Source organism: Streptomyces mayonensis, assembly GCF_018982965.1.
Lineage (GTDB): Bacteria > Actinomycetota > Actinomycetes > Streptomycetales > Streptomycetaceae > Streptomyces > Streptomyces mayonensis.
Window position 1 is genome coordinate 1 of record NZ_JACBYP010000008.1, and the last position, 55,735, is coordinate 55,735.

Annotated in this window: 55 protein-coding genes and 1 pseudogene (1 of these 56 cut by a window edge); 20 read left to right on the plus strand and 36 right to left on the minus strand. The window is 72.1% G+C overall.

Features of this window, described 5'->3' with window-relative positions:
• Positions 1–217: 217 nt before the first annotated feature.
• Positions 218–1,237, minus strand: a complete 1,020-nt coding sequence (locus HZS56_RS04470; protein ID WP_216719355.1) for a LacI family DNA-binding transcriptional regulator — start codon at positions 1,235–1,237, stop codon at positions 218–220.
• A 391-nt stretch (positions 1,238–1,628) separates the two neighbouring features.
• On the opposite strand from HZS56_RS04470, the gene HZS56_RS04475 reads away from it, so the two are divergent.
• The 6 genes from HZS56_RS04475 (at position 1,629) to HZS56_RS04500 (ending at position 9,316) form a co-directional block, all read left to right on the plus strand.
• Positions 1,629–3,281 carry a carboxylesterase/lipase family protein gene (locus HZS56_RS04475; RefSeq protein WP_216719356.1) on the plus strand — a complete coding sequence of 551 codons (1,653 nt, stop codon included), beginning with the start codon at positions 1,629–1,631 and terminating at the stop codon, positions 3,279–3,281.
• 71 nt (positions 3,282–3,352) lie between these two features.
• Entirely contained in the window at positions 3,353–3,922 is a 570-nt protein-coding gene (locus HZS56_RS04480; protein WP_253913731.1) for a glycerol-3-phosphate responsive antiterminator, read from the plus strand.
• 242 nt (positions 3,923–4,164) lie between these two features.
• A complete protein-coding gene (locus HZS56_RS04485; protein WP_216719357.1) occupies positions 4,165–5,436 on the plus strand; it encodes an MFS transporter in 1,272 nt (423 codons plus the stop codon).
• Between the two features lie 15 nt (positions 5,437–5,451).
• On the plus strand, positions 5,452–6,228 hold the full coding sequence (locus HZS56_RS04490) for an SDR family oxidoreductase (RefSeq protein WP_216719358.1): 777 nt from the start codon (positions 5,452–5,454) through the stop codon (positions 6,226–6,228).
• A 74-nt stretch (positions 6,229–6,302) separates the two neighbouring features.
• Positions 6,303–7,766, plus strand: coding sequence for an FAD-binding oxidoreductase (locus HZS56_RS04495; RefSeq protein WP_216719359.1), 1,464 nt, complete (start codon positions 6,303–6,305; stop codon positions 7,764–7,766).
• A gap of 110 nt (positions 7,767–7,876) precedes the next feature.
• Positions 7,877–9,316 (plus strand): FGGY-family carbohydrate kinase, encoded by a 1,440-nt coding sequence (locus HZS56_RS04500; RefSeq protein WP_216719360.1) that lies wholly within the window; start codon positions 7,877–7,879, stop codon positions 9,314–9,316.
• Between the two features lie 52 nt (positions 9,317–9,368).
• Here HZS56_RS04500 and HZS56_RS04505 read toward each other — a convergent pair whose 3' ends face one another.
• The 3 genes from HZS56_RS04505 to HZS56_RS04515 form a co-directional block, all read right to left on the minus strand.
• The gene (locus tag HZS56_RS04505) at positions 9,369–9,614 is read right to left on the minus strand and encodes a hypothetical protein (RefSeq protein WP_216719474.1); all 246 of its coding nucleotides are present in this window, start codon (positions 9,612–9,614) and stop codon (positions 9,369–9,371) included.
• An 89-nt stretch (positions 9,615–9,703) separates the two neighbouring features.
• Positions 9,704–10,687, minus strand: a complete 984-nt coding sequence (locus HZS56_RS04510) for an SDR family NAD(P)-dependent oxidoreductase (RefSeq protein WP_216719361.1) — start codon at positions 10,685–10,687, stop codon at positions 9,704–9,706.
• 82 nt (positions 10,688–10,769) lie between these two features.
• Complete coding sequence (locus tag HZS56_RS04515; protein WP_216719362.1) at positions 10,770–11,747, minus strand: alpha/beta hydrolase family protein; 978 nt, start codon at positions 11,745–11,747, stop codon at positions 10,770–10,772.
• A 221-nt stretch (positions 11,748–11,968) separates the two neighbouring features.
• On the opposite strand from HZS56_RS04515, the gene HZS56_RS04520 reads away from it, so the two are divergent.
• Positions 11,969–12,514: a TetR/AcrR family transcriptional regulator gene (locus HZS56_RS04520; RefSeq protein ID WP_216719461.1), complete on the plus strand. Its 546-nt coding sequence runs from the start codon at positions 11,969–11,971 to the stop codon at positions 12,512–12,514.
• A gap of 62 nt (positions 12,515–12,576) precedes the next feature.
• On the opposite strand, the gene HZS56_RS04525 is transcribed toward HZS56_RS04520, so the two are convergent.
• The 3 genes from HZS56_RS04525 to HZS56_RS04535 all read right to left on the minus strand — a co-directional run bounded on the left by HZS56_RS04525 (position 12,577) and on the right by HZS56_RS04535 (position 15,026).
• Positions 12,577–13,608: an aldo/keto reductase gene (locus HZS56_RS04525; RefSeq protein ID WP_216719363.1), complete on the minus strand. Its 1,032-nt coding sequence runs from the start codon at positions 13,606–13,608 to the stop codon at positions 12,577–12,579.
• 88 nt (positions 13,609–13,696) lie between these two features.
• The gene (locus HZS56_RS04530; RefSeq protein WP_216719364.1) at positions 13,697–14,119 is read right to left on the minus strand and encodes a VOC family protein; all 423 of its coding nucleotides are present in this window, start codon (positions 14,117–14,119) and stop codon (positions 13,697–13,699) included.
• Between the two features lie 304 nt (positions 14,120–14,423).
• Positions 14,424–15,026, minus strand: coding sequence for a TetR/AcrR family transcriptional regulator (locus HZS56_RS04535; RefSeq protein ID WP_216719365.1), 603 nt, complete (start codon positions 15,024–15,026; stop codon positions 14,424–14,426).
• A 72-nt stretch (positions 15,027–15,098) separates the two neighbouring features.
• Between HZS56_RS04535 and HZS56_RS04540 the strand changes: the two genes are divergently transcribed.
• Positions 15,099–15,917, plus strand: a complete 819-nt coding sequence (locus HZS56_RS04540) for a class I SAM-dependent methyltransferase (RefSeq protein ID WP_216719366.1) — start codon at positions 15,099–15,101, stop codon at positions 15,915–15,917.
• Between the two features lie 25 nt (positions 15,918–15,942).
• On the opposite strand, the gene HZS56_RS04545 is transcribed toward HZS56_RS04540, so the two are convergent.
• Complete coding sequence (locus tag HZS56_RS04545; protein WP_216719367.1) at positions 15,943–16,242, minus strand: putative quinol monooxygenase; 300 nt, start codon at positions 16,240–16,242, stop codon at positions 15,943–15,945.
• A 314-nt stretch (positions 16,243–16,556) separates the two neighbouring features.
• Here HZS56_RS04545 and HZS56_RS04550 point away from each other — a divergent pair, with 314 nt between their 5' ends.
• The 3 genes from HZS56_RS04550 to HZS56_RS04560 all read left to right on the plus strand — a co-directional run bounded on the left by HZS56_RS04550 (position 16,557) and on the right by HZS56_RS04560 (position 20,018).
• Positions 16,557–17,999 (plus strand): family 2B encapsulin nanocompartment shell protein, encoded by a 1,443-nt coding sequence (locus tag HZS56_RS04550; RefSeq protein ID WP_308407993.1) that lies wholly within the window; start codon positions 16,557–16,559, stop codon positions 17,997–17,999.
• Positions 18,000–18,018: 19 nt separating this feature from the next.
• The gene (locus HZS56_RS04555; RefSeq protein ID WP_216719369.1) at positions 18,019–19,077 is read left to right on the plus strand and encodes a family 2 encapsulin nanocompartment cargo protein terpene cyclase; all 1,059 of its coding nucleotides are present in this window, start codon (positions 18,019–18,021) and stop codon (positions 19,075–19,077) included.
• A 65-nt stretch (positions 19,078–19,142) separates the two neighbouring features.
• Positions 19,143–20,018: a geranyl diphosphate 2-C-methyltransferase gene (locus HZS56_RS04560; protein WP_216719370.1), complete on the plus strand. Its 876-nt coding sequence runs from the start codon at positions 19,143–19,145 to the stop codon at positions 20,016–20,018.
• A gap of 91 nt (positions 20,019–20,109) precedes the next feature.
• Here the strand turns inward: HZS56_RS04560 and HZS56_RS04565 are convergent, their stop codons facing one another.
• Positions 20,110–20,490 (minus strand): VOC family protein, encoded by a 381-nt coding sequence (locus HZS56_RS04565; protein WP_216719371.1) that lies wholly within the window; start codon positions 20,488–20,490, stop codon positions 20,110–20,112.
• Positions 20,491–20,570: 80 nt separating this feature from the next.
• On the opposite strand from HZS56_RS04565, the gene HZS56_RS04570 reads away from it, so the two are divergent.
• The gene (locus tag HZS56_RS04570; protein ID WP_216719372.1) at positions 20,571–21,032 is read left to right on the plus strand and encodes a MarR family winged helix-turn-helix transcriptional regulator; all 462 of its coding nucleotides are present in this window, start codon (positions 20,571–20,573) and stop codon (positions 21,030–21,032) included.
• Positions 21,033–21,115: 83 nt separating this feature from the next.
• Positions 21,116–21,793, plus strand: coding sequence for a maleylpyruvate isomerase family mycothiol-dependent enzyme (locus tag HZS56_RS04575; protein ID WP_216719373.1), 678 nt, complete (start codon positions 21,116–21,118; stop codon positions 21,791–21,793).
• Positions 21,794–21,895: 102 nt separating this feature from the next.
• On the opposite strand, the gene HZS56_RS04580 is transcribed toward HZS56_RS04575, so the two are convergent.
• From HZS56_RS04580 to HZS56_RS04625, 10 genes are all read right to left on the minus strand, one after another.
• Positions 21,896–22,558, minus strand: a complete 663-nt coding sequence (locus HZS56_RS04580) for a histidine phosphatase family protein (RefSeq protein WP_216719374.1) — start codon at positions 22,556–22,558, stop codon at positions 21,896–21,898.
• 119 nt (positions 22,559–22,677) lie between these two features.
• On the minus strand, positions 22,678–23,340 hold the full coding sequence (locus tag HZS56_RS04585; protein WP_308407994.1) for a bifunctional 4-hydroxy-2-oxoglutarate aldolase/2-dehydro-3-deoxy-phosphogluconate aldolase: 663 nt from the start codon (positions 23,338–23,340) through the stop codon (positions 22,678–22,680).
• A gap of 76 nt (positions 23,341–23,416) precedes the next feature.
• On the minus strand, positions 23,417–24,400 hold the full coding sequence (locus HZS56_RS04590) for a sugar kinase (protein ID WP_308407995.1): 984 nt from the start codon (positions 24,398–24,400) through the stop codon (positions 23,417–23,419).
• Entirely contained in the window at positions 24,397–25,389 is a 993-nt protein-coding gene (locus tag HZS56_RS04595) for an NAD-dependent epimerase/dehydratase family protein (protein ID WP_216719375.1), read from the minus strand. The genes HZS56_RS04590 and HZS56_RS04595 overlap by 4 nt, the downstream gene beginning before the upstream one ends.
• 2 nt (positions 25,390–25,391) lie before the next feature.
• The gene (locus tag HZS56_RS04600) at positions 25,392–26,270 is read right to left on the minus strand and encodes an energy-coupling factor ABC transporter ATP-binding protein (RefSeq protein WP_216719376.1); all 879 of its coding nucleotides are present in this window, start codon (positions 26,268–26,270) and stop codon (positions 25,392–25,394) included.
• Positions 26,267–27,133 (minus strand): energy-coupling factor ABC transporter ATP-binding protein, encoded by an 867-nt coding sequence (locus HZS56_RS04605; RefSeq protein WP_216719377.1) that lies wholly within the window; start codon positions 27,131–27,133, stop codon positions 26,267–26,269. Before HZS56_RS04605 ends, HZS56_RS04600 begins: the two co-directional genes overlap by 4 nt.
• A gap of 2 nt (positions 27,134–27,135) precedes the next feature.
• The gene (locus HZS56_RS04610) at positions 27,136–27,933 is read right to left on the minus strand and encodes an energy-coupling factor transporter transmembrane component T family protein (RefSeq protein ID WP_216719378.1); all 798 of its coding nucleotides are present in this window, start codon (positions 27,931–27,933) and stop codon (positions 27,136–27,138) included.
• 96 nt (positions 27,934–28,029) lie between these two features.
• Positions 28,030–28,662, minus strand: a complete 633-nt coding sequence (locus HZS56_RS04615) for a hypothetical protein (protein WP_216719379.1) — start codon at positions 28,660–28,662, stop codon at positions 28,030–28,032.
• A gap of 84 nt (positions 28,663–28,746) precedes the next feature.
• Positions 28,747–29,937 carry a sialidase family protein gene (locus HZS56_RS04620; RefSeq protein WP_216719380.1) on the minus strand — a complete coding sequence of 397 codons (1,191 nt, stop codon included), beginning with the start codon at positions 29,935–29,937 and terminating at the stop codon, positions 28,747–28,749.
• Positions 29,938–30,044: 107 nt separating this feature from the next.
• Complete coding sequence (locus tag HZS56_RS04625; protein WP_216719381.1) at positions 30,045–30,806, minus strand: FCD domain-containing protein; 762 nt, start codon at positions 30,804–30,806, stop codon at positions 30,045–30,047.
• A gap of 212 nt (positions 30,807–31,018) precedes the next feature.
• On the opposite strand from HZS56_RS04625, the gene puuE reads away from it, so the two are divergent.
• The gene (gene puuE, locus HZS56_RS04630; RefSeq protein ID WP_216719382.1) at positions 31,019–31,999 is read left to right on the plus strand and encodes an allantoinase PuuE; all 981 of its coding nucleotides are present in this window, start codon (positions 31,019–31,021) and stop codon (positions 31,997–31,999) included.
• 205 nt (positions 32,000–32,204) lie between these two features.
• Positions 32,205–32,519: a hypothetical protein gene (locus HZS56_RS04635; protein ID WP_216719383.1), complete on the plus strand. Its 315-nt coding sequence runs from the start codon at positions 32,205–32,207 to the stop codon at positions 32,517–32,519.
• A 241-nt stretch (positions 32,520–32,760) separates the two neighbouring features.
• On the opposite strand, the gene HZS56_RS04640 is transcribed toward HZS56_RS04635, so the two are convergent.
• From HZS56_RS04640 to HZS56_RS04675, 8 genes and pseudogenes are all read right to left on the minus strand, one after another.
• Positions 32,761–33,462 (minus strand): DUF4328 domain-containing protein, encoded by a 702-nt coding sequence (locus tag HZS56_RS04640; protein WP_308407996.1) that lies wholly within the window; start codon positions 33,460–33,462, stop codon positions 32,761–32,763.
• Positions 33,463–33,712: 250 nt separating this feature from the next.
• Positions 33,713–34,645 carry an urease accessory protein UreD gene (locus tag HZS56_RS04645; RefSeq protein ID WP_216719384.1) on the minus strand — a complete coding sequence of 311 codons (933 nt, stop codon included), beginning with the start codon at positions 34,643–34,645 and terminating at the stop codon, positions 33,713–33,715.
• 10 nt (positions 34,646–34,655) lie between these two features.
• Positions 34,656–35,351 carry an urease accessory protein UreG gene (ureG, locus tag HZS56_RS04650; protein WP_216719385.1) on the minus strand — a complete coding sequence of 232 codons (696 nt, stop codon included), beginning with the start codon at positions 35,349–35,351 and terminating at the stop codon, positions 34,656–34,658.
• On the minus strand, positions 35,341–36,066 hold the full coding sequence (locus HZS56_RS04655; RefSeq protein ID WP_253913732.1) for an urease accessory protein UreF: 726 nt from the start codon (positions 36,064–36,066) through the stop codon (positions 35,341–35,343). The genes ureG and HZS56_RS04655 overlap by 11 nt, the downstream gene beginning before the upstream one ends.
• Before the next feature lie 2 nt (positions 36,067–36,068).
• The gene (locus HZS56_RS04660; protein WP_216719386.1) at positions 36,069–37,778 is read right to left on the minus strand and encodes an urease subunit alpha; all 1,710 of its coding nucleotides are present in this window, start codon (positions 37,776–37,778) and stop codon (positions 36,069–36,071) included.
• Complete coding sequence (gene ureB / locus HZS56_RS04665) at positions 37,771–38,067, minus strand: urease subunit beta (protein ID WP_374201078.1); 297 nt, start codon at positions 38,065–38,067, stop codon at positions 37,771–37,773. The genes HZS56_RS04660 and ureB overlap by 8 nt, the downstream gene beginning before the upstream one ends.
• A 122-nt stretch (positions 38,068–38,189) precedes the next feature.
• Positions 38,190–38,472 (minus strand): annotated as a pseudogene (gene ureA, locus HZS56_RS04670) (urease subunit gamma).
• 296 nt (positions 38,473–38,768) lie between these two features.
• Positions 38,769–39,602 carry an SDR family oxidoreductase gene (locus HZS56_RS04675; protein WP_216719388.1) on the minus strand — a complete coding sequence of 278 codons (834 nt, stop codon included), beginning with the start codon at positions 39,600–39,602 and terminating at the stop codon, positions 38,769–38,771.
• Between the two features lie 101 nt (positions 39,603–39,703).
• Between HZS56_RS04675 and HZS56_RS04680 the strand changes: the two genes are divergently transcribed.
• Positions 39,704–40,519, plus strand: a complete 816-nt coding sequence (locus HZS56_RS04680; RefSeq protein ID WP_216719389.1) for a helix-turn-helix domain-containing protein — start codon at positions 39,704–39,706, stop codon at positions 40,517–40,519.
• 158 nt (positions 40,520–40,677) lie between these two features.
• Here the strand turns inward: HZS56_RS04680 and HZS56_RS04685 are convergent, their stop codons facing one another.
• Complete coding sequence (locus HZS56_RS04685; protein ID WP_216719390.1) at positions 40,678–41,448, minus strand: HAD family hydrolase; 771 nt, start codon at positions 41,446–41,448, stop codon at positions 40,678–40,680.
• Between the two features lie 472 nt (positions 41,449–41,920).
• Between HZS56_RS04685 and HZS56_RS04690 the strand changes: the two genes are divergently transcribed.
• Positions 41,921–42,550 (plus strand): ScbR family autoregulator-binding transcription factor, encoded by a 630-nt coding sequence (locus HZS56_RS04690; RefSeq protein WP_308407997.1) that lies wholly within the window; start codon positions 41,921–41,923, stop codon positions 42,548–42,550.
• Between the two features lie 424 nt (positions 42,551–42,974).
• A complete protein-coding gene (locus HZS56_RS04695; RefSeq protein ID WP_253913746.1) occupies positions 42,975–44,255 on the plus strand; it encodes an ArsB/NhaD family transporter in 1,281 nt (426 codons plus the stop codon).
• A gap of 37 nt (positions 44,256–44,292) precedes the next feature.
• Here HZS56_RS04695 and HZS56_RS04700 read toward each other — a convergent pair whose 3' ends face one another.
• Positions 44,293–45,786, minus strand: a complete 1,494-nt coding sequence (locus HZS56_RS04700) for an AMP-binding protein (RefSeq protein WP_216719393.1) — start codon at positions 45,784–45,786, stop codon at positions 44,293–44,295.
• A 123-nt stretch (positions 45,787–45,909) separates the two neighbouring features.
• Positions 45,910–47,295: an MFS transporter gene (locus HZS56_RS04705; protein ID WP_216719394.1), complete on the minus strand. Its 1,386-nt coding sequence runs from the start codon at positions 47,293–47,295 to the stop codon at positions 45,910–45,912.
• Between the two features lie 191 nt (positions 47,296–47,486).
• Here HZS56_RS04705 and HZS56_RS04710 point away from each other — a divergent pair, with 191 nt between their 5' ends.
• Positions 47,487–49,412, plus strand: coding sequence for a helix-turn-helix domain-containing protein (locus HZS56_RS04710; protein WP_253913734.1), 1,926 nt, complete (start codon positions 47,487–47,489; stop codon positions 49,410–49,412).
• 2 nt (positions 49,413–49,414) lie between these two features.
• Here the strand turns inward: HZS56_RS04710 and HZS56_RS04715 are convergent, their stop codons facing one another.
• The gene (locus HZS56_RS04715; RefSeq protein WP_216719395.1) at positions 49,415–49,624 is read right to left on the minus strand and encodes a hypervirulence associated TUDOR domain-containing protein; all 210 of its coding nucleotides are present in this window, start codon (positions 49,622–49,624) and stop codon (positions 49,415–49,417) included.
• Between the two features lie 138 nt (positions 49,625–49,762).
• On the opposite strand from HZS56_RS04715, the gene HZS56_RS04720 reads away from it, so the two are divergent.
• On the plus strand, positions 49,763–50,191 hold the full coding sequence (locus tag HZS56_RS04720) for a VOC family protein (RefSeq protein WP_216719396.1): 429 nt from the start codon (positions 49,763–49,765) through the stop codon (positions 50,189–50,191).
• A gap of 66 nt (positions 50,192–50,257) precedes the next feature.
• Here HZS56_RS04720 and HZS56_RS04725 read toward each other — a convergent pair whose 3' ends face one another.
• The 5 genes from HZS56_RS04725 to HZS56_RS04745 form a co-directional block, all read right to left on the minus strand.
• The gene (locus HZS56_RS04725) at positions 50,258–51,427 is read right to left on the minus strand and encodes a CaiB/BaiF CoA transferase family protein (protein WP_216719397.1); all 1,170 of its coding nucleotides are present in this window, start codon (positions 51,425–51,427) and stop codon (positions 50,258–50,260) included.
• Positions 51,424–52,572: an acyl-CoA dehydrogenase family protein gene (locus tag HZS56_RS04730; RefSeq protein WP_216719398.1), complete on the minus strand. Its 1,149-nt coding sequence runs from the start codon at positions 52,570–52,572 to the stop codon at positions 51,424–51,426. The genes HZS56_RS04725 and HZS56_RS04730 overlap by 4 nt, the downstream gene beginning before the upstream one ends.
• Positions 52,573–52,585: 13 nt before the next feature.
• A complete protein-coding gene (locus HZS56_RS04735; protein ID WP_216719399.1) occupies positions 52,586–53,416 on the minus strand; it encodes an SDR family NAD(P)-dependent oxidoreductase in 831 nt (276 codons plus the stop codon).
• Between the two features lie 172 nt (positions 53,417–53,588).
• Entirely contained in the window at positions 53,589–55,208 is a 1,620-nt protein-coding gene (locus tag HZS56_RS04740) for a nitrilase-related carbon-nitrogen hydrolase (RefSeq protein ID WP_216719400.1), read from the minus strand.
• A 91-nt stretch (positions 55,209–55,299) separates the two neighbouring features.
• On the minus strand, positions 55,300–55,735 hold the end of the coding sequence (locus HZS56_RS04745) for a lipid-transfer protein (RefSeq protein WP_216719401.1). It continues 770 nt past the right edge of the window; only the last 436 of its 1,206 coding nucleotides appear in the window; the start codon falls outside the window, past its right edge; the stop codon is at positions 55,300–55,302.

Below are 55,735 nucleotides of genomic sequence, written 5' to 3' on the forward strand. Positions count from 1 at the left end.
CCGGCCGGGACCACCCGTCGGCAGGGTGCTGTCAGAGAGGTTTTTATATCGTTGCAAGAACGCTGTAAACCCCTCGTGCACGACCCGTGACCGAACTCCCACCCGCCTGTTGACTCGCACCTGACGCCTCGTCGAGACTGGGGCGTTCAGTACGGCGACAACGATGTCAGCCGCGCGCACGGCATCGGCGTGCGGAACCGCCGACGGCTGTCGTGCGTCAGGCGTTCGCCGCGCCGCGGCCCAGCGTGCTCTCCCGCTCCGCGAGCCGGTGGTCGGCCCGGAAGCGGCGCGGCTCGGACGGCTTGCCGCCGAGCCTGGCCAGCACCGACTCCACCGCGAGCCGGCCGATGGCCTCCTTGTCCGGCGACACCGAGGTGAGCGTCACCGCGCCGAACCGCCCCTCCACGACGTCGTCAAAACCGACGACCGCGATGTCCTCGGGCACCCGCAGCCCCCGCTCGTGCAGCACCCGCATCGCCCCGATGGCCACCAGGTCGTTGTAGGCGAAGACCGCGTCGGGCCGCCGCCCTGCCTCCAGGATCCGGGCCATGGCCGCGGCGCCGTCCGCGTGCCCCCAGCCGTCGGTGTCGGCGACCAGCCCGTCGTCGGCGGGGAGCCCGGCGGCGGCGAGCTCCTCGCGCCAGCCGCGCACGCGCAGTTGGGCGGGTTCGCTGCGACCGCGCCGGTCGCCGATGAACGCCACCTCCCGGCGGCCGAGGCCGATCAGGTGGCGGACCGCGGCACGGGCCGCCGCGACGTTGTCGATGGCGATGTGGTCGTACGGGAGGTCGTAGTCCCGTTCACCGAGGAGCACCAGCGGCACGTCCTCCGTGCGGTCGCGCAGGTCCTCCGTCTCCAGCTCGATGGGGCTGAGGATGAGCCCGTCGATCACCCTGGCCCGGAACCCCTGGCTGACCAGGATCTCCTGCTCCCGGCGCCCGCCGGTGTGGTCGAGCAGCACGGTGTAGTCGTGTGCGGCGGCCGCGTCGATGACGGCGGCGGCGAGTTCGGCGAAGTAGGGGTTGCCGAGCTCGGGCAGGGCGAGCGCGATGATTCCGGTGCGCCCCTTGCGCAGGTGGCGTGCGGTCAGGTTCGGCCGGTACCCGAGCTCGTCGATGGACCGCTGGACGCGTTCCCGCATGGCCGCGGTGACATACGGGTAGTCGTTGACCACGTTGGAGACGGTCTTGACGGAGACTCCCGCGTGCGCGGCTACGTCCTTGAGGCTGACCCGCACGTCGGTTCCCTCCGATGCGACCCTCTTGAGTGCCCGGTGTGCGGTGGCCCGCCCCCCACTCCGACCTGGCTCCAAGTCACCGGGCGTTTTTACAACGTTATACAGCCCGACTCCGCGCGCTGACAAGCGCATTGACGGCCCGTTCCCGGGTGCCCGCGGCGGCGTCACCACATCCTCACATGCCGGCACCGTCTGCTCCGAACCGGGCACGTCGCGGTCGTCGCGCCGGCGGTGGTTCTTCTTCCCACCGGACCGGCGGCAACTATGGAGCATTCCCACCTCATGACGCCGCGTGCCCCTTCCTACAGTGACGGCCACCACATCGGGCTGCCCGGAGTCCCTCCCCCGGCCCGGTCAGCAAGCCCCCCGTACGAAGGGAGTGGAGACAGTGATGACGACGAGGCGTGTGGCCGCCGTGCTGCTCGGCACGGTGCTGGCGGCCGCACCGACGAACGCGGTGCCGGCGGACGGCGGCCGGGGCGGCCACCGGACCACCGTGGTCCGGACCGACCTGGGCAAGGTCGAGGGGCTCGACCAGAGACGGTCGAGCGGCACTTACTCCTGGCTGGGCATCCCCTACGCGCAACCGCCCGTCGGACCGCTGCGCTGGCGCGCTCCCGTGACGCACCGGCCGTGGCGGGGCCTGCGGGACGCCACCGAGTACGGGGACGGCTGCATCCAGCAGGGACGTCTCTTCAGCCCGGCGCCGAGCGGCCCGCACTACGGGCTGGACGTCCGGGACGGCTTGAACAAGCCCGTGGGCGCCGAGGACTGTCTCACCCTCAACGTGTACCGTCCCTCGACGGCGAAGAAGGACCTGCCGGTCATCGTGTTCGTCCACGGCGGAAGCAATGTGGTCGGGTACTCGGCGGACCCGATGTACGACGGGCGCGCGCTGGCACGCCGCGCCGACGCGGTCGTGGTCACCGTCAACTACCGGCTGGGGGTCTTCGGCTGGCTCGACCTGCCCGGGCTCAAGACCGGCGACCCGGTCGGCGACTCGGGCAATTTCGGGACACTGGACCAGATCGAGGCCCTTCGGTTCGTCCGTCGCAACGTGTCGGCCTTCGGCGGCGACGCGTCGAACGTGACCGTGATGGGCGAGTCAGCCGGCGCCGTCAACGTGTGGGCCCTCATGACGTCGCCCCTGAGCAGGGGCCTGATGGACAAGGCGGTCCCGCTCAGCGGCGGGCTCAAGTTCTCCTCGCCGGAACAGGCCCGCGGCTACGCCGAGGACTTCCGGGACGAGGCCGTCGGCCCGGGCGGGAGCCCGGAGGAGGCCGTGCAGCGGCTGCGGGGGATGTCCGCGGACGACGTGGTGCGGGCGCAGGTGCGCCGCGGTGCCGCGGTCGGCGATCCGCCGGCGGTGCTGGCGGACGGCGTCGTCCTGCCCGAGGACTACCACGAGGCCATCAGGACGGGCCGGTTCCGCGACATACCCGTTCTGGCCGGCAACACCTTCGAGGAGGGGAAGCTCTTCGGGTCACTCGTCGACGCCTACCGCCCGACCGACCGCGAACGCTTCACCCTGCAGTACTTCTTCGATCCCGACAAGCCGTCCGCCTTCGAGGTGCGTGACTTCATCACCGACCGCTACCTGCCGGCCGACGGGCCCGGCGGATGGAACGAGGCGGCCGGAGAGCTGACCGACAGCATCTTCACCGGAATCGTCCACGACTCCATGGACTCCATGAAGGAGGCGGGCAACAAGCACCTGTACTACTACCAGTTCGGCTGGAACCAGGAGCCGGCGCCGTTCGACACCGTCTACGGTTCGGCGCACGCCATGGACCTGCCCTTCGTCTTCGGCACCTTCGACGAAGGACTGTTCACGTTCGCCTTCGGCCGGCGCAACGAACCCGGCCGCCTGGAGTTGTCGAAGCTGATGACGGACAGCATCCGCGCGTTCGTGCGCACCGGCCGTCCGCAGCACCGGGGCCTGGGCACCCACTGGGACCAGTGGCCGCGCAGTCTGGTCCTCGACGCCACCGACCGGAGGGCGAGCGCGCGGCCGGGGTCGGCCGGCGGCCGGTCTTCCGGGTGACGGAGCGCACCGTGGCAAGCGGGGTCGTCCTACCCTGGGAGGATCCCGCCCGCCGTTGCCAGGAGTACTCCTTGGACACCCCGCCCCTGCCCGCCCTCCTGGAGGAGAGCCCGGTCGTCGCCAGCGTCAAGGACGCGGAGGGCCTGGAGGCCGTGCTGCGTTCCGACTGCCGCATCGTCTTCCTGCTCTACGGCACGGTCCTCGACCTGCCGGAGATCGTCGACCGTCTGAAGCGGGACGGCCGGACGGTCCTGGTCAACGTCGATCTGCTGGAGGGCTTCGCCGGCAAGGAGATCGTCGTCCGTTACGTGAAGGAGCGGACGTCCGCCGACGGGGTCCTCAGCTCCAAGGCGTTCATGGTGCGCGCCGCCCGCGCACTCGGCCTCTACGCCGTGCACCGCTTTTTCCTCATCGACTCGCTCTCGTACCGCAAGCTTGCCCCGCAGGTGCGGGCCTCGCAGGCCGACTGCGTGGAGATCCTGCCCGGGTGCATGCCCCGGGTCATCTCCTGGGTGGTCGCCGACATCGACGTGCCGCTCATCGCGGGCGGCCTGGTCTGCGACCGGGACGACGTGTTCGCCGCGCTCAAGGCGGGTGCGAGCGCCATCGCGTCGTCGAACACCGATGTCTGGGAGATGTGACACGGAAGGCGGTCCCTTGACACTCCCCGGATCGTCACTCTAGGTTTGCCCCGCGGCCGACGACCCGCCGCCACAATCCCATATCGGCTCCTGCCCCAGTGCCGGAGCAGTTACTAGAGACCAGAGAACAGTAACTCCTCGCCCGTCGAGAGTTGCTGTTCTTTTTTTGTTGCCCATCGCGAACCACAACGAGGTGGAATGTGAACCGAGCGCGGAAATGGACGGGATTCCTGATCCTGTCGATGTCATGCGGCATCATCTTCCAGGTCGCCTACATCCGCTTCGTCTTTCTGGGGCCCACGGCCGAGGCGCTGCACCTTTCGGCGCAGGACTACGGCAACATCATCTCCGTGTTCGGCGTCGTGGCGATCGTCATGTACTTCGCGGGAGGCTGGTTCGCCGACAGGTTCCCGCCGAAGGCCCTGGTCGCACTGGGTCTGGCCGGTACCGGCGCACTGGACCTGTACATCGCGCAGGCGCCCGGCTACACCGGCACGCTCGTCGCGCACGCCCTCATGGCGGTCATGGGAACCGGCCTCTACTGGCCGGCGCTGCTCAAGGCCGTCGGAATGCTGGGCGACGCCTCGGAACAGGGCCGGCTCTTCGGTTTTCTCGAGGGTGCGCGCGGTGTCACCTCCACCCTGGTGGGATTCGTCGGCGCCGCGCTGGTGGCCACGGCCGTCACACAGGCGGCGGGTGTCACCTGGCTCATCCGGATCTACGGAATACTCGCATTCGTCTTCGCGGCACTCGTCTGGTTCTTCGTGGACGAGAGCCGCGAAGACGAGGAGAAACCGGCCGCGCTGGATTCCAGCACCGTCACCCTGGAACAGTTGTGGCGGGCGGCCCGGAACAAGTACACCTGGCTCATCGGGCTCACCGTCATGATGATGTACTGCTTCTACACCACGCTCGGGTATTTCTCGCCCCTGCTGGAATACCGCTACGGAATCGCGGCAGGTCTGGTCGGGGTCATCGGTGTCGTGCGCACCTATGTGTTCCAGTTCGCCGCCGGGCCCGCGGGCGGTGTGGTCGTCGACAAGGTCACCAGGTCGACACCGCTGTTCCTGCGGTGGATGTTCCTGGGGTGCGCGGCCGCCGCCGCGCTGTTCCTCGTACTGCCGCGCAGCACGGCCTTCGGCTGGGTCGCCGTCGCCCTGATGTTCCTGCTCTGCCTGTTCGTCTTCGCGAGCCGCGGGGTCTACTTCGCCACCGTCGGGGAGGTGGAGATCCCGGCCGACGAGCGCGGCGGCGTGATCGGCCTGGTCTCCGGGATCGCGTTCCTGCCGGACGCGTTCCTGCCCTCGCTCGCCGCCTGGTGGATCGGTGATCCCTCGGCCGATCCCGCGGTGCCCGAGCACGGCGGCGGCTACACCACCATGTTCGTCTTCCTGCTGGCCGCAGCCCTGCTCGGCCTGCTGTTCACCACACTCACCGTCCGCGTCCGGCGCCGGGAACTCGCCGCGCGTGCGGCGGCCGCGCCGGCCGCCACCACACCGACCCCCACCGTCTGAGGAAGGTCACTCTCCATGGACATCACCGAGTTCAGCCGGGACTTCTTCTCCCTCGACGGCCAAAGCGCCATCGTCACCGGCGGCAACACCGGCCTCGGCCGGGCCTTCTCGCTGGCCCTCGCCAAGGCGGGCGCCGACGTGTTCGTACCGTCCGTGGCCGAGGACGACGGGACCACCGGCAAGCTGGTCGAGGCCGAAGGCCGCCGCATGGAGTTCATGAGGGCGGACCTGACCGAGCCGGGCGTGCCCCGGCGGGTCGTCGAGGGCTGCGCGGAGGCCTTCGGAAAGGTCGACATCGTGGTGAACTCCGCGGGCATCTGCACCCTCGCGGAGGTCCGAAGGTTCGGCCGCGAGCAGTGGGACCCCATGGTCGGGATCAATCTCACGGCGCCGTTCGAGCTGAGTCACGAGGCGATCCGGTTCATGGTTCCGCAGCGCTCCGGAAAGATCATCAACATCGCCTCGATGTTCTCCTTCCTCGGCGGCCGGTTCTCCCCCGCCTACGCGGCGACCAAGCACGGCATCGCCGGCTTCACCAAGGCGTACTGCGACGAGCTCGCCCAGCACAACATCCAGGTCAACGCCATCGCGCCCGGCTACTTCGCGACCAGGATCACGGAGGCGACGCGGGCGGACCCCGAGAGCAACCGGCGCGTCCTGGAACACATCCCGGCCGGGCGCTGGGGCGAGGCCGCCGACCTGATGGGGGCGACGGTCTTCCTCGCCTCCCGGGCCTCGGACTACGTCAACGGACATGTCCTGCCGGTGGACGGGGGTTATCTGGTCCGCTGATCCGCATCCCCCACCGGCCGTACCCGCCCACACACCCGCACCCCCGCACGAAGCACACCAAGAGGTAGATCACCATGGCCCAGTCGCTCTCCAGGCCGAACCGCGCGGACATCGTCGCCCGTCTGTGCGACCTGCTCTCCCCCGAGCAGGTCGTCACGGACGGCGAGCAGCTCAGGCTCGCGAGCGTCGACCGGTTCAAGAAGTACCAGTCGGTGCACGGCATCTTCGACGGCCCGATCCCGGCCGCGATCGTCAACGCCCGTTCCACCCAGGACGTCTCGAAGGTCCTGGCCTTCGCGAACGACCACGGGATCAACGTCGTCGCACGGACCGGCCGCACCGGCACCGAGGGCGGGCTGGAGACCGCGGTCGAGGACACCATCGTGCTCGACGGCTCCGGGATGGACGCCATCCTCGCCATCGACGCCGAGAACATGCAGGTGACGGTCGAGTGCGGAGTACCGCTGCAGGTGCTGGAGGACAAGCTGCGCGCCCAGGGGCTCACCACGGGCCACTCCCCGCAGTCCAAGCCGCTGGCCCAGTACGGCGGTCTCGTCTCGACCCGCTCCATCGGCCAGTTCTCCACGCTGTACGGCGCGATCGAGGACATGGTCGTGGGACTGGAGGCGGTCTTCCCCGACGGCACGGTCACCCGGATCAAGAACGTGCCGCGGCGTGCGGCCGGCCCGGACGTCCGGCACGTCGTCATCGGCAACGAGGGGGCTCTCTGCTACATCACCGAGGTGACCGTCAAGGTCTTCAGGTACCAGCCGGAGAACAACGAGTTCCACGGCTTCCTCGTCGACGACATGGCCACCGGTGTCAAGGTGATCCGTGAGGTCGTCACCAACGGGTTCAGGCCGTCGGTCGTCCGCGTCTACTCGCCCGACGACGCCCGACAGCACTTCTCGCACTTCTGCCGGGACAAGGTGGTGGTGGTCTTCGTCGCCGAGGGGCCCCGGGGCATCGTGCGCGCCACCAGTGACGAGATCGAGCGCGTGGTGTCCCAGTATGCGCACGAGCGGGTCGACCCGCGGCTGATCGAGGAGTGGTTCGGCAACCTCAACTGGGGCCCCGACAAGATCGAGGCGGAGAAGCAGGCCATGCTGGCCGAGGCCGAACTCGGCTACACGACCGAGGTCTCCGTCGACTGGTCGCGCACCGTCGAGCTGTACGACAACGTGATCCGCCGCATCCGCACGGAGTTCCCGGCCGCCGACGACCTGGTCCTGCTGGGCGCCCACTCCTCGCACAGCTACCAGACGGGCACGAACCTCTACTTCGTCTACGACTACCGGATCAACTGCGAGCCCCGCGAGGAGATCGAGAAGTACCACATCCCGCTCAACGCGATCATCGTCGAGGAGGCCCTCAGGGCGGGCGGCTCCATGGTCCACCACCACGGCATCGGGAAGTACCGTGCTCCGTGGACCGCCCAGGAGCACGGCAGCGCCTACCGGATCCTCGCCGGGCTCAAGGAGACGTTCGACCCCAACGGGATCATGAACAGGGGCACCATCTTCCCGCTGGACGCCTGAGCCGGGCGCCTGGCACCTCCGGGCCCCGGGGCGCTCCCGCACCGGCCCCCGGGGCCCGCTCCCTTCCCCTTCTTCCCTTCCCGACCCCGCGCGACCTCTCCGGAGTGGCCATGTCCCGTTCCCGTCCCCGCTACTTCGTCGGCATCGACAACGGCTCGCAGTCGTCCAAAGTGACCGTCTTCGACACCGAGGGACGCGTCGTCGGCGAGGGCCGCCAGGCACTGCGCCCCTACGACACACGCCGCCCCGGTGTCGTGGAGCATCCGGACGACGACCTGTGGACGTCGATCGGCGCGGCGAGCCGGTCCGCTCTCGCCGCCTTCGGCGGGGACCCGGCGGACATCGTGGGCGTGGGACTGTGCACCATCCGGTTCTGCCGGGCCGTACTGAAGGCCGACGGCTCGCTCGCCCAGCCGGTCATGAGCTGGATGGACGAGCGGGTCGGCCTGCCCCACCGGGACACCTCCGAAGCTGCCGCCCGCGTCACGACCAGCTCCGGCTACATCGGGCACCGGATGACGGGGAACTTCCGGGACACGGCGGCCAACTACGCCGGGATGTGGCCCCTGGACCCGGACACCTGGCAGTGGAGCGACGACGACGCCGAGATCGGGAAGTACGGCCTGCGGCGCGAGCAGCTCTTCGACCTGGTGCAGCCGGGAGAGGTCCTGGGCGAGGTGACGGCGGACGCGTCGCGCCACACCGGCATCCCCGCCGGCGTCCCCGTGATCGCCACCGCCAACGACAAGGCGGTCGAGGCCCTCGGCTGCGGGCTGCGCGACCCCGACACCCTGCTGGTCTCGCTCGGTACCTACGTGGCCGGCATGGCGACGGGGCCGCGCAACGTCACCGGCCCGGCGGACTTCTGGGTGAACTACGCCGCCGTGCCGCACTCCTACCTGTACGAGTCCGGCGGGGTCCGGCGCGGCATGTGGACGGTCAGCTGGTACCGCGACCTGCTCGGGGAGGAGGCCGCGGCCGGGGCGCGTGCGGCCGGTATGCACGTCGAGGACTGGCTGAGCGCCGGGGCGGCAAAGGTGCCGCCGGGCTCCGACGGGCTGCTGACCGTCCTCGACTGGCTCGCCCCGGACGACGCCCCCTTCCGCAAGGGCACGATGCTGGGCTTCGACGGGCGGCACGGCCGCTTCCACGTCCACCGGTCCCTCCTGGAGGCACTCGCCATGACGGTGCACGACACGACGCAGGCCATGGCGCGCGAACTCGGCACCGCATACCGGGAGGTCATCGTCTCCGGCGGCGGTTCACGTTCCGACCTGATGATGCGGATCCAGGCCGACGTGCACGGCCTCCCGGCCCGCCGTGCCGAGGCGTCGAGCGCCGCGGGCCTCGGCGCCGCGATCTGCGCGGCCGTGGGCGTCGGTGTGTACTCCGGCTTCGAGGAGGCCACGGACAGGATGGTCCGTCCCGGTGAGGTCTTCCTCCCGGACCGGGCGAACCACGACCTCTACCGCCGGCTGGAGGCGGTGCACCGGGACGTCCGCGCGCACACCGACGCGCTCTACCGTCGTACGTACGACGTCTTCGGCTGACGGCCGTGGCCGTCGTGGCGGTGTGCCGGACGCGTGCGGCGGGCCGGCCGCCTCATCCCTGGACGTCGTCCGCAGCGCCGGGCAGCGTTCTGGTCCCCTCCCACCACGGGTTGGTCCATCCGCAGACCCCGCAGGAGTAGCGCCCGTTGACTCCGGCGATCTCCGTGCCGCACAGCCCGCACTGCGTCGACGTGATCTGCTGGCCGTCCAGGAACGCGGCCGCCGTGGCGGCCACCTCCGGACGGGGTGCCGCCGCCGGGGCGCCGGTCCTGCGCTTCTTCGTCGCCCGTTGTGTCACCCGATGAGACTACGCGCACCCGGGGCTCGCCCGAAGGCGCCGGGCCGGATTCCGGGGCCCCGGAGGGCCGCGCCGCTCCCGGTCCGCCGTCAGGGTTGGAGCAGCCGCTCGCTCAGCTCCCAGAGTCGCAGGGCGTTCTGCGGGTCGAGCGAGTGCGACGCCGCGTCCGCCGGGAGGCTGTCCGCCGTCAGCGGCCGGTGCTCGTCGTCCAGCGGGGCCACATCGCAGTCCTTCAGGTAGACGCCGCCGATGCCCGCGAGGAGCGGGCTCACGGCACCGAACACGATGGTCGCGGCACCCTGCTGCACGGTCTTCTTCCCGGCCACCGGGTCGATGACCGGCCTGCCGTCCTCGTCGACGAGTCCGGCGGCACGCAGCCCGTCCGTTCCGGCCGCGCCGTTGAGCGCCGTGCCCACGACCACGCCCGGGTGGGCCGAGTAACCGCGGATGCCGTCCTCGGCCCAGCGGCGGTCCAGCTCCACCGCGAAGAGCACGTTGGCGTTCTTCGACTGGGCGTACGCCAGTTCGGGGGTGTAGTCGCCGGAGTCGAAGTGCGGGTCGTCCCAGCGGATGGTGGAGAAGCGGTGGGCGCCGGAGGTGACGTTGACGACCCGGGCGCCGTGCGCCGCGCGCAGGGCGGGCAGCAGGGCGCGGGTGAGCTGGAAGTGTCCGAGGTGGTTGACCGCGAACTGCATCTCGTAGCCGCGCGCGTCGGCCTCCCGCCGCTCCGGCGCCGCCACGGCCGCGCAGTTGACGAGAACGTGGAGGGGGCGTCCGGACCGGTTCCACCGCTCGGCGAACGCGTCGGCCGAGGCGGGGTCGGCCAGGTCGAGCCGTTCGGCGCCGGCGCCGTCGATGCCGGCCAGGGCCTCACGCGCCCGTTCCGGGTGGCGTGACCCGGCGGTCACCGAGGCACCACGGGCCGCCAGGGCCCGGCTCACTTCGCGGCCGATGCCCGCGTGTCCACCGGTGACGACGACGTTCCGGCCGGTCAGGTCGGTGCCGGCGAGGACGTCGTCGGCTGTCGACGCCGGTGTGAATCCGGACCCGATGGGCTGCTGCTGGTGCGTCATGTGCGTGTCCTCTCGTGCGGGCGGCGTGCCGCCGTGTCTCGACGGGCCCTGACCCGGCCCGGGCTGCGGTCCACCGGTCCGCCTACTTCGACTCGACGCGTCCGACCGCGTCGGGGCCGGTCGTCAGCTCCTCCCGGGCCTGCTTCCAGGCGTCGTCGCCCCGGCCGAACCGGGAGCGGAGGTAGGCCGCGGTCAGCCGGGCGATCGCGGCAACGTGTCCCGGGTTCTCGTCCGACAACTGGGCGCTCTCGGCCGCGTCGTACCCCTGGATCCCGCCGAGCAGGTGCCCGGCGCCGAAGACGGTGAGCAGGGTCTTGGCCCCGGGAGCGAGGTGGTACGGGTCGTAGTGCCAGGCCGGCCCCATGTCCGTGAAGTGCCGGGAGTCGTCCTGGTCGCCGGCCACCACCAGCGCGGGCCGGGTCATCGTGGAGAAGTCGAGTGTGCGGAAGACCGGCACCTGGTCGGCCATCGGCCCGTTGAGGGTGTCGCCGCCCCGGCCGGGCGCGGCCAGCAGCACGCCCTGTCCGATCCGCGGTTCGAGGAGGCTCACCGGCTCCCGGGAGTCGGGGTCGGTGACCCCGGCGCCCAGCAGGAGCTCGGCCGTCGAACCGCCCAGGGAGTGCCCGGCGACGGCGACGGCGTCGCGGTCGAGGCGCCCGGCCAGCAGCGGCACGGCCTTCTCGATCTCGTCGAGGCGGTCGAGGATGTGGGTCATGTCCTCGGCGCGGGAGCGCCAGAACAGCGGCGCTCCCGCGGTGGTCTCCCAGAGGTGGCCGAGCCGCCGGGAGCTGAGGTGGGTGGGCTGGACCACGACGAATCCGTCGGCCGCCCACCGGTGGGCGATCGGCGCGTAGCCGTCCTCCGAGGAAAGGCTGAGGGACCCGCCGTGACCGTGGGAGAGCAGGATGAGCGGCAGATCGGTGCCGGTCGCGGGCGCGGTGACCCGCAGCGTCAGGTCGGCGGGCCGGCCGGGTACCCGCAGCGTCACGGGGGCGTAGGACAGGACGGGCGTGGCCCCGCGGACGGTGCCGGGGGCGGGAGCGGGGGTGGATGCGGGCATGGTCGTTGGTCCTTTCGGCACGCCGGCGGATGGTGGCCCCATGGGGCACGAAACGTCCGGTCGCCGCCGGGGACAGCAATCGGAGCATCGCTCCACTTACTTTACGGAACATTGTTCCGGTTAACAAGCGGAGTATCGTTCCGAATCGCTCTGCATGCCATGAGAAGGAGAACGCGGTGCCCACCACGGACGGGTCGGACACGGGCGGGACGGGACGGCGCATGCGCGCCGACGCCCGGCGCAACCAGGAGAAGCTGCTGGCCGCGGCCGCCGAGGTGTTCGTCGGCTCGGGCGTCGACGCGCCGATCCGCCGGATCGCTGCCCGGGCGGGCGTCGGCATGGGGACGATCTACCGGCACTTCCCGACCCGCGCGGACCTCGTCGTGGCCGTCTTCCGCCACCAGATCGAGGAGTGCGCCGAGGCCGGTCCGAGATTTCTGGCCGAGGAAGGGTCCCCGTTCGCCGCACTGCGGCGGTGGGTCGGCCTCTTCGCCGACCTCCTGGTCACCAAGCACGGTCTCGCCCACGCGCTGCAGTCGGACAGCAGCCGCTTCGCCCCGCTGCACGCCTACTTCCTCGACCGGCTGCAGCCGGTCGCCGCGCGGTTGCTCGACGCCGCGGCCGAGGCCGGGGAGATCCGGCCCGGCACCCACCCCTACGAACTGCTGCGCGGCATCGGCAACCTCTGCATCGGCCACGACGACGATCCCCGGTACGACCCCCGGCGGCTGATCGCACTGCTGCTGCAGGGCCTGCGCCGCCCCTGACCCGCCCGCGGCCGCTGAGCCGGCCCGGGCAGCCGCAGGGGCGGCGGTACGGCCGCGGCGGCTCAGGCGGCCGCGCGCTCCCCGGCGGGGCGGCGGCGAAGGGCCGGGCGGGTGAGCGGGGGCGGCGCGTAGGAGATGTCGAGCGGGCCGAGGTCGGTGCCGGGCGGGACGATCGCGTCGATCTCGTCCAGGACGTCGTCGTCGAGGCGCACGGACGCGGCTGCGAGCAGGTCCTCGAGCTGTTCCGTGGTGCGCGGCCCGATGATCGCCGAGGTCACGTCCGGGTGGGTGGTGGTGAACGCCATGGCCATGTGGTGCAGGCGCAGGCCTGCCTGCTCGGCGACGTCGAGGAGCCGCTCGACCACGTCGAGCTTCCCCGCGTCGGTGAGGTGCCCCGGCACCCAGCGCATCCTGGCGTTGTCCGGCGGGGCCTGCCCCTTGCGGTAACGGCCGGTGAGCATCCCCATGGACAGGGGCCCCCACGTCAGCACGCCCATGCCGTAGCGCCGGCAGGCGGGCAGGACGTCACGCTCGATGCCGCGGCTGAGGAGGGAGTAGGTGGGCTGTTCCGTGCGCGGCCGGTGCAGTCCGCGCCGCTCGGCGAGCCACTGGGTCTCCACGATGTCGGCGGCCGGCAGGTTGGAGGTGCCGATGGCTCGCACCTTGCCGGCGCGGACCAGGTCGGTGAGGGCGGAGAGGGTCTCCTCCATGTCCGTGTCGGGGTCGGGGTGATGGATCTGGTAGAGGTCGATGTGGTCGGTCTGCAGCCGGCGCAGCGACCCTTCCACTGCTCTCATGATCCAGCGACGTGAACTGCCGACGCTGTTGGGGTCGTCTCCCATGGGGCCGTTGAACTTGGTGGCGAGCACGACGTCGTCGCGCCGGCCCTTGAGGGCCCTGCCGAGAATCGTCTCGCTCTCGCTGTAGCCGTACACGTCGGCGGTGTCGACGAAGTTGATGCCCGCGTCCAGGGCCCGGTGGGTCATGGCCACGCACTCGGCCTCGTCGCGGTTGCCGTTGGGGCCGAACATCATGGTGCCCAGGCAGTAGGGGCTGACCTTGATGCCGCTGCGGCCGAGCTGTCGCATCCGCATGGGTGTGCCGTTCCTCTCGAATCCTTGGTGGGCCGGGCGCCGGCCGCCGTGGGGGGAACGGCCGGCGCCCGGTGCGGGACGGTCGCGCTCAGCCGTTGTAGGGCGCGGGGACGTCCAGGACCCAGGTCACTCCGAAGCGGTCGGTGAGCATGCCGTACAGCGTCGCCCACGGGGAGGGCTCCAGCGGCTGCGTGACCGTGGCGCCCTGGGCGAGCTTGTCCCACAGGGCGCTGATCTCGGTGGTGTCGGCGCCGCGCACAGAGACGAAGAAGGACTGCCGTCCCTGGTCCCAGGGCAGGTGCGAGGGGACGTCGTAGGCCATGACGTGGAAGCCGTTGTCGGCCACGACCTCTCCCCACACGATCCAGTCGGCTTCGTTCTCGTTCTGCACGTTGCCCATGTCCTTGTAGGTGAGGGCCGAGGTCCGTCCGCCGAAGACGGACTGGTAGAAGTCGAGGGCCTCGCGTGCGCTGCCCCGGAAGTTGAGGTGGGTGGTGGTCGTGACGGACATGGGTTCTCCTTGACACCTGACGGGCTTGGGAAGAACCGGTGTTCGCGGGGCGCGTCGCCCGGCGTCCGGCTCTGCGGTACACCGTTCCACCAGTAGCGGACAGGTTCGGTCCGCTATCCGCAGGGCAGAGTGCCGGTGCGCTCGCCGGCGCCGGGCACCCCGGGCTTCGCGCGCGTGGCGTGGGGCGGTGCGGTGCGGACACGGGACCTCGGTGAACCGGCCCGCGGCGGCCGACGCGCACGGACCAGTGCCCGCCGCCGGCCAGTGCCCCCCTCGCCGACCAGTGCCCGACGCGGACCGCGTCTCAGCGCGGCCGGCGGCGCACGACGTCGGCGAGCACCGTGGCCACCAGCCGGTCGACCGCCGACGCGGCCGGTGGGCCGGATGCGTGGCCGGTGAACAGCAGGTGCCCGCCGCCGACCAGGGAGAGAGTGAGCGAGTCGATGTCCGCGTCGGCCGAGATGCGCCCCGCCGTGCGTTCCTCGGTCAGATAGGCGCGCACCGCGGCCGCGACCTGGGCCAGGATCGCGATGCCGCCTTCGGGGACGGCCTGCTTCAGCCGCGCGCGCAGCCCGTCCCGGAAGGTGATCAGCGGGACGATCGCCAGCGGAACCGGCCCGAACAGGGTGGTGAGCGCGCTCGTGAGGTTGCCGGTCACGGTCCCGGTGCCGACCGCCTCGCGCAGCGTGTGCGCCTCGGCCTCCAGCTGCGCGGCGCGGTCGAGGACGAGTTCGGCGAGAAAGGCGTCGAAGTCGCCGAAGTGCCGGTGCAGGACGCCTTTGGCGCAGGACGCCTCGTCGGTGACGGCCCGGCTGGTCAGACCGTTCGGCCCGTCCCGCAGGAGCACTCGTTCCGCCGCGTCGAACAACTGCTGCCGCGCGTCGCGGAGGTGTACGCCGGTGGGCACTCGTGCATCCTCTCCTGCGCCAGAACCCTGGCACCGGTTGGCAAGTGGGCATGCGCCCACTAAAGTGACCGCATGCCCACTTTACCGCCGGCGCAGCCGGAGCAGCAGCCGCACCTGGCTCGGCAGATGGCAGAGTCCTTCGGCAGGGACGCGCACCGCTACGACGAGGCCCGTCCCGATTACCCCGTCGACCTGGTGACGCGTGTCGTCGACGGCAGCCCGGGCCCTGACGTACTGGACGTCGGCTGCGGCACGGGCATCGCGGCCCGTCAGTTCCGGGCCGCGGGCTGCACCGTCCTCGGCGTCGAGCCGGACGCGCGGATGGCCGGCTTCGCCCGCGCACGCGGCCTGCGGGCCGAGGTGGCGACCTTCGAGGCCTGGGAGCCGGCCGGACGGACGTTCGACACGGTGATCGCCGCCCAGTCGTGGCACTGGGTGGACCCGGCCGTCGGCGCCGTGAAGGCGGCCCGGGTGCTGCGCCCGCACGGGCGACTGGCGGTCTTCGGGCACGTTTTCGAGCCGCCCGAGGAGGTGGCCGAGCCGTTCGCGGCCGCCTGCCGCCGGCTCGTTCCCGACTCCCCGTTCGGCAGCCGGCCGGCACGACGGCCGATCGAGGAGTACCGGGCGGGATACACGAAGATCGCCGACACGATTCGCGGGACGGGGCAGTTCGACGAGCCCGAGCAGTGGCGCTTCGACTGGACCCGCCCCTACACCCGCGACCAGTGGCTGGCCCTGCTCCCGACCACCGGCGGCCTCACCCGGCTGCGCCCCGACCAGCTGACCGGGATCCTGAGCGACGTCGGCCGTGCCGTCGACGCCCTGGGCGGCCGTTTCACGATGCGGTACACCACGCTGGCGACGACAGCCGCGCGCTCCGGGACTCCCTGACCGCTCCTTCCCCGCGAAGGGACCGTCACAGACCGAGGCCACCCGCGACCGAGACCTCCTGCTTGGTGAACTCGCCCGTCAGCATGGGCATGGCCCGGCCGATCGCCTCCTTCGCCCCGGGCAGTTCCAGCGAAGCGTCGTGGTGCTCCCTGGTCTTCCAGACCTCCGTCACCCAGATCGTCGTGTCGTCCTCCTCGGACCGGCCGACGACGTAGATGTCGCATCCCGCTTCCCGCAGGCCGCCGACGGCACTCAGGAGGATCGAGACGACTTCCTCGCGGAAGCCGGGCCGGGTCTTCATCGATGCCAGGCAGCCGTAGGCCACGCCGCGCTCCTGTCTCCCCGGGCGCACCGGACGTGCGCCACGGCAGCACCCTGCCGGACCGGGCACCCGAACTCAACAGGCGTCCTGGGCCCCGCGGGGCGGCTGTGGCGGCTGTCCTGCGGTGGGGCGTGCGGACGGGTCCGTTGTGCGCCGTTCGCCTCGTGATGGATGTTTGTGCCACCGGACGCGAAGACCGCCCCCTTCACGCCGTATCGGCGCGATGCCCGGCACTGGTTGTCTTGTCCTTGCGCACGGCCACCTCGTGCACCACCGGCCGTTCCCGCTCACTTCTGCTCGTTCCTCTGGGAGGCCACGTGTCCGCTCCGGACAGTGTCACGGGTCCGGTCACCGACGCATCCGGGCCCGCGGCGCCTGCGGAGAACCCGCTCACCAGTCTCGGCACGCACGCCGCGCGCCAGTTGGCGACGACCCACAAGTCGGAGCCCCAGATGCGGGGCATCTCCTCGCGTTGGCTGATCAGGCAGCTGCCGTGGGTGGACGTCGGCGGCGGCACCTACCGCGTCAACCGCCGTCTGCTCCTCAGGACCGGCCGGGGACGGGTCCAGTTCGAGCACAACGGCGCGGACGACGTCCGGGTGGTCCCGCAGACCCTGGCCGAGCTGCCCGCCCTGCGGGGGTACGCCGATCAAGGGGTCCTCGAGGAGCTGGCCGGCCGTTTCTCGGTCCGGGAGGTCCGGGCGGGGCAGGTCCTGCACGAGGCGGGCCGGCCCGTCACCGAGACCTTGCTGGTGGCGCACGGCCGCCTCACCCGGTACACGGCCGGCAGATACGGCGAGGAAGAGGTCCTCGGGGTGGTGAGCGACGGCGACCACCTGGGCGACGAGGCCATCGGCCGGTCCGACCCGCGGTGGCGGACGTCGGTGCGCGCCGAGACGCCCGCTGTGGTGCTGGTGCTGGCGCGGGACGAGCTCCGCGGGCTCATCGGCCGGGTGCCCTCGCTCGCCGCCCACCTCGCGGCCCACGCGAAGCGGCAGCGTCTGCCGGTGAACCGCAGGGGTGAGGCCGATGTCCCCGTGCGGGCCGGCCACAGAGGTGAACCGACGCTGCCGGGCGGCTTCGTCGACTACGAACTCGCGCCGCGCGAGTACGAGCTGTCCCTGACCCAGACCGTGCTGCGCGTGCACACCAGGGTCGCCGATCTCTTCAACGGCCCCATGGACCAGACCCGGCAGCAACTGCGGCTGACCATCGAGGAGATCCGCGAGCGCCAGGAGTGGGAGCTCGTGAACAACCGGGACTTCGGCCTGCTGCACAACGTCGACCACACGGAGCGCATCAGCACGTCCACCGGCCCGCCCACCCCCGACGACATGGACGAACTGCTGTCCATGCGCCGCGGGACACGGCTGTTCCTCGCCCACCCGAAGGCGATCGCCGCCTTCTTCCGGCAGTGCAGCAAACGCGGTCTGGTGCCCGGTTCCGCCGCGGTCAACGGGCACCAGGTCCCCGCCTGGCGGGGCGTCCCGATCTTTCCGTGCGGCAAGATCCCCGTCTCCGGTTCCCACACCACGAGCATCGTCGCGTTGCGCACGGGCGAGGCGGACCAGGGTGTCGTGGGCCTCTACCAGACCGGGATCCCCGAGGAGTACGAGCCCGGACTGAACGTGCGCTGGATGGGCGTGAACAGCGCCGCCGTCGTCAACTACCTCGTGACCGCCTACTACTCGCTGGCCATCCTCGTACCCGACGCGGCCGGTGTCCTGGAGAACGTCCAGCTCGGCCGTGTCGCCGACTGACCGGGTGGAGCACCTGACCATGAGTACCACCGCCAACAGCACGCCCGCGTTCTCGCTGCCGGGCCCGCCGAGTCCCGCCCGGTCACTGCGCGCCCGGGGCGACACGGCCGTTCCGGGACTCAAGTACCGGCCGGTCGCTCCGGCCGACCCGGAGAAGGCTGCCGAGATCGACCGCAGGCTCGAGACCTGGGCCCGCGCACTCGACCTGTTCCCCCCTCAGTGGAGCGGGGACTTCGCACAGTTCCAGTTCGGCCGCGCCGTCGCTCTCCAGCATCCCGGGGCGGCCGACATGGACCGCCTCACCGTCGCCGGAAAGCTGCTGCTGGCCGAGAACATCGTCGACAGCTGCTACTGCGAGGAGGACGAGGGCCGGGGCGGCGCACGGCTCGGCCTCGGCGGCCGGCTGATCGTGGCCCAGTCCGCCCTGGACCCCTTCCACGGCACCCCCGAGGCCGAGCAGGACTGGCGCGTCGGCGTGCAGGCCGACGGTCCCCTCCGTTCGTACCACTGGGCCCTGAAGGACTTCACGGCCGTCGCCACGCCCAGCCAGACCGGCCGTCTCGTGCACGACCTGGCCCGGCTCCACCTGGGCTATCTGGCGGAGGCCTCCTGGGCCCAGACGCGTCACATGCCCCGCGTCTGGGAGTACCTGGTGATGCGCCAGTTCAACAACTTCCGGCCCTGTCTGTCCGTCGTCGACGCCGTGGACGGCTACGAACTGCCGGAAGCCGTCTACGCCCGTCCCGAGATGCAGCGGATCACCGTCCTCGCCTGCAATGCCACCACCATCGTCAACGACCTGTACTCCTTCACCAAGGAACTGGCCAGCGACCCCGAACACCTGAACCTGCCCCAGGTGGTCGCCGCGAACGACCGGTGCGGCCTGAAGGCCGCCTATCTGCGCAGCGTCGACATCCACAACGAGATCATGGAGGCCTTCGAGACGGAGTCCGCCCTGCTGTCCGAGACCTCGCCACTCGTCGAGCGATACGCCCGGGGCCTCGCCGACTGGGTCTCCGGCAACCACGAGTGGCACGCATCCAACACCCAGCGCTACAGCCTGCCCGACTACTGGTGAGCGGCGCCCCGCCCCGCCCGCAGCCGGCAGACCGGAACACGCACCACAGCAACAGGGAGCCATCGTTGACCACCGCCCACACCGGCACCACCCCCGCGCCGTTCCCCACCCAGTCCACCTACCAGAACCGCGTCGCGGAGTACTGGAACGCCGAAGAGAACCCGGTCAACCTCGAACTCGGCAGACTCGACGACCTGTACCACCACCACTACGGCATCGGTGACGCCGACACCTCGGTGCTGAACGAGCCGGACCCGGAGCAGCGACGGGAACGGATCACCCACGAACTGCACCGGCTGGAGCACAGCCAGGCCGAGCTCCTCGCCTCGCAGCTCGGGAACCTCTCCCCCACCGACCGGGTCTTCGACGCCGGCTGCGGACGCGGCGGCGGCAGCATCGTCGCCCACCTGCGCTACGGCTGCCGCACCGACGGGGTGACCATCTCCCGCAAGCAGGCGGACTTCGCCAACGAGCAGGCACGCAGGCGCGGCGTGGACGGCAAGGTGCGCTACCACCACCGCAACATGCTCGACACCGGTCTCGACACCGGCGCCTACGCGGCCTCCTGGAACAACGAGTCCACGATGTACGTCGAGCTGGACCTGCTGTTCGCCGAGCACGCCCGCCTCCTGCGCCGCGGCGGCCGGTACGCGGTGATCACGGGGTGCTACAACGACACCTACGGCCAGGCCTCGCGCGAGGTGTCCCTGATCAACGCCCACTACATCTGCGACATCCATCCCCGCTCGGCGTACTTCCGGGCCATGGCGCGCAACCGCCTCGTCCCCGTACACGTGCAGGACCTCACCGCGGCCACCGTCCCGTACTGGGAACTGCGCCGCAACGCCGAGCACCTCGTCACCGGAATCGAGGACACCTTCCTCACGGCGTACCGCAACGGCAGCTTCCAGTACCTGATGATCGTGGCCGACCGGGTGTGAGCTGCCCGGCAGGGCCGACGGCCGGCGGACAGGGCGGGCCGTCGGCCGTAGTCGGCCGCCGCGACGGGGCGCCGGCCGGCGACGGTCGTGGTCAGTCCCGGCGGGCTCCGTGGACGGTGAGCCGGTAGCCCTCGGGGCCGGTGAGGGTGAACGCCGGCCCGAAAGGGGTGTCCCGTACGGGTCCGGCGACCTCGACTCCGGCGTCGACGAGCTGTGCGTGCAGCCGGTGGGCGTCGTCCGTGCGCAGCCACAGCGCCACACCGAGGCCCGGGACGGAGTCGGCGGAAAGGTCGGTCCCGGCCAGCGGCTCACGGACGGCGAACGGGATCGGGGCGGTGGCGAAGACGACGGCCCCCGGCGGAGAGACGGGGGCGCGACGCAGCCCGAGGTGCCTCTCGAAGAAGGCGGCGGCCGCGGGCACGTCCGTGACCTGCAGGGCGATGAAGTCGGGCCCTTCGACGGTGGCGGTCATGGTTCCTCCGGAACTTTGATGTCAGGACTTTGACATCAGCGAAGGTAGCCGCACGGACGTCGGCATGTCAAAATGTTGACATGAAGGATCGGACTCCCGTCCCCGCGCCCCACCCGGCCCGCGACGTCACCGAGCACGTGGGGTATCGCCTCAAACGCACCTCTGCGGCCCTGCGCAACGCCATGGACAGAGCGCTGCGCGAACATGGGCTGACGGTCCCGCAGTACTCCTGCCTGGAGCTCCTCGACGAGCGGCCCGGCCTGTCCAACGCCGGCCTCGCCCGCGGCACCTTCGTCACCCGGCAGTCGGCCAACGTCGTCCTGCGCGGCCTCCGGGACGCCGGCCTGATCACCCGGCCGTCGGCCGCCGAACACGGCCGTGCCCTGCCCGTGCACCTCACGCCTGCCGGACGTGAGCGCCTGCACGCCGCCCGCGGCGCCGTCTACGCCATCGAGAAGCGCATGATCGCCGGGGTTCCCGCAGAGCGCCTGACGGCGCTGCTCGCCGACCTCGACGCCATGGCCGAAGCCCTCGACGACTGACGGACGCACCGATGAGTTCGCGTCGGAGCGGGAGTCTGCCACGGCGACGGCAGATCACGGCCCATGAACAGGAGTCCCACCCCATGACTGGTCCGGCGACTGATCCGGCGACGACGGCGGAGCACCACCGTGGGAGCGGTGTCTGGGCCTCCGTCCACTGCGAACGGGCGGCGTTGGCGGCCGATCTCGCGGAACTGACCGACGAGGAGTGGGCAACACCGTCGTTGTGCACGGAACTGACGGTGCGTGAGGTGCTGGCGCACCTGACCGCGGGCGCGAGTCTGACCACCGTGACGTGGCTGGCCGGTGTGGTCCGCTGCCGGTTCGACTTCGACCGGCAGGTGGCCATGCGGCTGGCCGAGCAACTGGGCGCGACTGCGGACGAGACCCTTGAACGCTTCCGGCGCGTCGTGTCGAGCACGACCAAGCCTCCCCTGCCGGCCATCGCCATGCTGGGCGAGACCATCGTGCACGGGGAGGACGTCCGGCGCCCGCTGGGCATCCGCCGCGACCACCCGGCCGGGGTCGTCACGGCGGTCGCGGAGTACTACCGGGGTTCGGACCTCGTGGTCGTGGCCAGGAAGCGCGTCGCCGGCCTGAGACTCGCGGCGGACGACGGTCCGTTCGCCGCCGGCTCGGGGCCCCTCGTGTCCGGTCCGACCCTGTCGCTGGTGATGGCGATGACCGGGCGCGCGGCGCACTGCGACGACCTGGAGGGCGAGGGCGTGGAGATCCTGCGAGGCCGCTGCGGGCCCGCCTGACACAGCGGCGTACGGTGCGCGTGACACCCGGCGTCCGGTCTGCCGGCACGTGCGGTCTTCCGGCCCGTCCGCGCCGGGAGACCGCCGCGGCGGGCCCGCGGCTCACTCCACGGGGACTGCGGCTCCCGTGGGATCGTCCGGGTCCGGTGTGTGCGGAAGGGGGCCCACGGAGTCGCCCTCCCAGAGCAGTGCGCGCCAGCCCTGTGCGGGCGAGCCGGAGAGGACGACGACGCCGGTGTTCGCCAGGGCGTGCCGGGCGGCGTAGGCGATGTCCACGTTGTCGGCCCGGGCCGCCACCCACATCCGGATCGCGGCACCGTGGCTGATCATGGCCGCCGTGCCCGCTCCGCTCGCGTACGCCTCGGCGACGACGGCGTCGTAGCGTGCCAGTGCCTCCGCTCCGTCCTCCCCGCCCGGCATCCGCAGCGCCACGTCCCCCGCGGACCAGGCGAAGGCGGTCTGCAGGTAGGCGCGCGCCGCCTCCTCGTCGCCGCGCATCTCCAGGTCGCCCGCGGTCAGTTCCCGGATACCGGGCCGGACACGGACGTCGAGCCCGGTCGCGGAGGCCAGTGGCGCGGCGGTCAGCTGCGTGCGTACGAGCGTCGACGCGTACAGGGCGTCGATCTTCTCGCGAGCCAGGGCCCCGGGCAGCGCCGCGGCCTGTTCTTCTCCGAGGGCCGTCAGACCGGGACCGGGCTCCGCCGTGTCCAGGAGGTGCTTGAGGTTGGACGGGGTCTGACCGTGTCTGATGAGCAGGAGACGCATACGGGAAGAGGCTCCCTCGGGGCTGCTGGAGTACTGGGCGGCTCGGCGGCCGGGCGCGGGACGGGACGGTGGCGGGCACCCTCCACTGTGCCACGCCGCTGCCGCGCTCCCCCGCCGGTCTACTCGCAGGCGGTGCCGTGCTCCGGCAGCAGCGGGACGACCCGGTCGAGTTGTGCGGGGTCGGTCAGGGCCGACCCCAGCGCGACGGCGCGTGCACCGGCCCGGAGGAAGGCCGCGGCGTTGCCCGCGTCGATGCCGCCGGTGGCGACGACGCGCAGCTCCGGGAACGGCGCCCGCAGTGCGGTCACCCACCCGGGGCCGAGCTGGGCGGCCGGGAAGGCCTTGACCCAGTGGAGGTCGCGCCGCTGTGCCCGGCCCACCTCCGTCGGCGTGGAGACGCCCGGGAGGTGGGGCAGGCCGAGGTCGAGGCTCAGGTCGATGACGTCGTCGTGGAGGCCGGGCGCGACGGTGAACGCCGCACCGGCCCGCCTCGCGGCACGCACCCGCTCGGGCGAGGTGACCGTGCCGGCGCCCACGCCCCGGTTCCGGCGGGCCCCGGCGGCGACGGCCGCGTGGAGGGACGCCACCGCCCCGGCGTCCTGGATGGGGACCTCGACCTGGGTGACGCCGAGGTCCCAGGCCCGGGTGGCCAGCTCGACGGTGCGCGCGGGTGCGTACCCGCGCAGCACGGCCATGAGCGGAGCGCCGGCGAAGGCGCGGTCGAAGAAGCGGGTGAAGCCGTCCGGGGTGGCGGGCACGGTGTCGTCCGGGGTGGCGGGCACGGTGAAGGTCTTTCGTCGGGCGAACGAGGGAAGCGAGGGGGCAGCGGGGTGGCCGGGGGCGGGTCCGCGGGTGCGGTCAGCGGGCGACGTCCTCGGCCGCCGCGAAGGAGTCGAGTTCGTGCCGGAACGGCAGTCCCTCGCAGTCTCCGGGGACCGTGACGGCGTAGGCCCCGGCCCGGGTCGCGGTCGTCAGCCGGGTCCCGGCGTCGCCCCCGGCGAGCAGCTCCGCGAGGTAGCCCGCCACGAACGCGTCACCGGCCCCGACCGGATCCACCGTCCGCACGGGCACCGCGGCCCGTACGTACTCGCGCCCGCCGAGGACGGCGGCACAGCCCCGCGGCCCGTCCTTGACGACCGCGTCCCGTGGCCCGAGCGCCGTCAGGGCGCGGGCGCGTCCGAGGGGGTCGCAAGCGTGCGCGGGGTCGTCGTCCTGGGCGCCCAGGACGAGGCCGGCCTCCTCGGGTCCGGCGAAGACGAGGTCGGCCGCCGCCACCAGTTCGCGCAGTACGGGCGCGGCCCGGTGGGGCGCCCAGAGCTTGCTCCGGTAGTTGACGTCCACGGACACCGTGACCCCGGCCGCCCGCGCGGCGCGCACGGCGCGCAGTGTCGTGTCGCGTGCGCTGTCGCCGAGGGCGGGCGTGATGCCGGTGACATGGAGGACGGATGCTTCACGGATCAGGTCGTCGCCGATGTCGTCCCAGGTCAGGCGGGAACCGGCGCTGCCCGCGCGGTGGTAGTCGACGCGGATTCCGGCGTTGGTCCTGCGGGTGCAGACCATCAGTCCGGTGAAGCCGCTGTCGCGGGTGATCCGGCTGCGCACGCCCTCGGTCCGCAGCCGCCGTTCGATCGTGTCCCCCACGCTGTCGTCGCCCAGCCGGCCCGCCCACGTCGCGTCGGCGCCCAGCCGCGCGGCGGCGATGGCGACGTTGCTCTCCGCGCCGCCGACCGAGAGGGTGAAGCTCCGGCACAGGTCGAGCAGCCCGATCTGGTCGGCGCTGACCCGTCCCATCGACTCACCGAAGGTGACGAGCCCGCCGCGCCGGGCCCTTCCCGCGGTCACCGGCCGTCCGTGAAGAAGCCGGGGTGCCGGCGCGCCCAATCGACGTACTCGGCGACCTGCTCCCCGAGGCCGTCGGGTGTCCAGCCCAGCTCCCGCCGGGCGCGGTCGCAGGCGTAGACGCCGTTCTTGCCGGTCTCCGCGGTGGGGTCCATGTCCGCGGCGGCCCGGTCGGCCGGGACCGTGCGGGCCGTCACTCCGAAGTGAGCCACGAGTTCGGGGACGGTGGTGCGAACCCCGCTGGAGATGTTGTGGACCCGGCTGCCTTCGCCCTCGCTCCCGGCCAGCGTGTGCAGGGCGCGGGCGGCCTGTCCGGCGCCGAGCCAGTCACCGCCCGCGTTCAGCGTCCGCTCCGTCACGTCGACGGGTCGGCCCTCCAGCCGGGCGGCGGCGAGGTGGTACGGCAGGGACATGACGGCGCGACCCGTGCTGGGTCGCTCCATGGGGCCGAACATCTTGGTCAGACGGGCGACGGGGACGTGCAGCCCGTACAGCTCGCTGAACCGTCGTGCCACGAGTTCGCCGGCGACCTTGCTGACGCCGTACATCTCGTCGGGCGCGGTGGGCGTGTCCTCGGTCAGCAGCCGCTCGGGAGAGCTGCCGTAGACGGCGCCGCTGCTGATCAGCAGGACGCGTCGCACGCCGCCGGTGCGCCGGGCGGCGTCGAGGACGTGGGCCGTGCCGTCGACGTTGACGCGGACGAACCGTCCGGGGTCCTGCCGCTCGGTCGTGGCGTCGTGGGTGACCGTCGCACCGTGGACGATCACGTCCGGTGCGGCGGCCGTGACCGCGGCGGTGACCGCTGCGGCGTCGGTGACGTCGGCCCGGACGTGGCGCACGCGCCGCCCGTGCCCGCCGAGGTACCGGGTGAGGACGTCGTCGGCGCCGTGGAGGTCGACGGCGGTGACGGTGGCGTCGGGCTCGGTGGTGAGCAGGTGCTCCACCAGGACGCTCATCACGAAGCCCCGGGCTCCGGTGACCAGATAGTGCATGTTCAGTGGACCTTGTCGTCGTGGGACACGGGGGTTGCGGTGTGCTGGAGGACGTCGCGCATGGCGTCGACGGCATGGTCGACCGTGAGGACGCCGGGCAGGCCGATCTCGGCGGCCAGGACGGCGGCCTGCGGGGGCCTGATGTTGGTCTCCCGGAGCACCTCGCGCTGTGAGAAGACCTCGGCCGGCGTTCCGTCCGCGAGGACGTGGCCCCGGCGCATCGCGACGACGCGGGTGGCGTACTCGGCGACCAGGGCCATGTCGTGGGAGATGATGACGACCGTCCGGCCCTGGGCGTGGTGGTGGGCGAGCGAGTCGAGGATCTTGCGCGACTCGGCCCGGTCCTGGCCGGTGGTGGGTTCGTCGACGACCACGACGTCGCACCCCATGGCGAGGGCGGAGGCGATGGCCAGGCGCTGGCGCTCGCCCCGGGAGAGGTGGATGGGGTTGGCCTCCTCGCGCCCTTCGAGCCCGACCAGCTCCAGGGTCTGCGACACCGTGTCCGCCAGGGTGGTGGGGTCGGCGCCGAGGTTGCGCGGTCCGTACTCGAGCTCCTCCCGGCAGGTGTCGTGGAAGATCTGGCGGTCGGGGTTCTGGAAGACGTAGCCGACGGTCGCGGCGAGGTGGTGCAGCCGAGTGCCGCGGGTGTCGACGGATCTGCCGTCGGCCCGGCGCACTCTGACCGCGCCGTCCTGGTTCGTGGGCCGCAGCAGGCCGTTGAAGTGTTTGGCGAGGGTGGTCTTGCCGGAGCCGTTCCGCCCGATGACGGCGACGAACTCGCCGCGGCCGACGGTCAGGTCCACGCCCGCCAGGGCCTTGGTGCCGCCGCCGTACGTGTGCTCTACGTTGTCCATCTCGATGACGGCGTCTGCGTTGCTCATGCCGGGTTCCTGTCACTGTGCGGTGCGTTCGTCAGCGCGTCCCATGCCGTCACGGCCGCCGGGACGGACAGGGGCGGCTCCGCGTCCCAGAGTCCCTCCTCCCTCAGCCGCAGGGCGATGTCCAGCACCTGGGGCCGGTCCGGTGCCGCGGATCCCATGAGCACCTCGCGCGGGGTGCCGACCGCCTCGACGCGGCCCTGCCGCATGGCGAGGAGGCGGTCGGCGTACACCGCGAGCTCCTCGATCTTGTGCTCGACGACGAGGACGGTGACGCCCTCCTGGGCCAGGACGCGGATCGCCTCCATGACGCCCTCGGTCCCGGCCGGGTCGAGTTCGGAGGTCGGCTCGTCGAGCAGCATGATGCGGGGGCTGAGGCAGAAGACCGAGGCGACGACGACCCGCTGCTTCTCGCCGCCCGACAGCGCGTGGGTGAACCGGTCGAGGAGCGCCCCGATGTCGAACAGCTCGGCCGCCCGCCGCAGGCGCCGCTCGATCTCGGGCACCGGGATTCCCCGGTTCTCCATGCCCCAGACCAGTTCCTCGCGCACCACGGTGTTGACGAGCTGGACCTCCGGGTCCTGCATGACCAGGCCGACGCTCTCCGTGATCTCGGACAGGCCGGCGAAGTCCGGCAGCGGGCGTCCGAACACGCTGATGTCGCCGCGCATGCCCGGGCTGTCGTCGTGCCGGGGAATGACGCCGGACAGGCACTGCAGGAGGGTGGACTTGCCCGCGCCGGTCGGGCCGAGGATGCCCAGCACCTCGCCGGGTGCGACCTCGAAGCCGACCTCGTCGAGCGCGCGCCGGTCGGCGCCCTCGTAGCGGACGGTCAGGCCGGAGACGGCCAGAGCCGCAGTACTCATGCTCACGCCCCTTCGGTGAACGGTGCGGGCAGCTGCCACTGCATGGCGAGCAGCCCGGCGGCCAGGAGGAGGACGCCGGCGACCAGCGCCGCGTCGCCCGGGCGGAACGCGGTGGACCGGTAGAAGGTCCGGGGGCCCGGCAGGCTGTAGCCCCGCAGTTCCATGGACAGGGCGATCTCGCTGCTGCGCTTCATCGAGCCGGCCAGCATGGGGAACAGCATCCGGACGATCGCGCGCCCGCGGCGCAGCGGATGGCGTGAGCTGCTCTCCGCCGATCCGCGCACCGCCATCGCGGTGAGCAGGGTCCTCGCCTCGTCCTGCAGCAGGGGCAGGAACCGGAACGCGAAGCTGGTCAGGTAGGCGAACTTGTAGGGCACCCCGACCTTGTGCAGTGCGAGCGCGATGTCGGACGGGCTGGTGGTCACGGAGAAGCCGTAGAAGCAGATGCCCATGGCGAACAGCCGCATCCCGATGCCCAGGCCGAGCAGTACGCCCGACCGGGACAGGGACACCCCCGCGACGGTGGCGATCGCCGGCCCGCCCTGGACCACGGCCTGCAGCAGCGTGAGCAGGAGGACCAGCGGAACGATCAGCAGCAGGGCCTTGGCGTACGAGGCCGGGGTGATCCGTGCGAGCAGGGCGAGGCCGACGACCACGACGGCGGTCAGTGCGACCAGGACGTCGATGCGGGTGGTGGTCAGCGCGACGACCAGGACCACGAGGATGGTGGCGATCTTCGCGCGTGCGTCCGCGCGGTGCAGGAACGTTTTTCCCGGTTGGTAGAGCATCGTTCCGCTCATCGCGGGATCCTCCGGGTTCGGATGTGGGCTCGGGTTCGGATCCGGGCTCGGGTTCGGGTTCGGGCGGGGGTTCGGGCAGGGGTCCTCGGGTAGCGGTCAGATCGCATCGGCGGCCGTCCTGGCATCGCGTTCCTTCTGCACCAGACCGGTGTTGACCAGCCGCCGCATGATGCCGTACGTGATGAACGACCCGGCGAGGTAGCAGGGCTGGACGACGAGGACCTGGCCGGTGATGAAGCCCCAGGGCAGGTGCAGGATGAGGCGGTTGCCGACGCCGAACATCAGTGCGTCGCCGAGGCCGCCGATCTGCCCGATGAGGACGATCTGCCACAGCTTCAGGCCCTTGTCACGGCTCTTCATGAGCCACACCAGCAGCGCCACCGGAACGGTGTGCGCGGCGTTGGTGAGGAAGAGGAAGGGCGCCATCGGCTGGGAGGCCGTGAGGTTGGAGATGATGGGGTTGATCCACGCGGTGATCAGGGCTCCGGTGAGGCCGTAGAACGCCGCGGAGGGCACCCAGATCGCGCAGACCACCACCGCCGAGACGATCGGGACACTGCCACCGGTGACGGCCAGGTCCAGGCGTTCGGTGATCTGGAGGACCACCGCCATGGTCAGCCCGAGGAACACGCACGTGATGATCGTCCGCGTGTCCCGGGGCAGTATCCGGAACTTCCAGTTGGGAAGCGTCGTCCACCGCTTCGCCGCCATCGGCGTTGCCGTTGCCATGCGTCTTTCCTTCACTGTGAGTGCGGGCGCGGGCGTCGACGCGGGCGCCCCGCTGAGCGGTCGGCGCGGCCACCGGGCCGCGGGTCAGCCGGCGGTGGCCGGGGCGGGCCGGGCCGGTGTGCCGTCGCCGGGCTCGGGGAGGGCCAGGGCGCGGTTGACAAGGACGCGGGCGGCGGATCCGGCGCTGTCCATCCGCCCGGCCAGGACGTCCTGCTCGGTGAACCGGGCGAGGTAGATGCCCCGGTCGCCGAAGCGGTCGTGGTCGTACACGACGCTGATACCGCCGTCGTCCGCGACGGCGGCGTCGGGGTAGGAGACGTCCTCGCGGTCGTCCAGCAGGAGCCGGTGCGGCCAGGTGGCGCCGTCGTCGTCGCTGAGGAAGGCCGTGAGGTTGGTGCGGCCCTTCCACTCCTTGACGTTGCCCTGCAGTTCGATCTCCTCACGGGAGCGCCGGTCGCCGAAGTCGGCGTGGTTGATCATGAGGAGGCGGCCGGACTCCAGCCTGCGGACGTGGAAGCGGGAGCAGGGGCCGTCGACGTGGCTCCTGGTCCCCGGCGACCAGGTCCGGCCGCCGTCGTCCGAGTAGCTCTCGCCCACACCGTCGAAGCACCTCACGAGCATCCAGAGCCTGCCGTCGCGCTTCTCCACGACCATGTGCTCGTCGAAACTGCGGTTCGGCACGTCCGCGCCGCCGAGGTACGAGACCGTCCTGCCCTCGTCGGTCGAGACGTAGACGTTGGAGAAGCGCTCCGCCGCCAGCGGGTGCTCCTCGGTGGGCGTGTGGCAGGCCCAGACGGCCGTGGGGAACAGCCAGGTGCCGTCGCCGAGCACGGTGGGCTTGTTCATCATGAGGCCGTTGGCGATCCGCCGCGGCTCGCTCCAGAGGGGCTCCTCGTCGTCGGGGTTGTCGCTGGTGGCGACCCAGACTCCGACCCGGCCGTCGAAGAAGTCGCGGCTCTGGTTCCAGGTCAGCCACAGCCGGTCGTTCGGATCCCGCCACAGGCAGGGGTCGTACACGCGGACCTCGGGGTCGTCGTGCTCGACGACGAACCGCGGGCCGTCCCAGCTGTCGCCCTCGTCGTCGCTGGTCGTGACGACGACGAAGTTGCCGCCGGTCTCCGTGTCCATGCCCGTGTACCAGTTCACGTAGAGCCGGCCGCCCCGGGTGCGCTCGACCGACGGGATGCCCTGCCACTTGCGGTGCGCGTCCTGGTACCGGGCCGCCGTGGGGCGCGGGTGGATCCGGGCGGGGGACATGGTGCCTGCCTGCGGCATGCCTGCTCCTGTCTTCGGTGGTTCTCCGCCGTCGGTGCGTGCGACGGTGGACGCCAGTGTTGAGGCCGCCACCTACGTCTGTCAATAGTGACGAACGCTGCTCAGTGTCAGTCGTTCGCCGGCACCCACTCCAGCAGCCGCTGGACGAGCACCTCGTTGCCGCCGACGATCGAGGTCTCCACCGCCGCGATCATCGCCTCGAAGTGCGCCCGCATCGCCTCCTCGGCGCCCGCCGGGTCCCGCTGGGTGATGCGGTCCAGGACGGCCTGGTGCTCGGCGACGACCTTCTCCTCGTCCCGGCGGGTGGCCAGTACCGTGTCGAGCACCGCCTCCACGCGGTCCAGCTGCGGCGCGAGCATCATCTCGGCGGCGACCCTGAGGATCTTGTTGGTCGACATCCCGACCACCGCCCGGTGGAACTGCAGACCCGGCTGTTCGATCATCGGGGCGCTGCCGACCGCACGGACGTGCTGTTCGCACAACCCCCGCAACTGCTCGAGCCGCCCCTCCTCCGGCGCCCGGGCGGCATCGCCCGCGACCGCGCTCTCCACCGCCAGACGTGCTCTGAGCAGGTCGAGAAGGTCCTTGGTGTCACGCACCGCGTGCCGCAGCGAACTGGAGGCCCGGTGCGTCAGCACCGCCTCGGCCGCCCGGCGCCTGCCCTCCCTGGCCAGGGTCCGCCCCTTGGTGCCCACCGGCTCGGTCCACCCGCGGGCGTCCATCTCGCGCAGCAGCCGGGACACGGAGGACTCGCTCAGGTCCCTGCCGTGCCGGGCCAGCTCGCGCTGGGCGTTGCGCGTGCCCAGCGGGCCGCTCGACGCCGACATCAGTTGCAGGAGCGCGAGCATGGCCCCTTCGCGGTCGTGCATCGTCGTCCTCTCACTCGTCCCCTCCGGACGCCTTCGGCGCCGGCGGCTGGATCCTCACCCGTCGCGTGCACAGTGCTGCCGAGGCGGGCACTTGACTCGGCACTCCTCGGCGACCATGGTTAGTCAAAAGTGACCGAGGCCTGTCGCTCACAGGATATCGCGCCACTTCGCGCGGCGGCATGCCCTTTCGTGACCGAGGCAAGGGAAGAGCGATGACATCCGTCCCCCCACCCAGCGACTACCCCCGCGACCTGGCCGGCTACGGCGGGCGGCTCCCGCACGCGCAGTGGCCCGGTGGTGCGAAGGTGGCCGTGCAGTTCGTCGTCAACGTCGAGGAGGGCGGCGAGAACAACGTCCTGCACGGCGACGAGGCCTCGGAGGCGTTCCTGACCGAGGAGCCCACGGCCCCGCTGCGCGGCCGGCGCAACCTCAACGTCGAGTCGCAGTACGAGTACGGCACCCGCGCGGGCTTCTGGCGGCTGCACCGGCTGTTCACGGAGCGCGGCCTGCCGGTGACGGTGTTCGGCATCGCGGAGTCGCTGCGCCGCAACCCCGGCATCGTGGCGGCGGCACGGGAGTCCGAGTGGGAGCTGGCCTCGCACTCCCTGCGGTGGATCAACTACGCGCAGCTGGAGCCCGAGACCGAACGCGAGCACATCGAACGTGCCGTGCGCATCCACACCGAGGTCTGCGGCCGGGCGCCCCTCGGCTGGTACACGGGCCGCAACAGCGAGAACACCCGCCGCCTGGTCGTCGAGCACGGCGGCTTCCTCTACGACTCCGACTCCTTCAGCGACGACCTGCCGTACTGGACCGACGTCGACGGCACCGCCCAGCTGGTGGTGCCGTACACCCTCGACAACAACGACGGCCGCTACGTCAACACCTACGGGTTCCAGTCCGAGTCCTTCTCCGCGTACCTCACCCGCGCCCTCGAACTGCTCCTGGAGGAAGGCGCGGAGCGCCCGCGGATGATGAGCGTGGGACTGCACCTGCGGATCAGCGGACGGCCGGGCCGCGCCGCCGATCTGCGGCGGTTCCTCGACCTGGTGGCCGGGCACCCGGACGTGTGGGTCGCGCGCCGGGTGGACGTCGCCCGCCACTGGCGTGCGGTGCACCCCGCCTCGCAGTGGCTCCCCCGGGCCGAGGATCCCCTGGCGGCGGGCGCCGTGCCCGTCCCGGTGCAGCGCTGACGCCGGGGCCGGGTGTCGCCCGGGTGCAGGAGGGTGTGCGCCGGGCCCGCGGGCGCGACGCCGGCCGGACCGTGCACGCCGGCCGCGGACGGGCCGCGCCCCGGGTCGTGCGCACCGGCCCGTGAGGCGTTCGGTGCCCACCGGCGCACCCCGGCCGGTACGATCGGGCTCGGATGTGAACCTGTTCAAAAGAGAAGAGCGGCTCATGCCTGAACCGTTGACGCCCCGTCCGGCGGACACGCCCGCCGTGCTTCTGGGCCCCGCCGCGCTGACGCTGGGCGTCGTCTCCGTCACGCCCGCGTTCGTTCTCCTCGTCTCCGCCGCCCTCGCGTTCCTCGTGGTTCCGTGGGCGGTCGTCGCCGGGGCGCTCGCCGTCGTTCTCGGCGCGACGGGTGTCCACCACGCCCGCCGGGGCAACGGCCGTACGTGGACCGCCGTTGCCGGGACCGCCCTCGGCGTCGTGGGTTTCGTGGGTACCGCGGCCGTGTTCTGGGTGTCCGTACCGACCGCTTCGCCGTAGGCCCGGCCGGCGGGGCGCCGCCCGGCACGGCTCAGTGCCGGAGCGACCGCTCGGCCGGGGCCGCGGGCGTGCGGGAGGTCCCCGTCGGGCTCGCCACCGCGGCCTCGGGTCCCGAGGCCGGGCCGGTACCGGCGGACGGTGCGGCGGGCTCGGTGGCCGCCGGTGCCCGTGCTGCTCCTTGGCGTCCCGTCACCCCGGTCCGCGCAGAACGACGCCGACCGGGGTGGTGCCTGGCGGGCCCTCAGCTCGTCGCGCCGTCGACGACGCCCGGCTCGGCGGTCCGTCGCCGGGACTCCTCGCCCCCGGCCCGCTCCTGCTTGCCGGTCACGGCACGGACCAGGAGCGCGCATGTCACGGCCGCCCCGACGACCGCCGCGTCGGAGACGAGCAACGGTGCGACGTCCGTGTAGGCGCGGGCGACGACGGCGTCCGTCGAGTCGCTGTACATCAGGCCCGCACCGCTCAGGGAGCCGACCAGCCACAGGCCCCACCACCAGTTCAGCACCCGCGGCAGGGGTGCCTCGGGATCACCGGCCCGATGGGCCTCCGCGACTATTCCGCGCGGGACCCAGAGGTTGGCTATCGGCACCACCCACCCGGCGTAGACCCAGGGCCAGGCGTAGCGCGGCCGCTGCCCGGACCGTGCGCGCGCGTTGTCGCGCACGCGCAGCAGCCAGGCCAGGAAGGCGAGGGCGCAGAGCACCGTGGCCACGTCACCGAGCGCGCTGACGAGGTGGTAGGAGTTCTCGAGGCCGGTCAACGGCCGGTGCATGCCGTCGCCCTGGTCCGGTGGCCCGGAGAGCGGCTCTCCGGCCGTGGCGAGCCGGATGTGCCAGACGGCCCGGGCGAGCCAGGCCGCGCCTGCCAGGGCGAGCATCGCGGTGACGCACCGGGAGAGGCCGCGGACGGGGTGGGGGGCGGTTTCGGTCAGGTCGTCGTTCACCCGCACATCGTGCCGTACGTTCCCCGGCCCGGGCCCCGCCCCGCGGTCCGCCGGTCGCCCACGGGCCAGTTGGGCGACACCACCTCACGACGTCCGTCCTGACGTCGGGATCGGGGGCGTCCCGCGCCCGGTGGCGGCCGCCGACGGCCGAGGGGGTCAGGCGGCGTTCGATCGCGTCGCGTCCGAGGGCCAGGTTCCCGGGCGGCTTGTCCCGGCCGGGAACCTCGACGCCCGGGCGCGGCCCGGCCTCTCACACACCGAGGGGTTCGGGCGCGGCCGGGTCCTGGTCGTGGGGGCGCAGGAGGTGGGCGACGGCGCGGTCGAGTCGGCGGCGCAGGGTCGTGGTGTCGGGGGCGAGCGCGCTGACCAGTGCGCTGTCCGGAGACAGGCGCATGAGGGCGGTGCCGGGTTCTCGGGCTGCCGTCGGGCACGTGCGGGAGCCGGGGCGCGGGGCGTGTCCGGGTCGTGTGCGATGCGGCTCCCGTCCGGGCTGCCCGCCCCCTTCCGTGTCCCCGGCGCCCGGATCCTGCCCGGCCGCCGGCAGGGGGTCCACGACGAGTACCGTCCCGGCGGCGCGGTGACCGGCGGTGACGGCGGGGCCGTCCCATCCGGGGGCGTCCGGGCCCGCGTTCAGCTCCTGGTCGTAGAGCGGGCCGTGCACGGTCTCGACGCGGATCCGCTGGCGGTAGCGGCCAGAGGGCTCGCCGTGCCGTCCGAACAGCACCTCCTCGTGCAGCAGGAGCCGGGCCCCGCTCTCGAGCACGACCCGCACGTCGGTGGCGTGCCGGCAGTGTCGTGAGGCGATCACCAGCTCGGGCAGCCAGGCCAGGGTCGCATCCGGTTCCACGTGGATGCGGACGTCCAGCCGGGACTCCGCACCGTGCGGTCCCGGCAGCAGCAGGGTGGGGGCGATCTCGCCGAGGACGAGGGCACTGCCGCCGCCCACGTGCACCTCCAGGCGCAGCCGGTCTCCGCCGAGCGGCCCCGCCGCGCCGGCCGCCAGGTGGACGCGGGCGGCCTCGGTGCTGCGGGCGGCCCACACGGTGACCGGGGTCGGAGCAAGCGCCGCGGTGGCCCGCAGCATCAGCGGCCAGCCGGACCTCAGCGCCGAGATCCGGGTGCGTGGCCGCCCTGCGCCGGAAGCGGCACGTTCGGTGGCGAGCCGGGCCGACCCCTGTGTCATGGCGCGCCCCTCAGCCGTCCTCGCCCAGCCGTTCGCGGACCCACGCGGTGATGTCGTGCGCCTGGGGGTCCTCGACGAGGGAGAGGAAGCGGACGGGGAGGTCCCCGCGCTTGTCCTCGGCGTCGCGGGCCATCACGGCCAGGTCGGCGTTCACCTGCCCGGCAAGGTCGGTCTTGTTGATGACCAGCAGGTCGGAGGAGGTGACGCCGGGTCCGCCCTTGCGCGGCACCTTGTCGCCGCCGGAGACGTCGATCACGAAGATCTGATGGTGGACGAGGCCGTGGCTGAAGGTGGCGGTGAGATTGTCGCCGCCGCTCTCGATCAGGACCAGGTCCAGGGGCGGCAGGCTGTGCTCGAGGTCTTCCACCGCTTCGAGGTTCGCGGAGATGTCGTCACGGATGGCGGTGTGCGGACAGCAGCCGGTCTCGACCGCTCTGACCCGTTCCGTCGGCAGGACGCCGTTGCGCAGCAGGAAGTCGGCGTCCTCAGTGGTGTAGATGTCGTTGGTGACGACGGCCAGCCGCACCTCGCCGGCCAGGGAGCGGCACAGGGCGGCGACGAGCGCCGTCTTGCCGGATCCCACCGGGCCGCCGAGTCCGATGCGCAGGGGACGTCCGGGGATTCGGGCGAGCCTGCCCGCGTTCCGGCCGGGCAGCGGGTGGCTGTGTGCCTGCTGAGTCTCGGGGTCGTCGTGGTCAGGACGCAAAGAGACGCACCTCCCAGGTGGCGTGGTGTTCGGCGAAGATGTCGAGCAGAGGCGCGGCGGGTGCGGCGAGGGCGTGTGCGGGGGTGCCGGCGGCGTGGGCGTCGGCTGCGTCGGCCAGCCGGTCCAGCTCCGGAGCCAGCCGGGCGAGGACGGCGTGCACGGCGAACGGGTCGAGGCCGAGCAGCCGGACGGCTGCCGTGGCGGGGCCGGTCACGGCGTCGTGCAGTGCGGCGGCTGCCGCGGCGTGGGGGCCGAGGCCGAGAGTGTGGGCGACCGTGCCGAGGGCGACGGGCTGGTGCGGGCCGGCGGGCAGCGCGGCGGCCAGCGCGTCCAGAGCGGGGGCCGGCCGGATCGTCCGTGCCGCACGCAGCAGTTGGCGTCCGAGCTTGCGGGAGGCGGCCCGCAGGGCGGGGGCCGGGGTCCGCGCCTCGTACTCGGTGTCCAGCTCGGCGGTGCGGCCGGTGTCCGCCGTCTTCGCGGACCCGCTGCCGGCAGCGGTACAGGCCGCGGCGGCGAACGCGGCGGCCGTCGCCCCACTGGTGGCGGCACGCCCCCGCAAGAACGCTTCGAGCGTGGTCGTGTCCACCACGCGGCCCGCCGCGACCGCCGCCTCGAGTCCCCCGGAGTGGGCGTGGCCGCCCGCGGGGAAGCGGCCGTCCGCCAGCATCAGCAGGGCGGCCGTCGGGGCGGCGGGGGCGGACCGGTTGCCGGACATGGTCAGAAGAGGAAGTAGCGGTGGTTCATGGGGAGTTCGGTGGCCGGTTCGTGGTCGACGGCCTGGCCGTCGATGCGGACGGTGAAGGTGTCGGGATCGACCTCGATGCCGGGCAGCGCGTCGTTCTGCGGGAGGTCGGCCTTGGTGCGTCCGCGTACGTTCTCCACGGGAACGAGTCTGCGTTCGATGCCGAGCCGGTCGGCCAGTCCGTCCTCGATCGCGGCGGGTGCGACGAACGCCACGCTGGTCGCCCCCGCGGCCTTGGTGTGCACGTTGTAGCCCAGCCGCGGCAGCACCGGCTGCGGCGTGGGTACCGCGGCGTTGGGATCGCCGAGCAGCGCCATCGCGGCCATGCCGGACTTGTAGACCGCCGTGGGACGCACGCCGAACAGCGCGGGCTCCCACAGCACCAGGTCGGCGAGCTTGCCCGGTTCGACGGAACCGACCTCGCGTTCCATCCCGTGGATGGTCGCGGGGACGATCGTGTACTTGGCCACGTAGCGCCGGGCGCGGTGGTTGTCGGCCCTGCCGTCGCCCGGCAGGGAGCCGCGCAGCTTCTTCATGACGTGCGCGGTCTGCCAGGTCCGCCGTACGACCTCGCCGAGCCGCCCCATCGCCTGGGCGTCCGAGCTCATCGCGGAGATGGCGCCCATGTCCTGCAGGATGTCCTCCGCCGCCATGGTGGAGGCTCGCACCCTGCTCTCGGCGAAGGCGAGTTCGGCCGGGATCTGTGGGTTGAGGTGGTGGGCGATCAGGCAGATGTCGAGCTGTTCGTCGGCGGTGTTGACGGTGAACGGGCGGGTCGGCGTGGTCGAGGACGGCAGGACGCAGGCCTCGCCGGCGATACGGATGATGTCCGGGGCGTGGCCGCCACCGGCGCCCTCGGTGTGGTACGCGTGGAAGGTGCGGCCATGGACCGTGCGGAGCAGGTCCTCGACGAATCCGGCCTCGTTGAGGGTGTCGCTGTGGATGGCCACCTGCACGCCGGCGGCGTCCGCGACGCGCAGCGCCGTGTCGATGACGGCCGGAGTTGCGCCCCAGTCCTCGTGGACCTTGAACCCTCCCATGCCGGAGCGCAGTTGCTCCCACAGCGACTCCTCGCTGACGGTGCTGCCGCGGCCGAGGAAGAGCACGTTGACCGGCCACGGTTCGAACCCTTCGAGCATGCGCTCCATCCACCAGCCGCCCGGTGTCGCCAGGGCCGCCTTCGATCCGTCGGTGGGGCCGGTGCCGCCGCCGGCGACGGTCGTGGTGCCGGATTCGAGGGCGACGACCGACATGTCGGGAGAGACGAAGTGCACGTGGGTGTCGACCGTGCCGGCCGTCATGATCAGTCCGCTGCCGTTGACCATCTCCGTCGAGGGACCGATGACGAGGTCGGGATGGACACCGTCCATGATGTCGGGGTTGCCGCACTTGCCGAGCGCGACGATCCGCCCGTCGCGAATCCCGACGTCCGCCTTGACGACACCCCAGTGGTCCAGCACGACGACGCCACCGATCACCAGGTCGGGCGTGCCCTCGGCCCGGGTGGCGTGCGACTGCCCCTGCGACTCGCGCCCCGACTTGCCACCGCCGAAGACGGTTTCGTCACCGCCGGCGCAGCGGTCCTCCTCGACCTCGATCAGGAGGTCGGTGTCGGCCAGACGGATCCGGTCGCCCTTGGTCGGCCCGAGTGACGCGACGTAAGTCCGGCGGTCGATCTCAGCCATCGAGGGGTCCTCCGCATGCGCCGCGCAGCCCGCGCACGATGCGCCGGCCGCCGAGGGGTACGAGTTCCACCTCGACCGTGGCACCGGGGTCGAAGCGCTGCATGCCGCCTGCCAGGATGTTCAGCCGGTGCCCCCAGGCCCGGTCCCGGTCGAAGCTCAGCGCCGGGTTCGCCTCGGCGAAGTGGTAGTGCGAGCCGACGCTCACCGGACGGTCGGCCGTGTTGACGACCGTCACCGTGCGGACGGGGCGGCCCGCGTTGATGGTCACCGGACCCGGACCGTGGATGATCTGTCCCGGGGCTCCGGGTTCCTCGCCCGTCTCCGCCCCGGGCTGCACCAGCCCGGTGGCCCTGCCCTTGCCCGAGCCGGGAACCAGCGCCCGGCCGCTGCCCGGTCGTTGCTGGCGCTCGCTCACTGGATCGGCCCCTGGACGGCGATCAGCTTGGTGCCGTCGAGGAAGGTCGCCTCGACCTGGACCTGGACGAGCATCTCGGCCACACCGTCCATCACCTCCTCACGACGCAGCACCCCGCGTCCCGCCTCCTGGAGCTCTGCCTTGGTACGTCCGTCGCGGGCACCTTCGAGGAGGAACGAGGAGATGACCGCCGTGGCCTCCGCGGTCCCGGCGTTCCCGGGCGAGGCTGGCAGCCGTGTAGATCATCAGGCGCTCGCGCTCCTGAAGACTGAGCAGCATCGGTGTCTCCGCTCTCTTCGGGGCCGGCCGGCGACCCGCGTGACCGCACCGGCCGGCGCGCGCCGACCGGGATTCTGCAGCTCCGCGCCCAGCGTGGCACGGGAGGCGGCGGACGGCGCGGCGGTGCTGGACCATCCGGGGCGGACCGCGCCGAAGCTGCCGTCAGCGGCACACCGGGCCTCGGTGTCCTGGCCGGCCGCGGCTCCGGCGCCGGCTGCCGCTGCCGCGGCGGCGGACGGCCGCCGATGACGGGGTGGTGTCGCGGCGGTGGGTGCCCGGCGCCGGATCCGGCGTGGTCAGTCGGTGGCGTCCGTCTCCGCGGCGGAGGCCTGCTGGCCCTCCACCTGCTCCAGTCGTCGGCGCAGGGCCCCGGTGACCGCCTGGTAGGAGTCGCTGCCGAGCACGACCCTGAGGGGCGCGGGGTGCTGGGCCGCGCTGTCGATGATGCGGGCGGCGATCCGTACCGGGTCGCCGATGACCGGTACCCCGGCCGTCCGGAACCGGCGCACGAACGCGGCGGGTGTCCCGTCGTAGGCGGCCAGTGGCTCGCCGATGCGCAGGCTGCCGCGGGAGAACGCGGTGCGGGCGCCGCCGGGCTCGACGAGGGTGACACCGATGCCGAAGGGGGCGACCTCCTGGGCGAGGGCCTCCATGAACCCTTCGATGCCCCACTTGCCGGCGTGGTAGAGCGAGGCCCCGGCGTGTGCCGCCAGCCCGGCCACCGAGGAGATCTGGATCAGCCGGCCGCCGCCCTGGGCGCGCAGGTGCGGCAACGCCGCCCGGGCGGTCTGGATCGAGCCGAGGAGGTTGGTGGTGATCTGGTGGAGCACCTGGTCGTCGGTGAGTTCCTCGGCGGCGCCGAAGAGGCCGTAACCGGCGTTGCCGACCACCGCGTCGATACGGCCGAGGTCGCTGAAGGCGGCGTCCACGACCGTGCGCACCTCCGGCAGGTCGGTGACGTCGAGGTGGGCGAGCCGGAAGCGGTCCCCGTACTCGGCCCGCAGGTCGTCCGCCGAGCCCTCCCTCCGGACCGTGCCGGCGACGCGGTCGCCGCGGGCGAGCAGCTGCCGGGCCAGCTCCCGTCCGAAACCGCTGTTGACTCCGGTGATGAACCATGTCCTTGCTGTCATGCCACTGACCCTCACCGGTGCCGGCCCGCCCTGCCAGAGGGTGGCGTTCCTGGTAGTGGGAGGGACACCCGGCGATGTGCGGGACCGCCTACCCTCGAGCCGTGGACAACGCCCTCGGAGACTTCCTGCGCGCGCGGCGTGAACTGGTCACTCCGGCCGAGGCCGGCCTCGCACCCGGGCACGGGCTGCGCCGGGTGTCCGGGCTGCGGCGCGAGGAGGTGGCCCTGCTGGCCGGCATCAGCGTCGAGTACTACCTGCGCCTGGAGCAGGGCCGCGACCGCAACCCTTCGGCGCAGGTGGTCGACGCGCTGGCCGGCGTGCTCCGGCTCGACGCCGAGAGCACGGCGTACCTGATGTCGCTCGCGGGCCCGAAGCCGCGCCGTGGCCGCGGGCGGCCCGTGGAGCACGTGCCGGTCGGCCTCGACGCGCTGCTGCACACGCTCAACGTGCCCGCCCTCGTCTTCGACAAGTACAGCGACGTACTGGCCGCGAACCGGCTCGCGCGCGCCCTGTCACCGGACCTGGTCCCGGGGGTGAACCGTCTGCGCGTGCTGTTCACCGACCGGGCGGCACGCGAGTACCACACCGACTGGGAGCGGTACACGGCGGTCGCCGTGGCCCATCTGCGGGCCCAGGCCGGCACCGACACCGACGACGAGAGACTGCACGCGCTGATCGGGGAGCTGTCGGTCAAGAGCGACCGCTTCCGCCGGCTGTGGGGACGCCACGACGTGCGCTCGGCGCAGGGTGTCACCTTCCGGGTGCGGCACCCCCGGGTCGGCCCCCTGGAACTCATGGTCGAGAAGTTCCAGGTGGTCGGGGCCGCCGGGCTGGAGGCGATGCTCCTGCACGCCGAGCCCGGCACGTCCTCGGCCGACGCCCTCGCCCTGCTCGCGTCGCTCGACGCGTCCGCCTGACCAGGACCGGACCGGCTGTCCGCCTGACCAGGACCGGACCGGCCACCCGCCGGACGTACGGTCCCTCGCCTGCGGCCGGCGGGTCCGCCCGCCCCCCCCTGCGGCGGAGTCGGACCCGCGCGGGCCCGTGAGGCCGGGCGCGGCGCGGGCCTCCTCACTCAGCCATGTCCTCCGCCGCGCGGGGCCGGATCCGGCAGCCGGTCCCGGGCCCAGGTCAGCACCTCCTCCGCGTGCAGGGCGGTCACCCACAGGTCGGTCCGGTCGGCGTCCTCGTCACTGGGCACCGGTCCGACGCCGAGGACGCGCAGGCCCGCCCGGCGAGCGGACTCGACACCCGCCATCGAGTCCTCGACGGCGAGGGCGGACTCCGGCCGGACGCCGCAGAGTTGGGCCGCCGTCGCGTACACGTCGGGCCACGGCTTGGGGCGCACGACCTGCCGTCCTTCAGTGCCCCCTGCCGGGCCTCCCCCGGCCCGCGCCGTCTCCTGGGTCCCGGTGGGGACGACGACGTGCAGGAAGTGCCGGCGCAGACCGGCCCGGCCCAGGCTCTCCTCCACCACCTCCTCGGGGCAGTTGCTGGCCACCGCGAGCGGCAGCCGGCCGGAGAGGAGCCGGACGAAGTCGGCCGCACCGGGCATCGTCACGGGGTCCTCGGCGACGAGTGACCGGAAGTGGTCGAGCAGTGCCGCCGTCAGGTCGTCGGCCAGTTCGGGCTTGTTCGTCTCCTCGGCCATCAGGCGTCCGCAGTCGATGTAGTGCACGCCTTTCGCGCGCTCCGCGAACCCGGGCGGGGGCAGCAGACCGAAGTCCCTGAACGCCCGGTTGCGTGCGTCCTGCCAGTGGCGTTCGGAGTCCATCAGCGTGCCGTCGCAGTCGAAGACGACGGCCTCGGGCGACCAGCCGAGCAGAGAGTGTGACCTTGCAGCCACGGGGACCTCCTTGAGGGGGTGGGCGGCCGCGCTCCGGGGCGGACCCGCCGTGCGAGGTGCTGCGGCCGCCCATGCAGAATTCGGGACAACAGCCGCAAATGCAAAACATTGTGGTCGCTACGTTATTTCGTCCACGAAAATCGACGCAATCACCATTCGAGGCACTGGACCGGGGCCCGTTTCAGGGGTATGGGAATGGCGGGCCGGACGCGCTCCGTATATCTGACGTTCAGTCATGCAAGCGCTTCCCAAAGGGAGTTGTTGCACGTTCCACTTCACCGCCCCGCCTGCTGCGGAACGGGATCACATCTCGGCCGGCGACCAAGAACGGCACCTGAAAGGGCTAATGACCACTCGCACGCGCTCACATTCGAAAGAAATGCGCAATTATCATGCGCGGGCCGCTTTCGATTACTCCCGGCGCACGCGGGCGCACTACATTTTCCCGTCGTCACTCCGGAGGCGAGCGAAGGTGAAAAGGATCTTGCAGGAACGGGCCAGAGCGACCCGGAGGTCACTCCTCGAGGCGGCCGCCGCCCTCTTCGCCGAACAGGGGTACTCGGCCACGAGCGTCAACGACATAGGCAGCCGCTCCGGCCGGACCAGCGGGTCCGTCTACTTCCACTACGCCAGCAAGGAGGGCATCGCCCTCGCCGTCGTCCACGGCGGTTTCGCCGCGTGGCCGGGTCTCGCCCCGCGCTACGGCGACCGGGCCGTGCCGCCGCTGGAGCGGCTGGTCTCGCTGAGCCACGACATCGCGCACGCTCTCGCCGAGGATCCGCTGACGCGAGCGGGCGCACGCCTGTGGGCAGAGCGCGACACCATCAACGCGCCCCTCCCCGACCCGTTCGTCCTCTGGACGGCCGCCACCACGCGCCTGCTCGCCGAGGCGCGCTCGGCCGGTCAACTGGCCGCCCACGTCCGCCCCGCGACCGCCGCCCGCACCCTGGTCCGCGGCTTCTTCGGCTTCTGCACCCTCACCGAGTCCCTGGAAGGGCCGCAGGCTCTCACCGACCGGCTCTGCGACTGGTGGTGTCTCACCCTGCCCTCGCTCCAGCAGGCCCCGGCACCCCGGGCCGAGCCCACCCTCACCGGGCGCTGAACGGGGAAGGCGCGCCCGCGGCGCCCGCGTCCGCGTTCCCGCCGCCCGGCGGGCCTACAGGTCGGACCCGCCCGTAAATGGGCCCCTTCCCCAATGGCGACGGGCCGTCAGGTCGGCAAGGATCTTCACAACCCCTGTTCCGGCCCGGCGTCGTGCGGCCCCCTGCCGCGTTCGGCGCGCTCGTGCCTGTGCTCTCCGGTTCTTGACGGCCGTGCGGCCCGCACCGGCCTCGTTCCCGAGGCCGCGGGCCCGGTCCTCGGGCGGGCGCGGCACACCACTGGCCGGGCTACGACGAGAGGATCCCGGCAGTCATGAACGCAGTGTTGCGAAAAGCGTGCTGGTCAAAGGAGTTCGACGACCCCGAACAGTCGCCGCGCACGTCGCCGCGCGCGAAGGAGGACACTGGGTGAGCCTCACGACCTGGATGGCCGTGGCGGTCTTCGCCGTCGTCTTCGTACTCATCGCGACCGAGTGGGTGAACCGGGTCGCCGCCGCGCTCGGCGGCGCCGTGGTGATGCTGCTCATCGGCGCGACCGACGCCGAGCACGCCTTCTTCTCCGAACACGCGGGCGTCGACTGGAACGTCATCTTCCTGCTGCTCGGAATGATGCTGATCGTCTCCGTGCTCAGACGCACGGGCGTCTTCGAGTTCATCGCGATCTGGGCCGCGCGCAAGGCCAAGGGCAGACCGTACCGGCTCATGGTCCTGCTGATCGTGGCGACGGGTGTCCTGTCGCCCTGGCTGGACAATGTCACCACCGTGCTGCTGATCGTCCCCGTGACGATCTCGGTCTGCCGGCGGCTCGGGGTACCCGTCGTACCGTTCCTCATCGCCGAGGTGATGGCCTGCAACATAGGCGGCGCGGCCACCCTCATCGGTGACCCGCCCAACATCATGATCGGGTCCCGTGCGGGTTTGTCCTTCAACGACTTCCTGATCCACATGACGCCGATCGTCGTCGTGCTGATGATCGTGTTCATCCTGATGAGCCGGGTGATGTTCCGGGGTGCGTTCCACTACGACCCCGAGCGTGCCGCTTCGGTGATGGAACTCGACCCGCGGGAGGCCATCAAGGACGGCCGGCTGCTCGTCGTGAGCGGTGTGGTGATCACCGTCGTGATGGCCTGCTTCGTCCTGCACACCGCGCTGCACCTGGAGCCGTCGGTGGTGGCCATCAGCGGCGGTCTGGTGCTGCTCGCCGCCTCCCGGCTCGCCCCCGGCGACGTCGTCAAGGACGTGGAGTGGGAGACCCTGGCGTTCTTCGTCGGCCTGTTCGTCATGGTCGGTGCGATGGTGCAGACCGGAGTCATCGGCGATCTGGGCGAGGCGGCGGCCAGGGCGGCCGACGGCAACCTCTTCGGCACCTCCATGGCCCTGGTGTTCGGTTCCGTCGTCCCGTCCGCGATCGTCGACAACATCCCGTTCGTGGCCTCGGTCAGTCCGATCGTCTCCGAGATCGTCGCCTCGTCCGGCGGCCTGGAGGAGGCGGGGATGCTCTGGTGGGCCTTCGCCCTCGGCGCGGACCTCGGCGGCAACGCCACGATCATCGCCTCCTCCGCCAACGTCGTGGTCGTCGGCATCGCCGAACGAGAGGGCCACCACATCTCGTTCTGGCAGTTCAGCCGCTACGGACTCGTCGTCACCGCCGTCACCGTGACGGTGGCGGCCGCGTACGTGTGGCTGCGCTACTTCGTGCTCATGTGACCCTGGGCGGGGCCGGGCGTCCCGGACGATCCACCGGTCAGCGGACCGGCTCGGCGTCCGTCAGGCGCTCGGCCCGCAGCGCGGAGCGGCGCAGCTTGCCCGCGGCACTGCGCAGCGGGGTGTCGACGAGCTCGATCGACCGGGGCCGCTTGTGGGGCGACAGCCTGGTGGCGAGGAAGGAACCGAGTTCGCCGGCGGTGACCGCGGCACCGGTGCCGGTCTGGACGATGGCGTGGATCCGGTTGCCTCGCTCGGGGTCCGGCAGTCCGATGACCGCACTGGACAGGACCGCCGGGTGCTCGGCGAGGGCGCCCTCGATCTCGGCGGGATAGACGTTCACTCCCCCGACCAGCAGCATGTCCGAACGCCGGTCGCGGAGGTAGAGGTATCCGTCCGCGTCCAGCTCACCGATGTCGCCGAGGGTCGACCACCCGTCTTCCTCCCGTACCTCGGCGCCGATGTAGCGGAAGGCGGGCGGGTTGCCGGGCGGGACCCGCATGAACACCTCGCCCGGGACGCCCGGTTCGTTCACCGGTGTGCCGTCGAGCGCCACGATCTTGATCTCGCCCCAGGCCGCCCGGCCCACCGAACCGCGGTGCAGCAGCCACTCCGTGCCCGAGATGGTGCAGCCGGCCTGGGCCTCGGTGCCCGCGTACAGTTCCCAGATCCGCCCGGCGCCCAGCCAGTCGATCCAGGCCTGCTTGACCGCGGGCGGGCAGGGCTCGGCGCAGTGCCACACCGACACCAGCGACGAGAGGTCGTAGCGTTCGCGGGTCCGCCCGGGCAGCGCGAGGATGCGCCGCATCATCGTCGGCACCAGGTACATCCAGGTGATCGCGTGCCGCTCCACCTCGGCCAGTACCCGCTCGGCGTCGAACCTGGGCAGCAGCGTGACGGTGCTCCCGTTGAACAGGGCGGTCATGGCCGTGGAGAAGGGCGCGTTGTGGTGGACCGGCGCGGTGATCAGCACCTGCTCCGCGCCCCGCAGCCCCCATGCCTCGGTGTCGAAGGCGTTGTACGTTCCCGGGGTGCCCGACAGGATGATCTTCGGCCGGCCGGTGGAGCCCCCCGAGGTCGGCGCCTTCCACGACGGACCCACCTCCGTGGGGAGGTCGGCGTCCGTGCCGCCGCGGTCGCGCAGCGTGGCGACGGTGACGGACCGCAACCGGCCGTCGCCGAGCGGTGTGCCGTCGTGGAGGCCCACGACGGCCGCGGGATCGGAGAGTTCGAGGATGGCCCGTGTCTCGGCGGGCGCGAGGCGGGTCGACAGCGGCTGGGGCACGGCGCCCGTCTTGAGACAGGCGAAGGCGGCCACCACGACGTCCAGGCCGTTGGGCAGCATGAGGGCGACGATGCGTCCGCGCGTGACGCCACGGAGCCGCAGGCCGCGCGCGACGGCGTTGCTCGCCCGTCGCAGCTCGTCCCAGGTCAGCTCCTCGCCGTCCGCGCGCACCGCGACCGTGTCGGGACGTTGCGCGGCGTGCTCCCCGAGGATGTCGCCGAGTGGGAATCCGGGGCCGGGAGTGAACATGTGCGTCTTCTCCTACTCATGGTTCGCAGCTCGTGGTTCGCAACTCGTGGATCGTGGTTCGCAACTCGTGGCTCGCAGCTGGTGGTTCGCAGCTCGTGGATCGGGACGTGGCCGGTCGCCCGGTCAGCTGTGGAGGTGCGCTCCGGGCAGCGCGTCGGGGTCCCGGCGCACCTCGGCCGGGTTCGTCTCGGGCAGGAACCAGGCACTGGCCGAGGTGACGAGTCCCATGAGGGCGATGTAGGCGGCGACCAGGGTGGTCGTCCCCGTCTCGGCGATCACGGCGGTCATCAGGATCGGTGTGCCGCCGCTGACGACGATGGCCGAGAGCTGGTAGGCGAGGGAGGCGCTGGAGTACCGGACGTTCGGGGCGAACAGCTCACCGAGGTAGGCGGCCATCGGACCGTAGGTCAGTCCCTGGAACACGAAGCCGACCGCGACCGCCACGAAGACCAGGGGCGCGGACGCGGTCCCCACGAGCGCGAAGTAGGGAAAGCCCCAGGCCGCCACGCCGAGCCCGCCGACCACGATCAGGCTCCGCCGCCCGAAGCGGTCCGACAGCCACCCCGCGGTGGGGAGCACCGCCGTCATCAGCGCCGCGCTCAGCAGGGTGACCGTCAGCAGCACGTTGCGGTTCATGTCCAGCGTCTTCGTGCCGTAGCTCAGCAGCCCGGTGATGCTGACGTAGAAGAGGCTGTTGGTGGCCGACAGGGTGCCGCAGCCGAGGAGAATGGTGCGCCAGTTGCGGCGCACGGCCTCGGCCAGCGGCGCCCGTACCACGGTCGCCTCCGTCTTCCGGGCGGCCGCCTGCTGCAGCCGGCGGAAGTCGGGGGTGTCCTCGACCTTGTTCTGGATGTAGAGGACCACCGGGAACATCACGGCGCTGAGCAGGAACGGGATGCGCCAGCCCCAGCTCAGGAACGCCTCGCCGGCGACGGCCGTACTGACTCCGGTGAAGATCAGGTTGGCGATGATGACCGCGACCGGCACGCTGGTCTGGCCGAAGGTACCGGCGAAACCCCGGCGTTTGGCGCCGGCCGACTCCGTGAGCAGGAGCGCGATGCCGCCCCACTGGCCGCCCGCGGCGATTCCCTGGACGAAGCGCAGCAGCACCAGCAGGATCGGGGCCAGGACGCCGACGGCGTCGGCGCTCGGCAGACAGCCGATGAGGAAGGTCGCGACCGCCATGGCGACGAGGCACATCACGACGGTGGGCTTGCGCCCGTACTTGTCGCCGAAGTGCCCCGCGACAAGCCCGCCGATCGGCCGGGCCAGGAACCCGGCCCAGAAGGTGCTGAACGACAGCAGTGTGCCGGTCAGGGCGGACGAGTGGGGGAAGAAGACCTCCGGGAAGACGAGCGCCGCCGCGGTGCCGTACAGGAAGAAGTCGTACCACTCGATCGAGCTGCCGATCAGTCCGGCCGCCAGCAGCTTGCGGTGGGCGCGGCGCTCGGTCGCCGGGGCGGTGGCGGAAGCGTCGGCCCGGAGGTGCGCGCGTGCGGACGAGGTCATGGGTGCCGTCCCTCGGGGAGTAGGGAGTGTGGGGAGGATGCGGGGCCCGGGCGGTGCCGAGCGGGCTCCGGGCCACCGGCCGTGGGGGGAGAGTAGAGCCGCGCCGGCACTCCGGGAGATGGGATGTCCCTACACTCCCGGGAGCACGGAGGTGGACGAGGTATCCACCCCACTCCCGAGCGGGGGCACCGATGGCACCAACCAATTCCGGCGCGGGCGGCGCCACGGGTCACGACGGGCCGGGCGCCGGGGCCACCCCACCGCACGACGGACCGGGTCCGGAGGCCGGGACGGGCCACGACGGTCCCGACGCCGGCACCCGAGCCGGCACCGGCACCGACGGGGCAGCCGGACAAGGCGGGCTGCTCTCCTACCGCCTGCGGCGCGAACGCAGGCTCAGCAGCCTGTACGCGACCGCCCGGTCACTGGCCGCGCTCGGCGAGGTCGACGAGGTGCTCTCCTCGATCGTGAGGCACGCCCACGAGCTGATCGGCAGCGACATCGCCTACCTGTCGCTCCTCGACGCGGACGGGAACCTCACCCTCAGGGCGTGTGCCGGGACGATCTCGGCTGAGTTCTCCTCGGCGCGCATGCCTCCGGGGGTCGGCCTGGGCGGGCGGGTGATCGGGTCCAGGGCGCCCTTCTGGGTCAGCAACTACGGCGAGTCCGACGTCGTCCGCCACAACTCCGCGTTCGACCTGCTCGTCCCGAACGAAGGGCTCACGGCGCTGCTGGGTGTGCCGCTGCTCGTGGGCGACCGGGCGGTGGGAGTGCTGTTCGCCGCCGACCGCAGCGAGCGCCCGTTCGAGCAGGACGAGGTCGCCCTCCTCAGCGCCTTCGCCGATCACGCGGCGATCGCCCTCAACAACGCGCGGCTCTACGACGAGAGCCGGGTGTCCCTGCAGCGGCTGCGGGAGGCGTACGAAACGATCGAGGAGCAGGTCACGTCGGTCGAGCGGGCGGCGGCCGTGCACGAGGCGCTGACCCACGTGGTCCTGACCGGCGGGGGTCCCGGCGACATCGCCCGGTTGCTGGTCGAGCACCTGGGGGGCGCGGTGACCGTCCTCGACCGGGACGACCGGGTCGTGGCGACACGGGTCTCGGAGGAACGGCCGGCCGCCGCCGCCCGGGAGCCCGCGCGGGAGCTGCTGGAGGAGGCCCGCAGGACGGGCCGCTGCGCCTCGGCACCGGACGGCGACGGATCGGTCTGCAGCGTCGCCGTCGTCCACGCGGGCAGCAGCCACCTCGGTTCGCTGTCGCTGACCCGCGGTGCCGCGCCGGGCTCGGCGGACGTCCGGATGCTGGAGCGCTCGGCCCAGATCATGGGCCTGCTGATCCTGATGCGCGACGCCCGGGTCGAGGCGGAGGAGCGGGTCCGCGGCGAGCTGCTCGTGGAACTGCTCTCACGCCCGTCGCTGCATCCCGCCCAGCGGGACCGGGCGCTCGCCCGGGGGGTCGACGTCGACCGCCTCGACGTCCTCGTGGTGGCCGACTGCCCCGGGAAGCCGACCGGCGACGTCGTGCGCCGGCTGAACGCCCTGTCCCCCGAGTGGTCCGGGCTGGCCGGCGAGTACCTCGGCCGGGCGACGATGCTGCTGCGGGCCGACGACACGGAGGAGGCGGCGGGTGCCCTGCACCGCAGGCTGCGCCGCGCCCTCGGCGTCCCGGTGCTCGTGGCCGCCGACCGGGTCGACGGGCGGGAGTGGTCCCGCTCCTTCGGGCTGACGTGGCGCTGTGTCGAGGTGATGCGCTCGCTGGGCGTGACCGACCGCGGGTCGGCCACCGTGCAGTACGCCATGTACGCGATCGTCTTCGACCCGGAGCGCGCGCACGACCTCGACCGCTTCCTCGCCGACTGTCTCGGTCCGCTCCTGGAGTACGACCGGCGGCGGTCGACGGACCTGGTGGCCACGGCGGCCGCCTACTTCGCCCAGGGCGGCAATCTGAGCCGCACCGCCCGTCACCTGCACGTGCACATGAACACCCTGCTCAAGCGCCTGGACCGGATCGGTGTCCTGCTCGGCGACGGGTGGCGTTCCCCGGACTCCGCGCTGCGCCTGCACCTGGCGGTCCGCCTCCACCAGCTGCGCGGCGCGCTCGACGGGGCGGACCAGTAGGTTCAGACCCTGGTCAGGGCGCTCCCCTTGTGCATGGCGACGTGGTCGGTCCGGTCGCTCCTGATCTCGTACTGGGGGTCCTGCGGCGAGCAGTGCCGGGTGCGGCCCTTGAACTCCACGTCGGCCGTGTGCTTCTTGACGACGACGCCCTGGACGTGGCCGGCCTCGGAGTTCCAGCGCACGTGGTCCCCCACCTCGAAGTCGTTCGCCATCCCGCTCTCCTCCGCCTCCGGCCGTCCGTCTCTCCCACCCGGGTGATCGTCCACGGCACCGCCAAACCCCCGGTCGGCCAGGAGCCGTCCCCGCCCGCACCGGACGGGCGGGTGGCGCCACCCTGTTATGGTGCGCCGATGTCATCGATCAGGCGGTTCCAAGTCACCTTCGACTGCGCGGACCCGGGGCGTCTCGCCCGCTTCTGGTGCGAGGTGCTGGGCTACGAGGTGTCACCGCCGCCGGCGGGGTTCAGCACCTGGGAGGACTTCGACCGCTCCCGGCCGCCCGAGGAGCGGGGGTCGTGGTTCGCCTGCAGTGATCCCTCGGGGGAAGGACCGCGGCTGTTCTTCCAGCGCGTACCCGAAGGGAAGACCGCCAAGAACCGGGTGCACCTCGACGTGCGGGTCGGCACCGGCCTCGTCGGGGAGGAACGTCTGGCGGCGCTGGAGGCCGAGTGCGCACGGCTTCTCCCGCTCGGCGCGGCCCGTGTGCGGCTCCTGTACGACGGCCGGGACTCCTGCATCGTGATGCAGGACATCGAGGGCAACGAGTTCTGTCTCGACTGAACCGGAGGCCGGCGGCCTCGTCGAACAGGAGAAGCACGCACGGCGCGAGGCGGGACACCGCTGCCCTCAACTCGTCCCGGGCGTCTGCCGTGACAAGGGCCGAGGTGACTCGACGCCGTCCAGTACCTCTTGTGTGTGCTCTCCCTTCGTCGGCGCCGCTGCGGGGCCTGTCCGGGGATGGAGGGAGAAGCGGGGTGCCGGTGCGGCCTGGAGTACGCCGTCGATCGTGACGAGGCTCCGCCGTGCCACGACGTGCGGGTGTTCCGCGGCCTCCCGGAGGGAGAGCACGGGTGCCACGCAGGCGTCGCTGCCCGCGAAGACCGCCGTCCACTCCTGCTGGGTCCGTTCGGCGAAGGCGTTGGCGAACGTGGTGCGCATCGCGTCCCAGCGGGTGCGGTCGGTCTGGGCGGCCGGCTCGACGTCGACGCCCAGGAGGCGTACGAACGTGGCGAAGAACTGCGGTTCGAGTGCGCCGACCGCCATGTGGCGGGCGTCGCGGGTGCGGTAGACGCCGTAGAAGGGCGCTCCGCCGTCGATGAGGTTCCTGCCGCGCCGGTCCTCCCAACGGTTGTCGGCCAGCAGGCTGTGCACGACGGCCAGCATGTGGGCGGTGCCGTCCACGATGGCCGCGTCGACGACTTGACCGCGGCCGGTGGAACGCGCCTCCCACAGGGCAGCCAGCACGCCCATCACGAGGTAGGTGGCACCGCCGCCGATGTCGCCGACGAGGTTGAGGGGGATCCGGGGTGCGCCGTCGGGCTCACCGATGGCGTGGAGGGCGCCGGTGGGGGCGATGTAGGTGATGTCGTGACCGGCGGTGTGCGACGCGGGCCCTTCCTGGCCCCATCCGGTCATCCGTCCGTACACCAGGCGGGGGTTGGTCTCCCGGAGGTCGTCGGGCCCGAGGCGCAGGCGTTCGGTGACTCCGGGGCGGTACCCCTCGAGCAGGATGTCGGCGGTGGCGCACAGCCGGTGCAGGGTGTCCACGGCCTCCGGGACCTTCAGGTCGAGCACGACGGAGCGCTTTCCCCGGCCGAGCAGGTCGGCACGGGGGTCGGACATGTCGAGCAGCCCGCGGGCCGGCCGTTCGATCCGGATGACGTCGGCGCCCATTTCGGCGAGGATCATCGCGGCGAACGGACACGGGCCGAGACCGGCGAGTTCGATCACCCGGACTCCGGCCAGGGGCCCGTCGGCCAAGTCCCGGCGGCCGGGTCCGACCGGTGCGCCGCTCATGGCGCCAGCTCCAGTGCACGGCCGACGATTTCCTTCATGACCTCGGTGGAGCCCGCGTAGATCCTGCTGACGCGTGCGTCCGCGTAGGCGCGGGCGACGGGGTGTTCGAGCATGTAGCCGTAGCCGCCGTGCAGTTGCACGCAGCCGTCGACGACGCGTCCCTGGAGTTCGGTGCTGAACCACTTGGCCTTGGCCGCGTCGACCGCGGTGAGGGTGCCGGCGTTGAGGTTCTCCACGCACGCGTCGAGGTAGTGCTGGGCGAGGTCGAGTTCGGTGTCCATCTCGGCCATCCGGAACCGGGTGTGCTGCAGGGCTCCGATCGGGGCGCCGAAGGCGTGGCGGGTGCGTACGTGGCCGACGGTGTGGTGGAACGCGGTCCTGGCCTGCGCCAGGCCGGAGACGGCCACCGAAAGCCGCTCCCGGACCAGGTTGCCGGTCAGGCCGGTGAACCCGTCGCCTTCGGCGCCGAGCAGGTTGGCCGCGGGCACGGGGACGTCGGCGAAGGACAACTCGGCGGTGTCCTGGGCGTGCTGGCCGACCTTGTCCAGGTTGCGTCCGCGGGTGAAGCCGGGCATGTCGCGTTCGACGACCAGCAGGCTGAGGCCGCGGTGCGGGTGGTCACCGGTGCGCACGGCGGTGACCACCAGGTCCGCGTTGATGCCGTTGGTGATGAACGTCTTGGCGCCGTTGACGATGTAGTGGTCGCCCTCGCGGCGGGCGGTCGTGCGGATGCCCGTCAGGTCCGACCCGGTGCCGGGCTCGGTCATCGCCACGGCGGTGACGGTCTCGCCCGTGGCGACACCGGGCAGCCAGCGTCGGCGCTGCTCCTCATCGGTCAGATCGAGCAGGTAGGGCAGGACGATGTCGGACTGGAGGGTGGGGCCGGCCATCACCGGGGCCACGTCGAGCCGGGCCGCTTCCTCCAGCACCACGGTGTTGCACCGGAAGTCGGTGGTGCCCGCGCCGCCGTACTGCTCCGGGACGGCGTCGAAGATTCCCACGGCTGCGGCACCGCGGAACAGTTGCCGGGGGACGATGCCGGCTCGGTCCCAGGTCTCACGGTGGGGCAGGACCTCCCGTTCCAGGAAGGCGCGCACGCTCTTCCGGTACGCGTCGTGGTCGGCCGTGAACAGGCTGCGCTGCATGCTGGTTCTCCGCTCAGAGGGTCAGGCCGCCGCCGCAGACGAGGGTCTGGGCGCTGACGTAGTCGGATCCGGGCAGGCACAGCAGGTGCACCGCTCCGGCGGCCTCGGCGGGGGTGCCGGTGCGCCCCAGGGGGATCATCTGCTCGGCCGCCGCCAGCAGCCGGGCGTTGACGCCGACCTTGATCTCCCGGCCGTCGATGTCGATGGTGCTGTCGTCTCCGGCGGCCGCCTCCGTCAGACGGGTGCGGATGAAGCCGAAGGCGACGGTGTTCACCGTGACGTTGTACCGGCCCCACTCCTTGGCGAGGGTCTTGGTCATGCCGATGACTCCGGCCTTGGCCGAGGCGTAGTTGGCCTGTCCGGGGTTGCCGCCGAGGCCGGCGACGGAGGAGATGTTCACGACCTTGCGGCAGATCACCGGCTCGCCGGCCTCCTTCGCCGCGCGCACGGCACCGGCGACGACCGGCTGGGCCGCGCGCAGGATGCGGAACGGCGCCGTGAGGTGTACGTCGATGACGGCTTCCCACTGTTCGTCGGTCATCCTCTGAATGACCGAGTCCCAGGTGTGGCCGGCGTTGTTGACGATGATGTCGACGCCACCGTAGGAGTCCACTGCGGTCCTCACGAAGCGCTCGGCGAAGTCCGCGTCGGTGACGTTGCCGGCGCAGGTCACGGCGCTGCCGCCCCGGGCCTCGATCTCCTTGGCCGTCTCTGCTCCGGGCTCCTCGTCCAGGTCGTTGACGACGACGTCGGCGCCGTCGGCGGCCAGGGTGAGGGCGATCTCGCGGCCGATGCCGCGGCCGGCGCCGGTGACGAGGGCGGTGCGTCCGTCGAGCTGTCCCATGGCGGGCTCCTCAGGGCAGGGGGCTGTGTGATCGGTGCCTGCCGTACGCGTCAGGGCCGCGGTACGGCACGTGCGTTCGGTGCGGTGGCCGACGGGCCGGGAGAGCCGGCCGACGGGCCGGGGCGGTCTGTCCGGGCCTCTCCGCACGGACCCTCCCGGCGCGGTCCCGGCTTCACGCCGGGTTCCCGTCCTGCGGCAGCGGCGTGGCGGCGCGGGGGCGCCGGACGGTGAAGGCGGAGGCCGCGAGTGTCACCGCCGCGCACAGGTAGGCGAAGACGTCGCCGATCACCCGGTAGACGGTCGTGGTGCCGCGGGTGGGCACGTCCGAGATCCAGGGCGGGTTGTCGCCGGACGTGGTGTCCTGCTGGGAGAGCACGCGTCCCTGGTGGTCGAACGCCTGGGAGGAGCCGTTGAAGTCGCTGCGGACCAGGGCGTAGCCGTTCTCCATGGCGCGCAGGCCCGCCATCCGGGTGTGGATACGGCCCATCTCCGGCCAGTCGCCGCCGGGCACCAGCATGATGTCGGCGTCCACGTGCATCAGGTCGGGGAAGTCGGCGTCGAAGCAGATGACGTTCGACAGCCGTCCGTACGGGGTGTCGACCACGGGCACCGGCCCGGTGCCGGCCTCGTAGTCCTCCAGCCCGGGAATCGGGTGGTGCTTCTGGTACGTCCACAGCACCTTGCCGTCCGGGCCGAAGAGCACCGTCTGGTCGCGGCCGTACGGCGCCTCGGGGAGGTACACGTTGGCCGCGACGTTGAGGTAGATGCCCTCCTCGCGGGCCAGCGCACCCGCCCGGGACAGGAACGCCGGTTCGTCCGCGGAGCGCACGCGGGCGGAGTTCTCCGACCACATGACGATTCTCGCGCCTGCCCGGGCGGCCTGCCGGGTGTCGTCCAGCAGCTGTTGGTTGATCGCATCGGCGGCCGCGCGTACCTTCGCGGGGTCCAGGCCCGCGACGGCCTCGAGGTCGGTGGGGGCGGTGCCGAGCATCCGGTCGGCCTTGTCCAGGACGGCTGCGCTCGGGTTGATTCCGGCGATGCGCACCGTGGGCGCGGTGGCGGCCGGCGCGAACGCGAGGACCGCCTGCCCTCCGACGAGCACCACCGCCACGGCGGAGGCGACGGTCACGGCGGGACCCACCCGGTACCAGGACAGGTCCTGCCGGGTGCGGCCGTGTTCCCACAGGTGGTTCGCCGCCGTCGCCACGGCGCCCATGAGGAAGGTGATCGCGTAGGGGCCGGTGAAGCTGATCACTTGGAGCAGCGCCAGGTTGTCGTGCTGGGTGACGGCGAGCAGGCCGTAGGCGGTGCCGAAGAGGTTGTACGTGCCGAGGAGGAATGCCAGGGTCGCCAGCGCGGAGGGGAACAGCAGCAGCCTGCCCAGCCGTCCCAGGCGCGGGGCCAGCAGCCGGTCCAGGGCGTAGGGGACGGCGCTCACGACACCCAGCCCGAGCACTCCGACGATGGTCAACGGCCGGAACGGCACGGCGAGCTGCCAGGCCCAGAACAGGCCGGCCCCGCCGAGCACCACGATGACCAGGGGAATCCCGGCCCACGGTCGGGTGGTCCGCAGGAACCGCAGCAGGAACGTCTGGAAGAGCCAGGCGGCCAGGGGGACGTCCCACCGGCCGCCGACGGCGAGCAGCTGGAGGAACGTGCCGAGCAGCAACCACACGGCGGGACGGCCGGGGACGAAGGCCCGGCGCGTGCGCGGTGCACTCCGCTGCGGCCCGGCGGGCTCCGGTCGTGGGGCGGCGGGTGGTGGGTCGGCATGGCTGGTGTGGGCGGACATGGTCCCTCTCGGCGGTAGAAGTGGTGGTCAAAGGAGGAAGGGCGGCGAGGTGTCGAGGACCGGGCACCGGGGCCGCGTGAGAGGCGGGGGCTCAGCTGCGTTCGGCGGGCCGGTAGGCGGTGACCACGGCCGCACCGCCGAGCCCGATGTTGTGGGCGAGAGCGACGCCGGAGGGTGCTGCGGCACGGTGGACCTGCCGGGCGCCGGCCCGGCCGCGCAGCTGCCAGGTCAGTTCCGCGCACTGGGCGAGCCCGGTGGCGCCCAACGGGTGGCCCTTGGAGATCAGGCCGCCGGACGGATTGACCACCCAGGTGCCGCCGTAGGTGGTCTGCCCGGCGTCGACGAGCCTGCCGCCCTCGCCGGGGGCGCACAGCCCGAGGGCTTCGTACGTCAGCAGTTCGTTGGTGGAGAAGCAGTCGTGCAGCTCGATGACCGCCACGTCCTCGGGACCGATGCCGGCCTGCTCGTACACGTGCTGTGCGGCGGCGCGGGTCATGTGCGCGCCGACCAGGGCGGCGGCGCTGCCG

Coding starts and splice junctions, on each gene's coding strand:
- HZS56_RS04555 (WP_216719369.1), top strand. CDS start 18,019: ATGAGTACCACCGCCAACAGCACGCCCGCGTTCTCGCTGCCGGGCCCG.
- HZS56_RS04705 (WP_216719394.1), bottom strand. CDS start 47,295: ATGACCTCGTCCGCACGCGCGCACCTCCGGGCCGACGCTTCCGCCACC.
- HZS56_RS04625 (WP_216719381.1), bottom strand. CDS start 30,806: ATGCACGACCGCGAAGGGGCCATGCTCGCGCTCCTGCAACTGATGTCG.
- HZS56_RS04715 (WP_216719395.1), bottom strand. CDS start 49,624: ATGGCGAACGACTTCGAGGTGGGGGACCACGTGCGCTGGAACTCCGAG.
- HZS56_RS04540 (WP_216719366.1), top strand. CDS start 15,099: ATGCCCACTTTACCGCCGGCGCAGCCGGAGCAGCAGCCGCACCTGGCT.
- HZS56_RS04565 (WP_216719371.1), bottom strand. CDS start 20,490: ATGACCGCCACCGTCGAAGGGCCCGACTTCATCGCCCTGCAGGTCACG.
- HZS56_RS04595 (WP_216719375.1), bottom strand. CDS start 25,389: ATGCACTATCTGGTCACCGGAGCCCGGGGCTTCGTGATGAGCGTCCTG.
- HZS56_RS04740 (WP_216719400.1), bottom strand. CDS start 55,208: ATGTCCGCCCACACCAGCCATGCCGACCCACCACCCGCCGCCCCACGA.
- HZS56_RS04725 (WP_216719397.1), bottom strand. CDS start 51,427: ATGAGCGGCGCACCGGTCGGACCCGGCCGCCGGGACTTGGCCGACGGG.
- HZS56_RS04570 (WP_216719372.1), top strand. CDS start 20,571: ATGAAGGATCGGACTCCCGTCCCCGCGCCCCACCCGGCCCGCGACGTC.
- puuE (WP_216719382.1), top strand. CDS start 31,019: ATGACATCCGTCCCCCCACCCAGCGACTACCCCCGCGACCTGGCCGGC.
- HZS56_RS04475 (WP_216719356.1), top strand. CDS start 1,629: ATGACGACGAGGCGTGTGGCCGCCGTGCTGCTCGGCACGGTGCTGGCG.
- HZS56_RS04520 (WP_216719461.1), top strand. CDS start 11,969: ATGCGCGCCGACGCCCGGCGCAACCAGGAGAAGCTGCTGGCCGCGGCC.
- HZS56_RS04735 (WP_216719399.1), bottom strand. CDS start 53,416: ATGGGACAGCTCGACGGACGCACCGCCCTCGTCACCGGCGCCGGCCGC.
- HZS56_RS04490 (WP_216719358.1), top strand. CDS start 5,452: ATGGACATCACCGAGTTCAGCCGGGACTTCTTCTCCCTCGACGGCCAA.
- HZS56_RS04600 (WP_216719376.1), bottom strand. CDS start 26,270: ATGAGCAACGCAGACGCCGTCATCGAGATGGACAACGTAGAGCACACG.
- HZS56_RS04525 (WP_216719363.1), bottom strand. CDS start 13,608: ATGCGGATGCGACAGCTCGGCCGCAGCGGCATCAAGGTCAGCCCCTAC.
- HZS56_RS04580 (WP_216719374.1), bottom strand. CDS start 22,558: ATGCGTCTCCTGCTCATCAGACACGGTCAGACCCCGTCCAACCTCAAG.
- HZS56_RS04485 (WP_216719357.1), top strand. CDS start 4,165: ATGTCATGCGGCATCATCTTCCAGGTCGCCTACATCCGCTTCGTCTTT.
- HZS56_RS04635 (WP_216719383.1), top strand. CDS start 32,205: ATGCCTGAACCGTTGACGCCCCGTCCGGCGGACACGCCCGCCGTGCTT.
- HZS56_RS04530 (WP_216719364.1), bottom strand. CDS start 14,119: ATGTCCGTCACGACCACCACCCACCTCAACTTCCGGGGCAGCGCACGC.
- HZS56_RS04620 (WP_216719380.1), bottom strand. CDS start 29,937: ATGCCGCAGGCAGGCACCATGTCCCCCGCCCGGATCCACCCGCGCCCC.
- HZS56_RS04515 (WP_216719362.1), bottom strand. CDS start 11,747: ATGCCCGCATCCACCCCCGCTCCCGCCCCCGGCACCGTCCGCGGGGCC.
- HZS56_RS04710 (WP_253913734.1), top strand. CDS start 47,487: ATGGCACCAACCAATTCCGGCGCGGGCGGCGCCACGGGTCACGACGGG.
- HZS56_RS04660 (WP_216719386.1), bottom strand. CDS start 37,778: ATGGCTGAGATCGACCGCCGGACTTACGTCGCGTCACTCGGGCCGACC.
- HZS56_RS04500 (WP_216719360.1), top strand. CDS start 7,877: ATGTCCCGTTCCCGTCCCCGCTACTTCGTCGGCATCGACAACGGCTCG.
- HZS56_RS04720 (WP_216719396.1), top strand. CDS start 49,763: ATGTCATCGATCAGGCGGTTCCAAGTCACCTTCGACTGCGCGGACCCG.
- HZS56_RS04495 (WP_216719359.1), top strand. CDS start 6,303: ATGGCCCAGTCGCTCTCCAGGCCGAACCGCGCGGACATCGTCGCCCGT.
- HZS56_RS04730 (WP_216719398.1), bottom strand. CDS start 52,572: ATGCAGCGCAGCCTGTTCACGGCCGACCACGACGCGTACCGGAAGAGC.
- HZS56_RS04615 (WP_216719379.1), bottom strand. CDS start 28,662: ATGGCAACGGCAACGCCGATGGCGGCGAAGCGGTGGACGACGCTTCCC.
- HZS56_RS04675 (WP_216719388.1), bottom strand. CDS start 39,602: ATGACAGCAAGGACATGGTTCATCACCGGAGTCAACAGCGGTTTCGGA.
- HZS56_RS04695 (WP_253913746.1), top strand. CDS start 42,975: ATGGCCGTGGCGGTCTTCGCCGTCGTCTTCGTACTCATCGCGACCGAG.
- HZS56_RS04605 (WP_216719377.1), bottom strand. CDS start 27,133: ATGAGTACTGCGGCTCTGGCCGTCTCCGGCCTGACCGTCCGCTACGAG.
- HZS56_RS04575 (WP_216719373.1), top strand. CDS start 21,116: ATGACTGGTCCGGCGACTGATCCGGCGACGACGGCGGAGCACCACCGT.
- HZS56_RS04645 (WP_216719384.1), bottom strand. CDS start 34,645: ATGACACAGGGGTCGGCCCGGCTCGCCACCGAACGTGCCGCTTCCGGC.
- HZS56_RS04655 (WP_253913732.1), bottom strand. CDS start 36,066: ATGTCCGGCAACCGGTCCGCCCCCGCCGCCCCGACGGCCGCCCTGCTG.
- HZS56_RS04510 (WP_216719361.1), bottom strand. CDS start 10,687: ATGACGCACCAGCAGCAGCCCATCGGGTCCGGATTCACACCGGCGTCG.
- HZS56_RS04700 (WP_216719393.1), bottom strand. CDS start 45,786: ATGTTCACTCCCGGCCCCGGATTCCCACTCGGCGACATCCTCGGGGAG.
- HZS56_RS04610 (WP_216719378.1), bottom strand. CDS start 27,933: ATGAGCGGAACGATGCTCTACCAACCGGGAAAAACGTTCCTGCACCGC.